Raw genomic sequence first — 57,505 nt, 5'->3', positions numbered from 1 at the left:
CGACGACATTACCGGTATGGATACCGATGCCAACGTTAACCTCGCATTGGTATTTCTCGAGAATCTGATCGCGAATCTTGTTCATGCCTTGCTGAATTTCGTAAGCAGTCTTGACCGCCTTCCGTTCATGCTCGTCAACGTCAAGAGGGGCGTTAAACAGGATCATTGCTGCATCCCCGATGAACTTATCAATGGTTCCTTCGTTGCTCAGCGTCGTCTCGGTAATCATGTTAAACATCGTGTTGAGCGTATCGACAAGTTCCGGCGGCGTCAGCTTCTCCGACAGCGGCGTAAATCCTCGAATATCGAGGAACAAAATCGTAATCATCTTCAAGTCGCCGCCGAGTTTGATGTCGATATCCTGCGAGACTATCTGCTTAACAAGATCGGGCGAAATATAACGACCGAACTGCCTCGTCACGAAACTCTTCTGTGCGCTATCCAAGTATGACTTAAGCGAGACGTTCGCCAAGTAGGCCAGTATCATCGCAAGCAGCATATACACGACGTTGACGTGTGTTGCTGTTGCAGCGTATACCGCAAACTGCGCATAGAGTACACCAGCGGAGACAACCAGGAAAATCAAGATCGAATATATGTTTTTTAATCTCCATGGAAGGAAAATAAATAATCCGAACAATAACGCCGCAATCGCCAGTTCCACGGCATTCGGGACATACGATACCGAAGTCCCTTTCAGCAGTTGGTTCGCGATATTCGCATGCACGTATACGAGCTTTACGTTCTTCTCGATCGGTGTCGCTGCCGTGTCCTGACCGCCGTCGCTGGATAGGCCAACCGCAGAGAAGCCAACGAAGACGATCGCATCCTTAAACCAATCTGCCGGGATGTCGCCATTCAGCACATCTACAAACGAGAATGTCGTAAAATCGTCCACGACCAACTGGTAGTCGATCGTGATCGTGTTTTTGGCGACGTTTTCCATTGTTTTCTTCGGATCGGTCATTCCATCGTATTTGCTCAGATCTGCTCCCGCCATCTCAACTGCCTTGTAGGCGAGAGAAGGTATGACTTCTCCGTCCGGTCCCTGGATTTTCAACCACGTCTGACGAATGACCCCATCCGGACTCGAGACACGATTAATATGGGCATGCTGGACGAGATCAGAGAACTCTTCGTAAGGCTTCAGCACGCTTTGTGCCTGTATAAGCCGATCACGCTTGGCGATGGAAGTATTGAATACATCTCCCATTATGCCGACATCCGGCAAAATCACGTTCTTGTACTGTGCAAGCGCCTCCGCGAATGCCATATCATCATCCGGGCTCTCGCTCGCTTCGCTGAACACGATATCGAAAGCGATCGCTTTCGGTTCGTTGCCCGGTTGATTTAGATTCGCCAAGAACGGAGCGTATACTGCACGACTCCACGGAAACCTTCCGAGCTCTTTTAATGAAGCATCATCGATTGTAACGACGATGATTTTCGTATTTTCCAAATTCCCGGCGTTCTGTTTCATCGAATAATCGAATAGAAGATTGTCGATCCTCTGAAGACTGTCTCCTCGATAAAGGAAGTAAACGACAACCAACAGGAGCGCGTTAAGCACAATCGCGATTCTCTTCATTCTTTCTTTCAAGGATGATCCGCCCGCCTTATGTAAATGATTCCATGATGGTTCTATTATAGCTTAGGACTTATGGTTTTTGTTGTATTTTGTCAAAATCATGACTTTCATGACTCGGGTCACAATTCACACAATGAAAAAAGCCCTTTCCTAGTCGAATTGACCTAGAAAAGAGCTTTTCGCGAGCCGTTGCCATCATTACATATTAAATGCCGAGTCCGCGATCTTGATGGAATCCGTCGGGCAGCCATCGGAAGCGTCTTGGAGATCGTCGTACAGATCTTCTGGGATTTCCGTATTGCCGTGGTTACCATCGTTCTGGTAGATGACTTCTGCCAAACCTTCGTCATCGTAATCGTAAATGTCAGGGGCCGTTGCTCCGCAAGCTCCGCAAGCGATACACGTGTCTTTATCTACGTAAGTGTACTTAGCCATGAATTACCCTCCAATATATACTCCGAGTTGTAAACAATAGTAGTCCACTACTGTTCAATATAATACAAAACCCAGTGAAGATCAAACGAAAAAACACGACGGATTCTGTGTCAGAAGCTTCTCCCTGTTATTCTTCCGAATTCGGCGGTTCCCTGAGGAAATCCGTTTGCAGAGATGTACCCCTCAGCTTCTTATTACGAATGAGTGAGGACGGGTCGTCTCCCAACATGCCTGCAGTGAGAATCGCGCTTTCGCCGTACTTATCCCTTAGAATATCCATGGCTGCCGTCAAACGATCCTTTTTTGGGCTCTCTTCGTATGAAAACAAATCGAGTTGGAACGGCGTATCGCTCTTGGGTGTCAGTCCCTGCAACGTGATGCCGAGCAACCGGACCGGACTCCTTTCCTTCCAATGGGTATCCATCAGCCTGCACGCGACGCGGTACACATCGTCGAGCAATTCGGTTGGCCCTTCCATCGTCGACGAGCGGGTAATCGTCTTCATGTCCGGATCACGAATCGTGATCTGTACAGTGACGCATACCATTTTCGAATGCCTCAACCGCCGTGTCGTCTGGTCAGCCAAATTCAGCAACACGCGTCGGAACTGCTCCCGTGTCGTTAAATCCGCCGGCAGTGTCGTCGTGTGGCCGATTGATTTCGGCGCTTCGTGAAGCGGCTGCACGGGAGAATCGTCGATGCCGTGCGCGGCACGCTTCATCCATCCGCCGTAGACGCCGAAACGATCTAGCAGCAAACTTTCGTCCGCCGCCGCCAATTCCCCGATCGTATTGATGTTTAGCCTGGTGAGCTTACCTGCCGACCGGTAGCCGATGCCGAACAAATTCTGGCATGGTTTATCCCACAACAGCCTCGGCACATCACGGCGCCTCAGAATCGTTATGGCATCTGGCTTGCGCATGTCCGACGCCATCTTCGCAAGCAGCTTGTTCGGGGCGATGCCGATCGAACATGGCAGGTTCAGTTCTTCTTTCACACGGCGTGCGATCGTTTCCGCGATTTGTACCGGCGTTCCGAACTGGGAACTGCCCGTAATGTCCAAATAACATTCGTCGATGGACACAGCTTCTAGGAGCGGCGTGTAGTTACCCGCGATTTTCATAAAACCTCGGCTGTATTTGCGATACAAATCAAAATCAGGGCGGATTAATATCAGTTCTGGGCAAACGGCTAGCGCCTGCTTGACCGTCGCTCCCGTCTTAACCCCGTGTGCTCTCGCTTCATACGAGCTCGTCACTACAATGCCTTTGCGAAGCTCCACGCTTCCCGCTACCGCCGTCGGCTTGCCTCGATAAATCTCGGGCTGCTCCGCCGCGTGAACGGAACAATAAAAGGCGTTCATATCGATGTGCAAAATGACTCTGGCCTTGTTCTCGCTCACGCGCTCGCCTCCCCTGCTACTCCAATTCATTATAACGGGGCGGCGAATGCCCTCGCAATGCGGTTGCCCTCTACTTTTCCCGGTCAGCATGGTATAATAGTTTAACCTGTTTATTTACTTGAAGGAGGCTTTACGGTTACGCATGTCAACTCCCCTTTGGATTTTCGACACGACCTTGCGCGACGGAACGCAAGGCGAAGGCATCAGCCTAACCGCTGAGGACAAAGTCAAAATTGCGCTGAAGCTAGACGCCCTGGGCGTCCACTATATTGAAGGCGGCAATCCAGGCAGCAACAGCAAGGACATCGAGTTTTTCCGACGCGTCCGGGAAATGAACCTGAACGCCAAGCTGACCGCCTTCGGCAGCACGAGAAGGAAAAACAGCAGTTGCGAGCATGACGTTAACCTGAAGCATCTGATCGAATCCGGTGCGCAAGCGGCGACGCTTGTCGGCAAATCATGGGATTTTCACGTTCACACCGCATTGCAGACGACACTTGAAGAAAATCTCGCTATGATCAACGAGTCCCTTGCTTTCGTGAAAAACGGAGGCATGGAAGCATTGTTCGATGCAGAGCATTTCTTCGACGGCTACAAGGCGAATCCGGAGTACGCGCTGGCTGCGCTCTCCAAAGCGAAGGAAGCCGGTGCAGCTTGGATCGTTCTGTGCGACACGAACGGCGGAACGCTTCCGGGAGAAATCAGCGAGATCGTCTCCCGTGTCGTTCGCGAGATCGACGCTCCTATCGGTATTCATACGCACAATGACTGCGAGCTTGCGGTCGCGAATACGCTGGCTGCTATTTCCGCGGGTGCGAGACAAGTTCAAGGCACGATCAATGGATACGGCGAACGTTGCGGCAATGCTAACCTTTGTTCGATTATTCCAACATTGCAGTTGAAAATGGGTTACAGCTGCGTCACCGATGATCAACTGAAATCCTTGACAGGCGTCGCCCGTTACGTCAGCGAGATCGCGAACGTTCACATGCCGGTCAATCAGCCGTACGTCGGCAACGCCGCGTTCGCTCACAAAGGCGGCATCCACGTTTCCGCAATCATGAAAGATTCTAAGACATATGAACACATCGAACCACAACTCGTCGGCAATAAGCAGCGAATACTCGTTTCCGAGCTCGCGGGACAAAGCAATATTTTGTCCAAAGCGCAGGAAATGGGACTAGACGTCAACCCGGAAAATATGAAATCCCGCGAAGTGATCGATCGTATTAAAGAATTGGAACATCAGGGCTACCAGTTTGAAGGCGCCGACGCTTCTTTGGAACTTTTGCTGCGCGACGCATACGGGAGCGCCTCTCAGGCGTTTATCGTCGACTCGTTCAAGATTATGGTCGAGAGCAGAGACGGAGCTATGGTGACGGAGGCGATCGTCAAAATCTCCGTCGCGGGCGAGCAAGTGTATACGGTGGCGGAAGGTAACGGCCCGGTCAACGCGCTCGACAACGCCCTTCGCAAAGCGTTAATTCAATATTACCCCGGTATTCGTGACATTCATTTATCTGACTACAAAGTCCGGGTGCTTGACGAAAAAGATACGACGGCAGCCAAAGTTCGCGTGCTGATCGAATCGACTAATTTTCACGATACGTGGAGCACAGTCGGCGTATCGTCCAACGTCATCGAAGCGAGTTGGGAAGCGCTCATCGACAGTATCCGTTACGCCTTGCTCGGCATGGATAAAGATGAACGCGAGCCTGAATTCATCGGCGGAACACACGGACTGTTGAATCACTAAACATGGAAAAAGGGAGGCTGCGGCCTCCCTTTTATTCGTTTGGAATGCAACTTTTCGTAGGTTACGCTCGAGCCTATCTCGAACCGCTCAGTCTTTACAGCACGTCCGCCAAATATTGCTCCCATTGCTCCCGGTCGATAATCCCCTCAATGCGATGGCGAATGACACCGTCCCGATCAATGATGAAGCTGACTGGAAAATACGCCACTTTATACAGATCGACACCTGTGCCCTCCGGATCTGTCAAGACAGGAAACGTATTGAACCCTTGTTCCCTGACGAACACTTTCGCGTCCCTTAGCTTATCGAACTTCGTCGCGTTCACCGCGTACAAATCCAATTTGTCCTTATGGGCTTCGTAGATCGACAAAAGCTCCGGCGCTTCCTTCTCGCACGGACCGCACCAAGCTGCCCAGAAATTCACGATCATCGCCTTGTCGCGCTTCCCGCCGACTTCGTACTTCGCGTCAGACCCGTCCAGACTAGCGAAAGAAACCGGCGGAGCATATCGGTTTTCCTTCGGAGAAGGAGCAGCGGGAATACCCGCGATCGCCTTACCTTCTACAATCTCGCCCGCCGCGCTGCCCGCCGAACTGCCTTTAGAATCCCATATCCAAGCCGCCGCGGCAACTGCAAGCACGGCGAATAAAATCAACAAGTTTCTTTTCATATCGCGAATCACTCTTCCCGCTCATTGTCGTTTCTTTTATCATACCCCATTTCGCATATTCGTTCCAAGCTCTTCGGGCCGTTTGTCGCATATCCGTCACGACTCCGGGGAACGTTAATGTCGTTATCCAAAGACGAGATAATCATCGCACACCTATGCGATTACCTCGCCGCAGAGGAGGCATAACATTGGCGGTATCGACGAAACCCCGGCGCAAACTTACGATCAGCTTTACAAGCGAAATTGCTGAACGAGCTGAAGGCCAAAGCCGCAAAGCCGATCAAGAAAAAGGAAAAGGCGCGGGCAAAATCAAACAGTATATTGCCCTCTCGACTGTCCCCCTGGTGCTGGTGCTTGGCAACTCCATGCTCGTACCGATATTACCGACGCTCCGCAACAAGCTCGGCATCAGCCAGTTTCAGACGAGCCTCGTCATTAGTTTGTTTTCCATCGCAGCCGCTCTTATCATTCCGATCGCCGGTTACTTGTCCGATCGCTTCTCCCGCAAAGCAGTGATTATCCCTTCGCTTATCGTTTACGGAGCGGCGGGCATACTGGCGGGGTTCGGCGTTGTTTGGGATTCCTATGGCATGCTTATCGGAGCTAGGGCGCTGCAAGGCATTGGCGCTGCAGGGACCGCGCCAATCGCGATGGCGCTTGTTGGAGATCTCTACAAAGACGGAGAGGAAAGCCAGGCGCTTGGCTTGATTGAAGCGGCAAATGGTTCGGGCAAAGTCATCAGCCCCATTCTCGGTTCCCTGTTCGCTCTCATTGTCTGGTACGCCGCATTTTTCGCTTTCCCCGTTTTCTGTGCGCTTTCCTTGCTTGCGATGATTTTCCTGATCAAGGAACCGGCCAAGAAAGAGGAACCGAAGCCGATCAAACAGTACGTCGTATCCGTCAAAAAAATATTCGCCAAGAACGGCCGCTGGCTCGTCGCTTCTTTTTTCGGCGGATCTTTAGCGCTCTTTATTTTGTTTGGCGTATTGTTTTTCCTCTCCGACATTCTCGAGAAACCGCCATATTCGATCGAAGGCGTGCGCAAAGGCTTCGTACTCGCGATCCCGCTTCTCGGCATGGTGGCGACAGCCTATGTGACAGGTTCGAAAATTCGTAAAAACGGCGTCCTTATGCGCTGGCTCATGAATATCGGCCTGGCGCTCATGACCGTCTCTTTAGCGCTCGCCATTTGGTTAAACACGAATTTGTACGTCTTCATCGGACTGCTGACATTAAGCAGCATCGGCACCGGCCTGCTTCTTCCTTGCCTGAATACGATGATTACCGGCGCTGTCGAGAAAGCCGAGCGAGGAATGATCACGTCGCTATACAGCAGTTTGCGTTTTTTCGGCGTGGCGTTTGGTCCCCCTTTGTTCGGATGGATGATGGCGAAGTCCCATCAACTTGTATTCATAACGGTGTCCGCCTTATCCCTTATCGCTCTTGGACTTGTTTTCTTTCTCGTCAAGCCAGGCAAACAAGTTCAATAATTCCCCGATCATAGTTGCCTTCGAGCATCCAATTCGACATACTTAGAGATGTTGGAGGAAGGACGGAAAGGTAAATGATCGTGCGCATCAGCGAAAAATTGGAACAGGAATGGCTCTCAGCCGCAATTGCGAGACTGCCGCTCGAATGCTGTGGTGTCGTCTACGGCAAAGAAACGGAAGGGTTCCTCGACGTGGAATCGTTCGGCATTATTCGCAATGCGGCTACCTCGCCCGAAAATCGGTTTGCATTTCATCCTGAGGATTGGGTGGCCGTTTTCTCCGAAGCGCAACAAAACCAACGAGACATCGTTGGTTTCTTTCATTCCCACCCTGAAGGACCGCTCTTGCCCAGTAAACAGGACGATGACGGCTCGCTGCCATGGCGGACCTATTGGATTGTCGGCATATCGTCCGTTGATCGAGCTATCTCCGCTTTCCGCCGGCATCCGACTGACGGACGATGGCTACCTCAGCGCATCGAGCGGGTATAACGACATCTTCCCGATCAGTGCCGGCTTAAATACGCATAAAGTTCACCCAAAGTGTTCACTTGTCTGTTAGAGATTTGCTCCAGGAATCTAAAATAAAGCTGAGCCGTCATCCTCGCATCATGTAACGCATGATGCCTAGTCGTTACCTCGACACCGAATCGTTCTAACACTTCGTCCAATCCGTAATGCATGGCTTTCGGGTCGAGCCATTTCGCGATCATCATCGTATCGACGATACGGTGGGATAAGTTCACTTTAGACGTACGCCATAAAGCACTATTCAAAAATTGTTTGTCGTGTCCGCTGCCATGGGCAATCAATACGCGTCTGCCGATGAAATCCATAAAATCGTGAAGCGACTGCATGATGTCCGGCGCATCTTTCGCCATCTCGTTCGTAATGCCCGTAAGTTCCGTAATATGTCGGGGAATTTTACGCTTCGGATTCACGAGCCGATAAAACGGCTCCGCTTCTTCGAACTTTTCTCCCCTAATAAGGATTCCGCCGATCGAAATGATCTCATCCCCGTTATATGGATAAAACCCGGTTGTCTCTAGATCGAATACGACGGCTTCCATTTCCGAAAGCTGCAGTTCCATCGAACTTTCTTTGCGCTGATCCCGGGACATCGATCGGATGAAGGCCATTTGCTGGGCATTGGTCGAACCGAGCATGGAAGCGATGGCCGGGGTAATCCCGCCCATTTTGTACAAGTTCCACATTTTACCCATTGAATTCGTGTTTTTCGGATCCTTCACCGTATCACCTCCCGCCGAAGCGGTCCTGCATCTCTCTTTGCACTCTTCGTTGAATTTTCCGACCGGACTTGAGCGCTTTCTTTAACTGAGTCCTCAGAACCTTCGTCAATCTCTCCGCAGGTATTTTACCGGAAGCCGTCAATCGTACACTTTCGTTAGGCGTCTCCGTAAACATTCTGATCTCCAGTAAGAATGAGAAAGCTTCCGCATATTCTGCAGCTTCATCGTCATCAAGCAGCTTCGCTCGTCTTAAGCATTCAATTCTGCCGAACGTGCTCGTTTCACGAATGTTTGCCTGAATCGCAAGAAGACGAAATGCGTTCACCATCGGAATGTACGCACCGTATTTGACATCTAGACTTCCTGCATCCTCACCGTATTGTTCCGTCAGCAATTGACCGAACACGCCGACAAGCACTTTGCGCCGAATCGTATTCTCCATCATTCGCTTAGCGATGACGGGGTGGTTTAACATGTCCCCGAAGAAATGGCTCTTCACTTGATCCGCAAGCGCCGAATCCCCATAGATGTGTCGTGCATCCGCGAAAATCAGCAAATAACGCACATTTTCCCAAGCCGGTTCCGCGAACCATCCGTCGATTTTCTCCATCCATCCACTTAGCGGCAAGCGCCATTCGGCATTGTTAGACATCACTTCCCCTTCGCATGGCGGGTACTCCATCGCAATCAAATCGTTTACGATCTTCTCGGAGAGTCGAGCAAAATAAACTCGGTACAGCGCAGCTTTGTCCTCATCGGCTGTGTCCGCGTACACAAGACAACTATCCTGATCGCTGTATGTCGTCTGTTCTCGGCGTCCGCCGCTGCCAAGCAGCATATACGCATAAGGCACGGGCGGGGCGCCAAGCCCCATCCGTGCCAGATCGTTCTCCGCCAGCGCAATCGTCCTCGCTATCAGGGCGTCATGTAATTCGTTTAACGACTCGACTAAATCAGACGCCTTGAAAGCCGCCACTTTCGTCGCCAGACGATTCTGCTCTTTCTGTCTAATCTCGATTAGCGCTGTTAGATCGCCGGCACCTGCTATGTCCAACAACCGCTTCTCCCGATCGGGACTTAACATGCGGTCATACCCTCCTGTAATACACCGTCGAATCAGAATTTACCTTTATGCCGACGTACCGGCTTTTTTCATTTGTTCCGGATAACCGTAATTGCCGTGTTCGCTCAAGTCAAGACCAATAATCTCTTGTTCTTCGGTGACGCGGAAGCCGATCGCTTGCTTCACGACCCACAGCACGATGAATGAGGCGGCGAACGCGAATGCTCCGCATACGGCTACGGACAAAGCCTGAACACCTAACTGATGCCATCCGCCGCCATAGAACAATCCCGCTTGACCTACACCGACTTTACCAGCCAATTGTTCCGTTGCAAACAAACCATTCGCCAGCGTTCCCCAAACTCCTGCCGCACCGTGCACGGAAAGCGCGAAGATCGGATCGTCGACTTTGATTTTCTCGAAAAATTTGGCGCTGAAGAACACAAGTACGCCGGCGACAAGACCGATAACGACAGCCGCCCAAGGCACGACGAAAGCGCAAGAAGCTGTAATGGCCACAAGGCCGGCAAGCGCACCATTTAGCATCGCCGTAATATCGGCTTTACCTGTTACGAGCCAGGAAATCAGAAGGGCCGCTACCGCACCGGCTGCTGCACCAAGTTGTGTGTTAAACGCGACATATCCGAAGAAGCCATCGCCTACAGCGACCGTGCTGCCTGCGTTAAATCCGAACCAACCAATCCACAACAGCAGTACAGCAAGTGCGGTAAACACTTGGTTGTGGCCGAGAATTCCGTTCGCAGAGCCATCTTTGTTGAACTTGCCGATGCGAGGCTTCAGCAGAATCGTTGCCGCCAATGCCCCTATGGCGCCCGTCAAGTGGACGACAGTCGAGCCAGCGAAGTCTTGCGCACCATCTTTGGCAAGCCAGCCCCCGCCCCAAATCCAGTGAGCGATGACCGGATAAATGATGGAAATGAAAAACAGTGTGAAAATAAGGTAAGAGGACAATTTAGCGCGTTCGGCGAACCCGCCCCATGCAATCGAGAGCGATACGGCAGCAAATGCCAACTGGAAAATAAAGAAAAGCGTCGTTGGTGTCGATCCATCCGCCGAAGCGACTGCCGGGTCGAAGAAGAAGCTGCCGAGACCCATAAATTTATTCAACGCTTCAGATGCGTCTCCGCCGAAACTAATGCCATATCCGACTGCCCAATACACGATGGAGCCGAGACCGAGCGTGAAAATCGTTTTGCCGGCAACATGGCCTGCATTCTTCATTCGAGTCGATCCCGCTTCAAGGAGTATGAATCCCCCTTGCATGAGCAGCACTAGAATGCCGGCTAACATAACCCAGAGTGCGTTCAGCCCCATGTTCAGCGTGGTTGCTGACGGATCGTCCGCGAATGCTATCGTCGGAAAAAGCAGCAAAAGCGCGCATACCGCAATCAAACATTTTTTCATCATACTGACCACTCCCACAATTGAATGTAATATTTTCTGACATTAAAGAAAGACTTATCGTCATTATAGGGTGGGATCTGATGTTTGACAATAGATAATTTCGATATTGGTACAACTTATCCCTCATATATCTAACATAGACTTAACATAATTTCATTTTTATCTGTTGAAATAGAAAAATCACTTGGAATTCGCGCAATAACCTAACACACGAATCATGCGTTTCCGTTTTCCCCGACGGATTACATACCAATCTTTATAGCCCATCCCATTCATTCCACGAATGGCGTGCATTCCGAGCGGAAGCATCACGTTTGACTGTATGGTTCGCCTTTTTGTATGATAAGAATAAGAAGCAACAACAAGGAACAAGGAAAGAAGGGTTGATCGATGCGGAACGGTATAGCTAAAAAAGGGCGCCTTTACCGGATCGGAGAACTTTCCGAGCTGGCCGGCATAAGCCCTCGAACGATCGATTACTACACCGGCCTTGGCCTGCTCGCACCTGCGAAGAGATCTACGGGCAATTACAGATTGTATGATGATGAAACTTTATCGAGAATCCATCGTATTGAACAATTGAAAGCGCAGAAATTCACATTAGAAGAAATCCGGGAGCAATTCGCTTCCTTGAACCGCGTCGTCCCTGACGAAGCGGTAACACGCAAGCTGTCCGAGCTGCAATCCCATCTCGCACAGCTGGAACGCGAAGTAAAAGAACTGGAACCGGTATTCGATCAACTTAAGCCCCAACAGGCTAAGAGGTTGTTCCGGACCCTTACTCCGCAAACCGCCGCGTGCATCGAAGCATTATTGTTGCTTCTGGGGAAAAATAATCTCATGTGACGCTTTCAGATGCTCGTCACATTCTCGCATTACCAATAGGAGGAACCGATATGTTGTTTTTCCACCCGATGGACTTCCTGATCATCATCGCTTTCGTCTTGTCGCTATGGGCTCAGTTCAGGGTTAGCAGCACCTTTAATCGTTGGTCCGAAGTAAAAGCCGCAAGCGGAATGACCGGTTATGATGCCGCTAGACGTATGCTCGACCGCAATGGCCTGCAAGACATTCCGATCGAACCTGTGCCCGGCAAGCTATCAGACCACTACGATCCGATTCACCGTGTTGTTCGCCTATCCGAACCCGTTTATTACGAAAGTTCGATCTCCGCGATTTCCGTCGCCTGCCACGAAGTCGGTCATGCCATTCAGCATAGCGAATCGTATCCGATGCTTGTCATCCGTCATCGCATGTTTCCCGTCGTCCGGTTCGCATCCGGCTTCGCACCGTTCCTACTGCTTGCCGGCTTCTTGTTCCACTTTGCGAACTTGATCGGACTTGGGATCATCTTCTTCACCGCTGCCGTCGCATTCCAACTCGTGACGTTGCCTGTCGAGTTCAATGCCAGCTCTCGCGCACGCCATCTAATGGTCGCCGAAGGCTTCATCGCCCGAGACGAGGAGAGAGGCGTAGCCAAAGTGCTTAACGCAGCAGCTCTCACGTACGTTGCCGCCGCTTTAATCTCGCTCCTAGAGCTGATCAAGTACATTTTGATCTTCACGAACAGCAACAGGGATTAAACATTACATCGTCTCACAACACGAAACCCTCGCCATCTACTCTGGCGAGGGTTCATTTGTTCAAACAGCTTTATAACCTCTTGTACTCGGTTTTGAAAAACTCGATCATGAATTCATGGAACATTCGGACGACAAGCGGCAACTTCTCGCCGGAGCGGCGAATCAAACCGATCGTCCTCGTTACGCGCGGCTCTTTGATTTTTACGACGGCAGGCATCATTGAACTCGTCTCGAACATTGCCATCTCAGGCAACAAACTGACCCCCATGCCTGCAGCGACCAACCCGCGAATCGTCCCCGACTCTTCGCCTTCAAAGCCGATGTTCGGCGTGAACCCCGCCTCTTTGCAAGCTTCCCATACGATCGGCCGAAGAGAATAGCCGGCGCCGAACAGAACGAATGTCTCATCTCTCAGCTCGCTCAGCTCGATCGACTCTTCATTGGCCAAGCGATGAGTGTCCGGCAGAATCGCGAACAATTCCTCCGTCAGCACAATTTCCCCCGTCACTTGTTCGTTTTTCTCCGGGAACGGAGAGATAAAGGCGATATCGACCTCAGCATCGATGACGTCGCGGATCAGAGACGGATACATCCCTTGGCGGAACCGGAATTTCACGTGAGGGTGAAGTTTGCGAAACGCGGCCACGACTTGCGGGACGAGATGAATGCCAAGGCTGTGCGGGAACCCTATGCGGATCTCTCCGACTTCCGGGTCGAGAAACTCATGAATCTCCAATACCGCGCGATCCAGATCGCCTAGCACCGTCTCCGCACGACGAAGGAACAGCTGCCCCACCGGCGTTAATTGTACGTTCCGACCGCGCTGCATAAACAGCCGAACGCCCAACTCTTCCTCTAGCCTATGGATTTGCCGGCTGACGGCCGATTGCGCGACGTGCAATTCTTCCGCCGCTTTGGTCACATGCTGCAACCGGGCGACTTGAACAAAATATTGCAACTGCCTTAGTTCCATGTGAACCGCCCTTTCCGAACGCCTCGATCGATTTCCAACGATTGGACAACGGTGTCCGATAACGATTATAATAATTACGGCAAAACCACCCATAAGGAGGATTACCGATATGTCCCAAGAACGTTCCGTTTCATTTAAGGGCAATCCCATCACACTCGTAGGCCCTACGCTTACGGCGGGAGAAACAGCTCCGGACTTTACGCTTAACAAAAACTTACTCGAGACGGCTTCCTTGCAAGACTACGCAGGCAAAGTCAAATTGATCAGCGTCGTTCCTTCTATCGACACCGGTGTATGCGACGCACAAACCCGTCGTTTTAACGAAGAAGCTTCCAAACTTGGGGACAATGTCGTCATCCTCACGGTGAGCGCGGACCTCCCGTTCGCTCAGGCTCGCTGGTGCGGCGCCGCCGGCGTTGACCGCGTCGTTCTTCTGTCCGATTACAAAGACAATGCGTTCGGCAAAGCATACGGCGTCTTCATCAAGGAATTCCACCTCGACATGAGAGCTATCTTCGTTCTCGACGCTAACAACAAAATTACTTATGTTGAAGTGCTTAACGAAATGACCGAGCATCCGAACTACGAGGCGGCAGTCTCTGCCGTGAAAAGCCTGATCTAAATTCGGCCCAAACACCTAATGAACAAAAAGCGAGGAAAGGCATTCGCCTTCCTCGCCTTTTTTATAAGACAACTTCTTTATAATTTATAAGCGGATAACTTCTTGTCGAACACCGCATAAAGTTCTTGAATATTTCGATAATTGGCCCCCAGATCGCCAAGCGACCCGCGAGACGCGGAGTAGATGTCGACAGCCGTAGTGATGGGACCCGTACCGACAACCTGGATCGTAATATCCATCGTTCGACCGGACATTGACTTCTTCTCCACCACAATTTCTCCGACGTTCTGCACTTCGTGAAGAACTTTATAGCCCTTCATTTTCTTCAAAATATTGCCTACTTCTTCCCATGCACGATCCTTCGAAAGCCGATAGTAGTGCGATTTCAACTTCGGGTCCTTCGCTTTGTCGCTCGTATGCTCATGACTGCGGATTAAACCGATCAAAAACCGTTTCAATTCCCTCTCTCCCTCCGGATACCCTTGACGCTGCTTCATGCCTTTCCACGCCTCGCCTCGGGGCAAAAACGTCCAAGGATAGAGAAAACCCGCCTATGCCGTCCGACGTGCATGTTTCTGAACCTGCTTTGGCAGGTGGGTGCTCGCAGATCGGCTTTTGACTTCCCTTTTCGGGGGCATGTCAGCTACCGGACGATGTAGAGCTCCCTGGAAACAAACATTGGTTCAAAACAATTAAGCGCCGTAACGCACAAGGCAGGAGTATTCTCATTATAAGCACGCGGAACGCAAAAGTAAAATGGTTAGCCCTGGGACTACTTTTCGTTGTTACGATCTTCTTCGGAATCGGTATCTTCGGAAGCTTGTCCTTCGTCCGATTCGGCTGCTGCATCCTTCAACAACATCATCTTCTGGATGATAATGTTGAAATTATAATACGTGTAGATCGCGATAACGCTGCCGAAGAAAAACGGGATAAGGAACGTGAAGTTCATGCCGCCCAGTTGTTTCGGCATGCTGACAAACATAATCGCCACCGTTCCAATCGCCATCATAAACGAACGGATAGGACGGCCGATCGTCAATATCAGCGCGTTTTTGAGAAGTTGAACCGTTTTCATATGAAAATGAGACAACAGAGAGAAGAAGTGAAGCAAAGAAACGAGCAGAAGTACCATCAACGCAATGAACAAATAGGCGATAATCGCGAAACCGTTCATCTGCTTCAAGTACACTTGAAAATCGATGATCATGATCGCGAACAGCAACGCGTAGAAGACGCCGCCGATCATCGCTTGAACGTAATTCTGCTTGTAGCTACGGAAAAACGTCTTGAACAACGGAACGTCCGTATCTCCGAGCACCCACTTGCGGGCGAGCGAGAACATCGCCGAAGTCGAAGGAAACAAAGTGAACGGAGCGACGACGGCAAGCGTAATAATGCTCGCTTTTAATTGATCCGCCGTTTCCGAACCTAACAATCCGGTAAGCAAAAGAAACCAGAACGGAATGGAAGTGACGAGCCACAATACGTTAGTAACCGACAATCTCATGATCCATTCGGACAGCTTATAGAAGCCGCCCATCATGCCACGCATTTCCATAGGATTTCCTCCCTGGTGACACTATAAAGGTAGTTCAAAAAACCGATTGTGTTTACGAAGTATCTCTGAAAGCCTACTCGATACTTACAACCGATTTTTTGAACTTCTATTCAATTTAGATCTTCACGAAATCTTCGCTGGAGGAACGGGAACCGCGATAGTCATCGCGACGTTCCGGACGTCCACGACCTGCGTCGCGGTTGCCTTCGCCATAGCTGGAACGACTTTGACCTTGACCACCGCCGTAAGGGCGACGTTGACCGCCGTTGTAGCCGCCGGAGCTGCCGCCGCGCGAGTCGCTGCGACCTTGACCGCCGCCGCGCCACGAGCCGCCGCTACCGCCTTGACCGCTGCCGTATGGACGGCGTTGACCGCTGTTGTTGCTGCCATAGCCGCCGCGGTTGCCCCCACCTTCGAATTTGCGTTTCTTCGAACGGATCGGGTCTTCTGGAGTCAGTTCGATGTTGACGTCTTTCTTGTCGCCTGTCAGCAATTTCATCGCAGCGGCAAGCAGTTCAACGGAATCATACTGCTCAAGCAATTGGCTGGCCACCCACTTGAACGGATTAACTTCCTCTTCGGTCCGAATCGTATCCATAATACGCTCAGCCAAAATCTTCTGCTTGCCTTCCATCGCTTCGGAAATCGTCGGCAGCACTTTTTTGGAAATGCGATGACGCGTAACTCGTTCGATGAAATGCAAGTGATCGGTTTCGCGGTAAGTGACGAAAGACCAAGATGTGCCTTCTTTGCCTGCACGGCCCGTACGACCAATCCGGTGAACGTAGCTTTCAGGATCTTGCGGCAAATCGAAGTTGATGACGTGTGTAACGCCCGAGACGTCAAGTCCGCGTGCGGCTACGTCCGTCGCAACCAGAATGTCGATGCTTCCATCGCGGAATTTGCGCATAACCGTATCGCGCTGATTCTGCGACAAGTCGCCGTGCAAGCCGTCCGCAGCGTATCCGCGCTTCATGAGCGCTTCAGACAGCTCGGCGACGCGGCGTTTCGTGCGGCCGAAAATGATTGCAAGCTCCGGCGGTTCCATGTCCAGCAATCGGGTCAAGCCGTCGAATTTCATGCGTTCCTGAATTTCAACATAATATTGCTGGATAAGAGGCGCGCTGAGCAGCTTGGATTCGACTTTGACATGCTCCGGCTCGCGCAGGAATTGTTGCGCCAGCTTCTGGATGTTCGCAGGCATCGTAGCCGAGAACAGAAGCGTCTGACGCTCTTCAGGAACAAGTCTCAAGATAGACTGAATGTCTTCCATGAAGCCCATGTCGAGCATTTCGTCCGCTTCGTCGAGAACGACGGTCTGAACGTCGTCCAGGCGAATGGTCTTGCGGTTGATGTGGTCGAGCAAACGACCTGGGGTGCCGATAATGATCTGCGGTTTCCGTTTCAAGGAACGGATTTGACGTGAGATGTCTTGACCGCCATATATAGCCAAGGAACGAAGTCCCTTGAAACGTCCAAGCTTCTCAATTTCTTCGGATACTTGAATCGCGAGCTCGCGGGTTGGCGCCATGATTAAGGCGACGATGCGATCTTCTTTCTGCGCGATTTTGCTGATGAGCGGTATACCGAACGCTGCGGTCTTACCTGTGCCCGTCTGCGCTTGCCCGATCATGTCTTTTCCGGCAATGGCAACGGGAATGGCTTTCGCTTGGATTGGGGTCGCTTCTTCAAATCCCATCTCCGATATGGCTTGAAGAACGTCGGACTCCAAACCAAACTCTGCAAATGTGCTCAAACTTTTTCAATCTCCTTCTGTGTTGGGCCTTCAATTTACGGCTTCCAAAAAAATGATCAGTTCATTATAGCACACCCCCGCTCCTAACTCCAGTGTTAGGAAACGGATACCAATCGTTGCATGATCGCCATCGCCCGGGGGAACTTAATCGAAGGAAGCGATCCGTCAAAGGCAAGGAGTGCTGACATGAAGAGATTTACCATAATCGGCCCCGTATTTTTGATGCTGCTAAGCGCAATTGCCGTTGCCGCGGGTTTTCAACTGCTGCTCATTCCAGCCAAACTACTGAGCAGTGGAATGTCCGGTGTGGCCATGATCGTCGGTTACGTGCTCGGATGGAATATCGGCTGGCTGTATTTTGCCCTGAACGTCCCGATTTTGCTCTGGGGATATCGCAGACTCGGCAAAAGGTTCATTTTCCTCAGCGTTGTCACCGTTATCTCCACTTCGATCGCCATGCAAGTCATACCGGCAACGATGTTAACGAACGATCGACTGCTCGCTTCCGTATTCGGTGGCGTGCTCGTCGGACTTGGCTCCACCGTTTCCCTCCGATATGGCGGTTCTACCGGCGGCTTCGACATCGTCGCTTCCATCATATCACGTTCGAGGGATTTACCCGTCGGCATTCTTACTGTGCTGCTGAACACGGTCGTCGTTACGGCGCTTGGATTGCTGAACAACGATTGGAACGCCGCTCTTTATTCTATGCTGTCGATCTACTTAACGGGAAAAATAATTGACGCTGTCCATACCCCGCATCATAAGGTGACTGCCTTTATCGTCACGAATGAGACACAGGAACTGGCTTCCAGACTTCTCAAGCTTCCGCGAGGCGTTACGATCGTGAAAACAAGAGGCGCCTTCACAAGCGAAGAACGCGATATGCTTATGACGGTAACGACTCGTTACGAGCTTGCCGAGTTACGCAAATTAATTCGCGAGGTAGATGCAAAAGCGTTCGTGAACGTCGTTCAAACCGTGGATGTCATCGGCGAGTTTCGTAAGCGCTGATCACTTGTATACTTCTGGATGGCCAACCGCCCGAATTTCCTAGTCGTTCTCGGCAAAATACTACAAAATACCTGTGTCTACTCTTCTCTATCTCGATTATAATTTTGTTACAGGGATGATGGGGAGAGAATGGTAAATGAATATTTTATTGGCATTGCTCGTGTTGCTGAATGCATCGACCGAAGGTCACCACCCGCAGGAAAAAGGCAAGGTATGGAAAGCGATTACATCAACTATTCAAAGCATGGCATCCGAGACGAGTGGTGACGGAGGCGGCACCGTTACTAATCCGGTCGAGCCGACCTCGACGGCGGACCCGCAACCCGGAGCCCCCGTCGTCAAGGGGATATACGTGACGGCTTACAGCGCCGGCGGAGCAAGAATGGCTACCTTGCTCGATCTGCTCGACAGAACCGAATTGAACACGATGGTCATCGATGTGAAAGACGATCTCGGCAACATTACTTACAAGACGGATAATCCTCTTTTACAAAAACTCGGCAATCCGCAGCCTTACATTAAAGATATACATAAGCTGATGGAGACGCTCGAAGCGCACAAAATTTATCCGATTGCACGGGTTGTCGTATTTAAAGACAGCGTTCTGGCGAAAAAACATCCCGAATATTCTTACGTCCAGAAAGACGGCACGCTCTGGCAAAATAAGAACGGGGACAAATTCGTCAACCCCTACCGCAAGGAAGTATGGGATTACAACGTCGAAATGGCCAAGGAAGCGGCCAAACTCGGCTTCAAGGAAGTCCAGTTCGACTACGTCAGGTTTCCTGAAGGGTTCGAGAAAAAAGCCGACAGCCTGAAATTTACGAAGTCGGACCTTAGCCGCGTAGACATCGTCACAGGATTCGTCGAATATGCGAAGAAGCAGTTGGCACCGCTTGGCGTTCGGGTTTCCGTTGACATCTTCGGCTACGCTGCATCCGTTCCGGCCGCCGAAGGCATCGGGCAAGATTTCGTAAAAATTTCCAACGCTGTGAATGTCATCTCTCCGATGATTTATCCGAGCCATTATAGCACCGGCTGGTTCGGACAGAAAGATCCGGACAATGCACCATACGCCACGATCAAGGGTGCTATGGATGATACGCACAAGAAACTCGACCCTTTGGCAGGAGCCAAGCCGGTGATCCGACCGTGGATTCAGGATTTCACTGCAAGCTGGCTCGGTAAAGGCCATTACACCAAATACGGAGCCGCGGAAGTCCAAGCGCAGATTAAAGCTCTGAACGACAGCGGGGTCAAAGAGTTCCTCCTCTGGAACGCAGGCAATAAATATTCGGAAGGCGTCAAATATTAATAAAGCACTTATACGTACCGAAGATTTCTAAACAAAATCCCCTTTGGACTCGCAGCGCCCGAAAAGAGCGGCTTGCGGCCCGAAGGGGATTTTTCAGTTATTCTCCGTTGCTATGCTAGTCTAGTCTCCCGTCAGCTTACGAATTTGCTGCGGATTCGCGTGATACACCTTTTTAAACATTTTCGAGAAATAAGAGAAATTGCCGTATCCAAGCTTCTGAGCGATTTCCGAGATCGGAATCGTTGAATGGGAGATCAGCTCTTTGGCGATGCGCATTCTCTCGGCTAACAAATAATCGGTAATGCTGCAGCCGGTTTCCTTCTTGAACAGCCTGGAAAGATAAGCGGGGTTCAAATGAACGTATTCCGCCAGCGATTCCCTGGTGATGTTCTCGCCGAGATGGTCGGCAATGTGTGCCTTCAGGCGATGAATGACGGAATCTTGCCGGAATAAGTAGCCGTGTACCGTGCGGGTAAGCTTAATGCCCCAGCTTTCCAGTTGCTCGAGCGTCCGAGGCGGCGATTGCGGCTGCGGGATGCCCGCATCCTGCGACAGCAGATGGGCAGATAGCCCCTTCTTCTGCAGCAAATAATGAATCATTTGCAAGAATCCTTGGTAATAAGCCTGCAGCGCACTCGCCCCGAATCGCCTGTCCGACCCAAGCTCCGCGATCCCGCCCTTCAGAAGGCGAATCAACTCTTCGTCCTTGCCGTTCTCCAGCAATAATGCCCATGCTGCAAAGTCGGGCAAGCGGAAGTCGACAACCGTCTCCGCGTTAACGTCTCGCAGCCAGTTCAACCGATTGGACTCGCTGAGATTATTGTATTCCATCGACAATAGAGCCTTGTACATTTTCGTCAGTTCGTGCAGTTCCACCGGTTCTCCGATGTAACACGAAACCGCGCAGTTCAAATACTGATTACACGCCTCGACATAGCGATTGCATCTATCGCCGATTCCTTCGCGGAGAGCGACATTTTCTCCCGGGGACACGTAGACGATCGCCACCGTTACTCCGTGTTTCGTCTGCACGACTTCGCCTTTCGAGGTTGCGATCAAGAGCTCGCCCGCAGTTTGTCGGATCGCATACTCCATCACCTCTTCGTCCCTAGTGCTAAGCTCCCGCTTCCAGTCCTCCACGCTGACCATGACGGGAAGAACATATGCGTCCGGCGGCAGCGCGATGCCGTACTCGGCTGGCAATCCTCTCGCCGTTTCCGGCGTCGCTACGATTCTTTCCGCAAGCAGGTCATACCAGAACCGTTCGCTGAGCAGCGTTTTCTTCTTGTTCCACAGCTCGTAATACGGCTTGTATTTCTCGACCTGCCCCAGTTCGTCGGCTTTCCGTTCAACGGCGTCAATCGCTTTGCGAAGCGTGTTCTCGAGCGCATCGAACTCCACCGGCTTCATCATATAATCAAAGCTGCTGAGCTGTATCGCTCGCTGCATGAACCGGAAGTCGCCGTGTGCCGTTAGAAATATCGTCTCCGTATACGGAGAGTGCTCATTCGCCCACTCTAGCAACTCGATACCTGTCCCTTTCGGCATCTCGATATCGCAAATCATGACATGGATGCGATGTTGTTCGAACACTTTCACCGCATCTCTCATATTAAAGGCTTCGAAAACTTCCGTTACGCCCAGACCGTTCCAATCGATTGCATCTTTTAACCCCATGACCGCGTACAATTCATCGTCGACGATCAGCACGTTCACACGCGCCACCTCCGCTTCCCCTTTAAGCCGTTCGTCCGGCTTTAGGTTTCTCCGTTGTTTTTCTCCGTCCAATTCATAGATCCGGGAGGCTCGACGGGAAACGCGATCTCCACGACCGCTCCACCCTCGACGCCGTTGCAGAAAGCAAGCCGTGCCTCGCTCCCGTACAGCAACTGCAGCCGATGATAACAATTCCAGATGCCCAGATGCTGGTCATCATTGCGATCGTAATACGCGCCGCTTTGGAGCGCCTCCAGCACCTCCGAAGGAAACCCGCTGCCATTGTCCATAATTCGGATGCGACAAATTTTACCGTCTGTTTCCCGCATCGCCGAAATGACGATATGAAAAGGTTTGTCCATAAAATCGAAGCCGTATTTAACCGCGTTCTCGATAAAAGGCTGAACGATCAGCGGAGGAATCGGCGTGCCCTCCACGTCTTCGTCCACTTCAATGTCGAACGTTATTTTCCCCGGAAACCGCAACTGTTGAATGCGCAAGTAACTATCCATATGCTCCAGCTCTTCGGCTATCGTGACGAATGGCTGCCCCGTTTTGGTCGTGAATCGGAAATATTTCACCAAATTCAAGCACATCGCCTGGATGATCGCGAAGTTCTTGATCTGTGCCAAATTGTAGACGACGTTAATGCTGTTGAGCAGAAAATGCGGATTGATCTGCAGTTGCAAATGTTTGAGCTCGGCCTTGTGCGTGCGAAGCTGCTCCTCGTAGACGTTAACGTTTAGTTGCTGAATCTGGTTCGCCATGTCGTTAAACGTCTCGATGAATGTGTAAAATTCTTTCGAACCGGAGCCGTTGATCCGAAAGGTCCAGTCCCCCCGTTTCAAGGAACGCATGCCTCTGAGCAATTCATGCATCGGTCGAATGATGATGATGTTGAGGTAGATCAAATACAGCATAAGCAGCACGAAAACGAACAAAGGAAGCCAGGAAAGAAGCTGCCTGAACAACTTCAGATTCGCCAGCATCCGCTCTTCGGGAATGAAGGCGACTAACGTCACGTCTGTCATCGTAATCGGATGATTGACTGCGATGTAAGCGTCATTGATGCCTTTGAATCGCTGGTATCTTGCCTGAACGTCGATAGTCGGGGTATTGAAGAAGTTGCCGTTGTCGACACTGCCCGGGAACAAGCGGCCTTCGCGATTCGCGAAAGCGGCAAACCCTTCCCTTCCAAGCTGAATCAGCTCGAGCGGCACCATGAGATGATCGAGCACGACCCAAGCACCGACGTATACGCCTGCACCGGAGTCGACAAGTCGGATCAAGCCGAATTCGCTGCCGCAACTGACCGTTTTCCACCCATTAAATGACGGACTAACGGAAGTAGATCTTTCAATCTCATCCTGTATGCAATGGGTCACCGCAATCGTCTCGGCATACGTGTCGCGATTGATCTTCGTATGGATCAGATCATGATGCACGGTTGAATACGTGAATTGAATGTCTGCAGTGCTGTCAAACCGGTGATATTTGTTCAGATTGTTCATAATGCGAACCGTGGTCAACGTATAATCGGTCGAATTGAGCTCATATTTGTTTAACGACAAAACATCGGCGTCGTATGCGGCGAAATCGTACAAGAAATTCGTTTCCGTAGCGAGCGCGGTTTGGATTTGCCCGGAATACAGGTTAATCATACTTTTGTTCGATTCTACCGCCTGTTCCCGCACCGAATTTGATCCCGTGTAATTGCTGTATAACAGCAAACAGACCAGAGGCAGCGTTACAGTAACAAAACCTACGATCAGCTTGAAACGAAGGGTTCTTTTCGGATTCATCGCGTTCGGCTCACCCGTTCCTCGGAATCGGAAGCTTCAGATCCGCTTCCATCACGTTATTGTGCCATAGCTTGTTCGACAGGAACAGGAAAAGGAAGGAGGAGCTGGTATCCATCTCCCCAGCTCCATACCTTACCTACCTATTTTATTGTTTTAATTTGGCCCACTCGTCCAATTGACGTTGCTCTTCTTGCAAAATCTTCTGGTATCCCGCAGCGTCACGTTTTGCTTTATACTTCGCCACTGTCGAGTCGATGTCGACTGCTCCTGCGTTCAACACTTTATAAAACTCGTCTTTCACGTTATTCGTCGCCGCAATTTCCGCCTTAACCGGTGACTCGTCGAACATAAAGCCGAGAGCGATAGAACGTTCGGAGCTTGCGTTAAACTTCTCGAATTGCTCCCATTTATCCGCATCTTCGTTCGACCACAAGTAGGAGATGAACTGGTTACCGAACATCCATCCGCCCGGGCTAGGATAGCCTTGCGTCTCAGCCGTTACACCTTCCGGATAATCGATGATGTTCTCGGACTTCTTGACGTAGTGCTTGCCTTCGATACCCCAATCGAGCATATTCAGCAACTTCGCGTCGGTTTGAAGCAAGTTCAGGAACATCATCGCTCTTTCCGGATCTTTGGATGTTCGGGAAATCGCGAGCATCGCACCGTTCGCTTCGCCCGTTGTCGTGTATGGCTTAGCCGTTTCGACTTGAACGAGAGGAACCCCCGTCGATACCGTCATTTCTTTGTCTTTTCCCGGTTTCAGCGATTGGCCGATCGCGAACGCTTTGCGCGCTTTGATCATGTTCATCGCTTGGTCGCTGTCGTCCGAAGTAACAACGTCTTTATCGAACCAGCCGTTCAAGTTCCATTGACGCATGCGTTTGAGGAAGTCAATATATTTCGGATCCGTCAAATTATCAATAACTTTCAGCTCTTTGCTGTCACGCGGCAATCTGCCGTCCAGATCGTAGTTGGCCCCGCCCCACGTATTTGCGAAGCGGTTGCTGACAACTGGCACGACACCCGGTTCATTTTCCTTTATCGTCTTGAACATCGCTTCCATATCTTCCAGCGACTTGATGCCATCAACGTTAAACTTATATTTATCGACAAGGTCTTTGTTCAAGAGGAAACCGAATCCTTGAGCAAACTCCTTGTGCGTCGGGATGCCGTACAATTTGCCGTTGATTTTCGCGCCATTGATGTAATCATCTCCGAGCACGCCCGGGATGTCTTTGCCGTATTGCGCCATCAGGTCGGTCAGTTCCAGGAACTGTCCTTTAGACACATCTTGAGCGTAACCGTACCAGCCCGCTGTAAAAATCAGGTCGAAGCTTTCTCCGGAAATTTTCATCAAGTTCGTTTTGTCGGTCCAGGATCCCCAATCGATCGGTTTCAATTCTATCGTGGCATTGATCTTTTCCGTCAAATATTTGCTCATTTCATCTTGAACGGCCGACAAATCGCGAGGGATGGAGCCCGGGTAGTATAAGGAAAGCTTGTAAGGTTTCAAATTGCTCGCTTCCGAATTGCCCGAAGGACTTGCCGCCGCAGAAGAGCTCGCGCTTGGAGATGCGCTTGGAGACGAGTTCGAACCTCCATTGTTGTTATTGCCGCATGCGGCCAATAATAATGAGGTCGATACGACTGCGGTCAGAGCGGTGTACATCTTTTTCTTCAACTGTACCATTCCTTTCGACTCTAGTATGATCCCTTTTTTATTAGAAGAACAGCAGCAAATATTATCCTTTTACGGCGCCGCTGGTAATCCCGCTGATGTAGTACTTCTGGAAGAACGGATAGGCGACAAGCAATGGAGCGACACCGACGATGGCAAGCGCCATCCGGACCGTCTCTGTCGGCATTTTGGCGAGCAATTCCCCGACCTGGCTTGAACTGTCAGCCTTCATAAGCAGAAACTGCACGTTGTTGAGCGTCTTGGTCATTAAATACTGAATGTTCATCAAATCCGGCTTGTCGATGAACAGCATGCAGTTGTACCAGTCGTTCCAGTAGGCTAGCAGGTTAAAGAGGCCAACGGTCGCCATAATGGGCGCGGACAACGGCACGACCAGCTTCATGAAAATGGTCAACTCGCCTGCGCCGTCGATCGTTCCGGATTCGACGATCGATTCCGGGATCGTATTCGCGAAGAAGCTGCGCATTAGCAAGACGTTAAAGGCGCTTAGCAGCAAGTTCGGAATGATCATGGAAACGAGCGTGTTTTTGAGACCGATCATCGTTACGTAAGTGATGTACCACGGCACCATCCCGCCGCTGAACAACATCGTGAAGAACAGAATGAACGAGAATGTACGCCGCATCGGCAAGTCCTTACGGGATAACGGATAAGCGAACAAGGCGGTGATCAGCAAGCTGATGATGGTTCCGATCAACGTCACGACGATCGTAACGCCATAAGCTTTCGCGATCTGCGAGAAATCGTTAAACAGAAACTCGTAAGCCGCGAAGTTGATTTTGCTCGGTAAGAAGGAATAACCGTTCTTCAGAATTGAATCCTCGTCGGTGATCGATACGATAAAGACGAGTAGGAACGGCACTAATGATGCGATCGTGAACAGCCAGAAAAAGACATGTACGAACGGAGAGCGGGAACGAATGAAATTCGTCATCGGCGTTGTCCTCCTCTGTTAGAATAGTGCGTCGTTCTTGCTGAATCGGCGGACCGCGAAGTTGGCGCCGAGGATCAGGAAGAAGCAAACGACGGATTGGTAAAGTCCGGCGGCGGAAGACATTCCGATGTCACCGAGTTTCGTCATCGCCCGATAGACGTAAGTGTCGATCGTGTTCGTAGTCGGCATAAGCGGTCCGGAGTTCATCGGCACTTGGTAGAACAAGCCAAAATCCGAACGCATGATGGAACTGATTGCGAGCAGCGACATCACGATAATGACTGGCATAATGAGTGGCAACGTGATACGAGTCATCTGCGTCCACTTGCTGGCGCCGTCTATTTTAGCTGCTTCGTAATACTCTTTGTCGATACCGATAATAGCCGCGAAGTAGATGATGGCCAAGTATCCGACGTTTTTCCATGCGTTCACGATAATCAGAATGTAAGGCCAATACTTCGGTTCGCTGTACCATGCAATGGCCTCCATACCGAACAAGCGAGCGAACTGGCGATTGATCAAACCGCTCTCCACGTTCAGGAAGCTGTATACGAGGTAGGCGACGACAACCATGGAAATAATGTGCGGCAGAAGGAAAGTGCTCTGGTAAAACCGAGCGACGACTTTATCTTTAATCTCGTTGATTAAGAGCGCGACAAGCAGCGACAGGACCAAGTTGACGACGATAAACGCTGCGTTGTACAAAATCGTATTGCGGGTGATCAGAAATGCGTCCGGAGATCTGAACAGGAAGTTAAAGTTGTCCATGCCTGTCCAAGGACTGCCCCACATGCCGTCTTGATAATTCAAACTTTTGAATGCCAGAATGACGCCGTACATCGGAATGTAATTGTTAATGAACAAGTACACCAATCCCGGGATCATCATCATGAGCAAATATTTGTATTTCTTCACCTGCCTGAGAAAATTGCCGGATCGGGTCGGCGAGGTTCTCTCTGCCTCCAGCTTTGATAGCGCTGTCATTCGGCTCATCCTCTCTGTTTGCCATCTCACGATACTCATTATATAGGGGTGTAAACCGGCCCAACTACTAGGATGATGACTTTGCAATGACACGTTGATGACTAGTTGCTGCCGCGCGAAAGGCTCGTATTGACGCCCGTTCCATCGCTTTTGTATGCTCAGATTGCGAGTTCTACGTGGAAGTCGGCGGGCGGACTCGCATCAACTTCAGATATAATTGATCCATAGAGGAGTCGACGACAGATGAACCTAGCGCAACAAGTCAAACGGGTGTTTATTCTAGGGATGGACGGCGCCGGCAACTTCGTACAGCAAGCGAACACCCCGTACTTGGATCGTTGGCTGGCAAAGGGCGCATATACTTTCGAAGCGCTAGCCGAGATGCCCACGATCAGCGCGGAATGTTGGGGATCCATTCTCCACGGCGTGCCACCGGCCGTTCACGGGCTGAACAACGACAAAGCGGCGAGCGAACCGTTCCGGGATGATTCTCCCCACCCTTCTTTATTCCGGCTTGCACGGGCCGAATTTCCGGAAGCGAAGCTTGCTTCATTCGTCGGGTGGAGTCCGATCAACTCTGGAATCATAGAGGAAGGTTTCGGCGTTCACAAAGTATCGCTTCCCGATGCCGAGCTTGTACTGGCGTTAAATGATTACGTCGCGGCAAATCCGGACGTCCGGCTGTTGTTCCTTCAACTGGACGAGCCGGACGGAGCCGGACACCGATTCGGGTACGGTCCGGATCGCCCTGAATATTTGGATATGATCGGTACTTCCGACGCCAGAATCGGCAGCGTTCTTGATCAATTAGAGCAGCTCGGCCTCGTCGAGGACAGCCTGATCCTCCTGCTGACCGATCACGGCGGCGGCGGTGCCGATAAGTACAATCACGGCAGCGAGCATCCGATGGACAGGAATGTTTTCTGGGGCTGCATCGGCCCCGGCATTCGTAAAGGTCCGCTTGCTGGTCCAGTGTCGATCACCGATACGGCAGCAGTAGTGGCCTGGGCTCTCGGGCTTAAGTCGCCGGAGCACTGGGACGCAAAAGTGCCAGAAGGTTTGTTAGCAGTCGAGGAGGAACGATCGGCATGAGCAGGAAGCTTTGTTATAAGGACGACGGAACGTTCAAAATCGTGCAATTTTCCGATCCCGAATTCTCTTTACCCGACGATGCAGAAACAAAGATGGTCGAACGGATGATTCGCATTGTGGAGGCGGAGAAGCCGGATCTCATCGTCTATGCTGGGGACGTCATCGCTTCCGCGGGACTGCAAGACCCCGAAGCCGCCTTTCGCCGCGCCTGCGCCGTGCCGGAAAGCCTCGGCGTGCCTTGGGCGGCCATATTCGGCAACCACGATTCCGAGGGCACGATCACGCGGGAACAGCTGCACGCCCTTCAACTGACCTATCCGCTTAATCGCGCGCGTATGGACCCTCCGGGCGTTCATGGCTCGGGCAATTATGTGTCCACGGTCGCCGGCCAGGACGGCCATGCTGCCGCTGCTCTCTATTTCCTTGATTCGGGAAGCTATTCTCCGTTGGAGCATAGCCGCATGGGCTTCTACGACTGGATTCGCCGCGACCAGATCGAGTGGTACGCGGGGGAATCGTACCGGCTAATGAACGAGAACGATGGCGCACCGTTGCCTTCGCTCGCTTTCTTCCACATTCCGTTGCCGGAGTATAACGATGTATGGGACTTCGGCGTCTGTTACGGGGAGCGCCACGACATCATTTGCGCGCCTTGGATCAACTCCGGCCTTTTCGCCGCTATGATCGAGCGAGGCGATGTGATGGGCACGTTTGCCGGACATGACCACGGCAACGACTTCTGGGGGGAATGGCATGGTATTCGCCTCTGTTACGGCCGTACGACACGCGACGCTTATTTAGGCCGACCGTTTGCTGCAGGCGCCAGAGTCATCGAGCTGCGCGAGGGCGAAAGAAGTTTCGATACGTGGATTCGTCTGGAAGACGGGACAATCGTTCGCGATCAGCCGCGCCATGAACCGGAAGGGCGTACGTCCGAGAATGGCGCTCGCGGGCAGCGCTCTAATTAGTCGTAACGGAAAAAGCGTCGATTCGAAGCGGCTAGCGAAGCTAGCTCTTCGAATCGACGCTTTGACGTTATCCCTTCGAATCAGGATGCCGAAGAAGCGATCAATATAATGCCCATGACGACGGCAATGGATGCCGTTATACGACGCGGTCCTTGCGACTCCTTCAGCACGAACAGCCCAAGCAATGTCGCAAATACGATACCGACCTCGCGCAACGGAGCAACTGCGGAAACGTTCGCTTGCTGGGCGGCGATCAGAAACAACAAATACGAGCCCGGCGACAAAATCGCCCCGATCCAGATAATTCGCATATGGCACTGAACAACGCGACGCAGCCGGCCAGTCTGCAAGACGGCTGGAGTCAGGCCAAGCAAGAAACCAATGTTCGTCACCTCAAGCAAGGCAAGCGGGGACAACGTCTCTAAGTTGATCTTGTCGACGAGCGTGTACGTCGTTATGCATAGTCCGACTCCTAGCGCGAGCAGCACTGGCTTGCTGGAACGAGAAACCGCTGAGGCGGCTTCCTTCTTCCTCCCGACCATAACTAAAAAACCGACCAGCATAACGCCAATGCCGACCCATCCCCATACAGGCAGCGTTTCCCCGAGCAAGAGTACACCTGCAACAGGTGTCAGCAATGTCGGCGTCCCGCGCATAATCGGATACACTTGCGAAAGATCGCCCGCTTGATAAGTGAAAGAGAGAATCGCGGCGTACGCGCTTTGTAGAAGCAACGACAACACAATCGTCAGCAATTCGTTCGGCGAAAGCGCAGTGCGCGAGAGTTCGATCACCAGCGTCGGCAACAGCAATACCGTCGTCGGCAAGTAGATCGCCCATAGAAACACCGATTTGTCAGTGCTTTGCTTCGCGAACAAGTTCCACACGGCATGCGCCAATCCGGAACATAATACGAGAACAATGGATAATGCCATAAGAGAATTCACCAGCCTAAGCTTTATTAACACAAACAATAACACAGAAAAGCAACTAAAAACAACACATTGTAAATATTAATGCATACTTTTGTTAACTATATGTAAAATAAGACGGAGCAGTCGAGCGAGCAATCGGAGTTTGTGCCGCGGGATAAGTCGACCGATTGACTGGGCTTGAGCGTGAGTTGTTCGATTTTTTCATGTAATTGCCCTCTGCGAGCCCCGATCGAGAGCGAGTTGTTCGATTTTTTCGTGTAATTGCCCCCTGCGAGCCCCGTTCGAGAGTGAGTTGTTCGATTTTTTCGTGCAATTGCCCTCTGCGAGCTCCGGTCGAGAGCGAGTTGTTCGATTTTTTCGTGTAATTGCCCCTTGCGAGCCCGATCGAGAGCGAGTTGTTCGATTTTTTCGTGCAATTGCCCTCTGCGAGCCCCGCTCGAGAGTGAGTTGTTCGATTTTTTCGTGTAATTGCCCCTTGCGAGCCCCGTTCGAGGGTGAGATGTTCGATTTTTTCGTACAATTGCCCTCTGCGAGCCCCGCTCGAGAGTGAGTTGTTCGATTTTTTCGTGTAATTGCCCCTTGCGAGCCTCGTTCGAGGGTGAGATGTTCGATTTTTTCGTGTAATTGCCCTCTGCGAGCCCCGTTCGAGAGTGAGTTATTCGATTTTTTTGTGTAATTGCCCCCTGCGAGCCCCGTTCGAGAGTGAGTTGTTCGATTTTTTCGTGTAATTGCCCCCTGCGAGCGTTTGGGCGAAATTTCACATAATGCTGGGTATGGCAGGTGGTGTGCGATCGCCATTCTGCTGCGCTCTGACGCAAGGCGCCTTTGGCGCCATAAACGCGCGCCGGGAGAGGCGAGCGAAGAGGTACGGCTGGACACGGCGGGGGTACGAAAGAGTCCGTTGGAGGTACAACAAAAAACAGCTTCCTCCGGGAGTGAATCCGGCTGAAAGCTGTTTTTGTTTTGTGAGTGTGCTAAAGCTCCGCTATCGTTTTCCTTGATAATACGGTTCGCCGAGCGCGCCTGGCGCTCGAGCGCGTCCGACGGCTCCGACAAGCACAAGGATCGTCAAGACGTACGGCAGCATGTAAATGAACTCCGAAGGAATGTGAGAAGAGAAATCGAACAGCTGAAGCACGTTGTTGATCGACTGAGCGAAGCCGAAGAAGACAGCCGCTCCCATTGCCCCGAGCGGGTTCCATTTGCCGAAGATGACCGCGGCAAGCGCGATGAAGCCCTGCCCCGAGATCGTGTTGTGCGAGAAAGTGCCTGTCGTCGTTAGCGCGATCGTCGCGCCGCCCATACCGGCAAGCAAACCGCTGAGCAGAACGGCGGTATACCGCATCCGAAGCACTTTAATGCCAACCGTATCCGCTGCGCTCGGATGCTCGCCGACTGCGCGCAAACGAAGGCCGAACGTCGACTTATACAGCACATAGAACACAACGCCGACTAGAATTAGAGCCACATACGTCGTCGGATAGGCGTTAAAGATACCCTCGCCGATAATCGGAATTTCGGAAAGCCCGGGAATTTTCCACTTATGGAACGTTTCGTTCACAAGCGAAGTTTCACCGGCGCCTTCAAACAATTGCTTAACGAGGTATAGCGTGGAGCCCGTCGCGATAAAGTTGATGACGATGCCGCTGACCACTTGGTCGGCGCGGAAAGTAATCGTCGCTACCGCATGAATAAGCGCGAACAACACACCGAACAAAGCGCCGGCCGCGAGACCAACCCATGCGGATGCTGCACCCCAGCCCGCATCTTCCGCCCAGTACGCGGAAACCGCCGCAGCGAATGCACCCGCGGTCATCAACCCTTCAAGACCGATATTGACGACGCCGGAGCGTTCGGACAATATGCCGCCAAGCGCCGCCAGGATCAGGGCGGTCGAGAACACTAACGCCGTATTTAACATATTGCCAAGCGTTGCGATATCCATCCTAGACCGCCTCCCCTTTGCTGGACTTGTGTTTGAATTTCTTCATTCCCCAGCGAATGATACCCGGAGCTGCAACGAAGAAAATAACGGAGCCGATAACGATGCGGATAATTTCCGGCGGGACGTTCGCTCCGAAGCTCATGCCGGCTGCGCCATACGAGAGCGTTCCGAACAAAATCGCACCGAGCAATACGCCGATCGGATTGTTGCCGCCAAGCAAAGCTACTGCGATGCCATCGAAGCCGTGGCCCGTCGTGCCTGCAGCAATTGCCTGGTTCATAAATACGCCGAGCACCTGGAACACGCCTGCCATCCCTGCGAGAGCGCCGGAGATGAACATCGCCTTCACGATGCCTGCATTAACATTAATGCCCGCATACTTCGCTGCGTCCGCATTGGAACCGACGACCCGAAGCTCGTAACCCTGCTTCGTTCTGAACAGGATCGCATAGACGAAAATAACGGCCAGTAGCGCGAAGAACATGCCCCAGTGAACTCGAGCATCGTCGAGCATCCGGGATAACCACCCAATCGTCACCCTGGCGTTCTCGTCAATCATGAAAGAGCGGCCTTTACCTTCTTCAAGCAAAAATCGTCTCACGATGTAGTTGGACAGATGCAACGCGATCCAGTTCAACATAATGGTCGTGATGACTTCGTTGACGCCTCTGGCTGCTTTGAGATATCCGGCGATCATCCCCCAGATACCTCCGATAAGAGTACCGACAACGATGGCAAGCGGTGCATGAATATACCATGGCATATGCAGGTTCACACCGATGAACGTCGCGCCAGTCATGCCCATAATATATTGGCCTTCCGCACCGATATTGAACAAACCAGTACGGAACGCGAACGCGACCGATAGACCGGTAAAAACGAGCGGCGTAATCGCCGTCAACGTCTCTCCGAAATCATACGGATTGCCGAATACTTTATTGAACAAAGAACGGTATGCCAGTATCGGGTCATAACCGCCAAGCCACATGATGACCGCGCCGACGAGCAGACCGAGCACGATCGCAATGAGTGGAACGACCGCGGATTCTTTCGTAAACACTTTGATCAGTTTATTCAATTGTCCGGGCCTCCTTGCGGCGCTTTGTAGTCCGTCATCATCATGCCGAGCTGCTGATCATTCGTCTCCGACGGCTTCACTTCGCCGACGATGCGCCCTTCGTAAATGACCGCGATGCGGTCGGACACCTGCATGATCTCGTCCAACTCGTAAGAGATGAGGAGAACAGCTTTACCCATGTCTCGCTGCTCTACGAGCCGCTTATGGATGAATTCGATCGCACCGACGTCAAGGCCACGAGTCGGTTGGGCTGCGATCAGCACTTCCGGGTTTTTGTCAACTTCCCGTGCTATGATCGCCTTCTGCTGGTTGCCTCCGGACAAAGCCCGCGCGTCCGTCATAATTGACGGAGTTCGCACGTCGAACTCCTTCACGAGACGTTCGGCGTGTTTCTCGATTGCCGTGAAATTCAAGAAACCATTTTGCGTGAATGGGGACTGATAGTAGGTTTCCAGCACCATGTTCTCGCGAACCGGGAAGTCCAGCACGAGACCGTGTTTATGACGGTCTTCAGGAATGAGAGACAACCCGGCTTCCGACACCTGACGCGTCGTCATGCCTGCGATTTCTACTCCCGCCAATTTGATCGAGCCCCCGGCAACAGAACTCAAGCCTGTCAATGCTTCGATCAACTCGCTTTGGCCGTTGCCCTCGACGCCTGCGATACCGAGAATTTCCCCGCGCCGAAGCACGAACGAAGTTTCGTTCAGCGCGTCGCGCCCACCCCGGCCTTTCATGACGAGACGATCCACTTCGAGCACCGGCTCGCCGATGACGGCTTCTTTTTTATCGAACTTAAGCGATACTTCTCTGCCGACCATTTTCTCCGCCAGCATATTGGGGTTCGTACCTGCGACCGGCAAGCTGTCGATCAGTTTGCCGCGGCGCACGATCGTAACTTTATCCGCGATCGCGATAATTTCCTTAAGTTTATGGGTGATCAGAATGATCGATTTGCCTTGCTGAACGAGATTTTTCATAATCACAAGCAATTCGGCGATTTCTTGAGGCGTCAACACTGCGGTCGGTTCGTCGAAAATCAAAATATCCGCGCCGCGGTAGAGCGTTTTCAATATTTCTACGCGTTGTTGCATGCCGACGGAAATGTCGTCAATTTTCGCGTACGGGTCAATATTTAATCCATATTGCTTCGATAGATGTTCGACCTTCTCGTATGCAAGCTTCCGGTCGACCGCCAGCCCCATCCATTTCTTCGGTTCGCTGCCCAGAATAATATTCTCCGTGACGGTAAAAGGATGCACCAGCTTAAAATGCTGGTGCACCATCCCAATACCAAGTGAGATTGCTTTGTTAGGGCCGTCAATGTTGACCTTCTGCCCGTTTACGAAGATTTCCCCTTCTTCTGGCTGATACAGTCCGAACAAAATGTTCATCAACGTCGATTTGCCAGCGCCGTTCTCGCCGAGAAGGGCGTGAATCTCGCCCTTGCCCAGCGTAAACGAAACGTTGTCATTCGCGACGATGCCGGGGAAACGCTTCGTAATATTCCGCATTTCTACGACTGTTCTCGCCTGTTCCATGATAGCACCCTTTATCGGTTAATGATTATTGGGCAGTCGGTACTTTGATTTCGCCGCTGATAATTTTTTGCTTGTACTCTTCGACTTTAGCAAGGACGTCTGCCGGTACGTTTTTCGTGGACGTGTCAGGCAAACCTACAGCGTTGTCTTTCAAGCCAAGCGTCGTTATTTTGCCGGCCGGGAACTTTCCGTCGATCATTTCTTTGGAAATGCTGTACACCGCTTCGTCGACACGTTTCAGCATGGACGTCAACGTTACATCGTCGCCGAATTCAAGCGATTGGTCTTTATCTACGCCGATAACCCATACTTTTTTGTCTTTGGCAGCCGTTTTGTTGCGTTCTTTCGCTTCGTTGAATACGCCGTTGCCCGTACCGCCGGATGCGTGGAAAATAATATCTACGCCGTCGTTGTACATAGAAGCTGCTGCTGCTTTACCGAGATCCGCCTTATCGAAAGCGCCTGTGTAGATTTTCTTGATCGTCGCATTTGGGTTAACCGCTTTAACGCCTGCTTCGAAACCGAGGTCGAACCGTTTGATAACCGGAATGTCGATACCGCCGACGAAACCGATTTTATTGGATTTCGTCATCATGCCCGCAACAACGCCAACGAGGAACGAACCTTCGTTCTCTGCGAACGTAATGGATGCTACGTTAGGCGCTTCGACGACGTTATCGATCATCGCCAGTTGCGCATCCGGATTTTTCGCAGCCGCTTCTTTCACCGCGTCACCCATCAGGAAACCGATACCCCAAGTGAGGTTGTATTTCTCGCGGACGAATTGGTTGATGTTCGTCAAGTAGTTCGTCGGCTCTTTGGACTCAAGATATTTTACGCTAGCTCCATGGTCTTTCTTCAGACGTTGCAGACCTTCCCATGCGCTTTGGTTAAACGATTTGTCGTTAACGCCGCCAACGTCGGTAACCATGGCGATTTTGAAGTCTTTGCCGCTCTCGTCTGCAGAAGCGGTAGGGCTGGCGCTTGCGGAAGAGCCCGGGCTTGCCGCACCGTTATTTTTGTTCTCGTTCTTCGCTCCGCAAGCCGTCAAAGCCAGGGAAGCTACGAGCATAACGCTCGTCAATATCTTCGTCGCTTTTTTCATTCAATATCTCTCCTTCGAAAAATGGTTGTATGGATGTGCTGCATAAAAACCGTTGTTGATGGTCGATACACCCGTCGTTACGGCAGTCGAGCGACGATTTCTTTCACAAGCGCGATAAACCGCGGCTTCGTACGGTTCGCCACCTCGATAACTTGCTCGTGCGTAAGCGGCTCGAGCTCTTCGCCGATGGCCATATCCGTCACGCAAGAAATGCCGATGACTTTCATCGCCATATGGCTGGCGACGATCACTTCCGGCACGGTCGACATGCCGACCGCGTCTCCGCCAAGCTTGCGAAGCATAGTCAATTCCGCCGGTGTCATATAAGCGGGACCGCTAATGCCGGCATATACGCCTTGTTGCACTTCGATGCCGAGAGATGCCGCAATTTCCTTAACGAACGACAGCAATTCCGGCGTGTACGCTCTACTCATGTCGGGGAAACGCGGTCCGAGAGTCGGCTCGTTTGCTCCGATCAGCGGATTCGCTCCCGTCATATTCAAGTGGTCGGAGATTAACATGAGATCGCCGGGCTTGAAGCTTGGATTCATACCGCCGCAAGCGTTCGAGACAAACAGGTAATCAACGCCGAGCGCCCGCATCACACGGACGGGAAACGTCACCTCTTGCATCGAATAGCCTTCGTAATAATGGAACCGTCCCTGCATCGCGATGACGGCCTTGCCATGAAGCTGACCGATGACGAGTTGGCCTGCATGTCCTTCGACCGTCGATACCGGGAAATGAGGTATCGTCGCGTAAGGAATACGAACGGCATGCTCGATGTCATCGGCGAGTTCGCCAAGCCCCGAACCCAAAATAAGCCCGATTCGCGGCTGAACGTCGATCTGAGATAGAATGTGCTTTTTCGCCTCTTCCATTCTTTGAAGCAACTGGCCCATTTTTTCTATTCACCCCCTTCAAAGTATGCCCTTGTTCAATTCAGTTTGTCCGCCATTCTTCTATTTAACTTCCCCCACAATGAGGGGTGAAGGCGTAACCTGTCGGTCGCTGATGCCGATCGCCTCGTAAATGATAGCCAGAGCTTCGTCCACCGATTCGGTATTCGCGTGAATGGTGGCAAGCGATTGCCCTTCCTCTACCCGTTCCCCGACTTTCTTGTTCAGGACAATGCCGACCGCGAGGTCGATTTTCGAATCTTTGGTCGCGCGGCCCGCTCCGAGCAACATCGCCGCCACGCCCATGCTTTCAGCAGCGATAGATGACACATAACCGCTTTGCTTGGCTGGCGCTTCGAATCGATATTTAGCCGAAGGCAACTTGTCCGGATCGTCGACAACGGAAACGTCGCCGCCTTGCGCCTCGAGGAAAGTCCGGAACTTCGCGAGCGCTTTACCCGACGAAATCGATTGCTCCAGCATCGAACGGGCATCTTCCTTGCTCTGCGCAACGCCGGCCAGCACGGCCATATGGCTGCCAAGCTCCAGGCAGAGCGACGTCAAATCTTCCGGTCCGACGCCTCTTAGCGTATCGATTGCCTCCCGCACTTCGAGTGCGTTGCCAATCGCCTTGCCTAGCGGCTGACTCATGTCGGACAGAACGGCTACCGTCTTCCGGCCGACCCTATTGCCGATATCCACCATACATGCCGCCAGATCTTCCGCTTCGGACATTTCTTTCATGAAAGCGCCATCCCCGGTCTTGACGTCGAGAACGATCGCATCGGCTCCCGAAGCAATCTTCTTGCTCATGATCGAGCTGGCGATAAGCGGGATCGAATTGACCGTGCCGGTCACGTCTCTGAGTCCGTACAGCTTCTTGTCCGCAGGCGTCAGCTTGTCGCTTTGCCCGATGACGGCGAGACCGTTCCGGTTGACGAGATCGATGAATTGATCGTTATCGATCTCGACGTGAAAGCCCGGCACTGATTCGAGCTTGTCGATCGTCCCGCCCGTATGACCGAGCCCGCGGCCCGACATTTTGGCTACGGGTACCCCGATCGAAGCGACAAGAGGCGCAAGCACGAGCGTTGTCGTATCCCCGACGCCGCCTGTGCTGTGCTTATCGACTTTCACGCCGGCTATGCCGGACAAGTCAATTGTCTCTCCGGAGTGTACCATAGCCATCGTCAGATCAGCTCTCTCGGATGGCGTCATTCCTTTGAAAAAAATCGCCATCGCCATCGCCGACATCTGGTAGTCCGGAATCGAACCTTCCGTATACCCCGCGATCAATGCGTCAATCTCCGCTTTGCTCAATTCGCCGCCGTCGCGCTTTTTCGTAATTAGATCGACTGTTCTCATTTGATTATGCCTCCCCGCGTTTTCGCCTACCGCGAATATCGGAATCGTGTTAGTAGCCTTGACCGACGCCGCCTGTCACGATCGCAATGGAGGAACTCGCACCGAGCCGGGTCGCTCCCGCCTCGATAAGTTTGCGCGCGATGTCCAGATCGCGAACGCCTCCGGAAGCTTTGATGCCCATGTCCGGACCGACGACACTGCGGATAAGCGCGATATCTTCGACCGTCGCTCCGCCTGTACCGAAACCGGTTGACGTCTTAACGAAGTCCGCTCCTGCTTCCTTGCAAAGCAGCGATGCTTGTCGTTTCTCTTCATCCGTCAAGTAACAGGTCTCGATGATGACTTTGAGCGGGGCTTTGCCTTTACAGGCGGCGACTACCGCTTCGATGTCCTGTTTGACCGCTTCCGTCAATCCGGACTTCAGGGCCCCTATGTTCAACACCATATCGATTTCCGTCGCGCCCGCAGCGATAGCGTCCGCCGCTTCCGCCGCTTTGCTTTCCGTCCGGCTGGCGCCGAGAGGGAATCCGACGACAGTCGTCACGCCGACGCCGCTGCCGGCAAGTTCCGCCGACGCTGTCGGCACCCAATAAGGGTTCACGCATACAGTCGCGAAATGGTATTGCTTAGCTTCCTGGCATACTCTTTTAATATCGGCTTCCGTGCTGACGGCCGTAAGTAAAGTGTGATCGATCATCCCCGCAATTTGATCCGGTGTGTACATGTTCACATCTCCTGTTGTCGGACTTGTCTATTAGGTGTTTTCTTACTTTTTGGACTGGTCCATTTTTTTGATCAGCGCCTTGGCCGTGATCTGATCGGTCACAAGCGTGTTGCCGTATTTTCCTTTTAATGCGCCGAAGATCGCGTTTACTTTCGAAGCGCCGCCGGCTACAAGCACGGAATGCTCCTTCGTCCGCAGATCGGCAAGCTCTATGCCGACCGTTCGCTCGTCGAGGCTTGGTAAGCAGATATCGCCGTTTGCGTCGAAGTAGCGCGAACATATATCGCCTACCGCTTTGTTTTTGATCGTCTCCAGCTCATCTTCTCGGAAATAGTTGGAATTGATAAGTACCGAGTCGGAAGTTGGAGAGCCCGCAGTGAATACCGCGATATTCGCGCTTCTGCCGATGTCCATTACTCGACGGATATGTCGGTCCGTCATCATCGACTGCTTCACGAGAATATGATCGACGATGGCGGGCAAATACATGAAATAAGGCGTTACGTTAAAAGCTTTGCCGAACAGATGAACGATTTCCGATGGAGAGATTCGAATGTCCGCATCGCTTACGCCACCGTTTAATTGCACGACAAACGAGTTCGCAAGCGTTTTCTGTTTCAAATGCAAAGCGACCTGATACATCGTCGAACCCCAGGAAGCGCCGATCGTATCGCCGTCTTTGGCGATTTCTGTCACATAGGCCGCAGCGGCTTGACCGATGTACCTTTTGACAATCTCCTCTTCGTATGTGGGCGTAAATGCGACGATGACGTTCTTCAATTGGAACTTGTCCTTGAGCGAAGCTCTCAGCACTTCGACATCTTCCGTCGGATCTTTAATCTCGATTGTGACGATACCTTCTGCTTTCGCCTGCTGCAGAAGGCGCGAGACGGTCGGCCGAGAGACGCCAAGCGCATCCGCGATCTCGCTCTGACTGTAGTCAAGCTGGTAATACAGTTTGGCCGCTTCGATCGCTTTTTTTATTTTGTCGTTATCCAGCAAAAGCCACACCACACACGCAGGATTTTGAAATTCTGTTCATCGAAAATGAAATTATGTTCTTTATATCCGCTATTATAATGGATTATAGCTTTCCGCGCTAGCGCAAAATGCATACTAAAAAACGAACGGCCGATTCCCGACAGGTTCGGCCGTTCGTTTGTTTGTTGTTGCGGATTATGTCGATGTCCGATGGTCAAAAGAGATTGTGTCTACCGCTCCAAAACATAGGCCGTGCCTTTCGCTGCGCGCTTCTTCTCCACGAGTACGATTTCCCGCACTTTCGGCGGAGCAACGAAATATTTGGACAAGTGGGCTTCCGCTTCGTTCATGATTTCTTCATCGGAATCCCCCATGACGATCATATACACTATCTGGTCTTCTAGTGTGACTTCCAGTTTGTATAAATACATGTGCTTTTCCTCCCTATGTTCGGACGATTCAAGGTACAGAAAAGGCCGTTCGGGTTGAACCGCGTAGTTCTCCCCGATCGGCCTTAGGCTTTCGCTTATTGAGACAGGCGCATCGCCAGATTATAGAGATCCAGGTTAAAAGACTTCTTGGAAGAGACGACTTTATCGATATCGGTCGCCACGAATTCTCCTTTAACGATGCCGATGCCTTTCCCGGAATCGCCTTCCATAAGCCGTTGTACCGCAAAATCGGCCAATTGGCTCGCCAATATTCGGTCGTTGTGCGTAGGGGAGCCGCCTCGCTGAATGTGGCCAAGCACCGTAACGCGCGGCTCGATGCCGCTGTATTCGGTAATTTGCTGGGCAACGACGTCGCCGCTGCATACCCCTTCCGCAACGATGACGATGCCGTGGCGTTTGCCTTTTTGGAAATTCTCTTTCATTCGCAGCGAAATATCCTTAATATCATGTGGCACTTCAGGCACGAGTATCGCTTCTGCTCCGCTTGCAAGTCCTGCGTACAAAGCAATATCTCCGCAATGACGTCCCATCACTTCGACGACGGAAGAGCGTTCGTGAGAGGTCATCGTATCGCGCAGCTTGTTGATGGCGTCGACAACGATGCTGACCGCCGTATCGAAGCCAATCGTAAAGTCCGTGAACGGAATATCGTTGTCGATCGTTCCCGGCAACCCCATCGCCTTAATGCCAAGCTTGCTTAATTTGTTCGCCCCTTGATAGGAGCCGTCGCCGCCGATGACGACAAGGCCGTCGATGCCGTTGGCGCGAAGCACTTCAGCACCGCGCTCTTGGCCTTCCGCTGTCATGAATTCCTTGCATCGTGCGGTTTGTAGAATTGTGCCGCCGCGTTGAATAATATCGCCTACGCTGCGCAAGTCCATCGGACGAAGGTCTTCGTTCAGCAGCCCTTGGTAACCGCGTTGCACGCCGTATACTTCCAATCCACGATATAAACCGCTTCTGACAACGGCACGAACAGCCGCATTCATGCCTTGCGAATCTCCTCCGCTTGTCAGTACGGCAATTTTTTTCACTGCGCTCATATCCGATTCCTCCCGAATGTCTTTCAAGTTGATAGTTATGAATTTATGAATTTACAATGCTTTCCTTATCCAATGGCTGTTCAGCCAGAAGAAAACTCTTGTCCAAGGGCTTCCCTTCATGAGTACTTTCGCTGTGCGGCGCACATCCTGCTGGCCCTTTACTTTCGGGTCGGACAAGTAGAGCGCCACAAGCCCTTCTACGATCATCCGGTGAAAATGTCCGAACGGCAGCAGGTCGGCGGAGCGCCTCGCGGCGTTCACCATGAGCCCCATCCGTTCGTTCAGCTCCCGTTGCTCCCCGTAATAGGCACAGAAGTTCAAATCTCCTCCTATGCGGTCTTCTTCCTGATCGATTAAATAATCGAGCAAAATGTGCAGCCCGCATATCGAAGGAAAATAGTGCTCGCGAATTTCATTTGCCTGAGTCTCGGTCAGGGATGCGTCGGACGCTGCGAGAAACAGCATAAACATTCCGAGCGTCGAACCGGTAGCGGCCGCGAACTCGTTCCATTTAAGCTGAGGATACCGGGGGGCGTGCTTCTCCCACCAGTGAAGCAATTCCTCTTCTCGTTTCGCGTGGTCGATATGCTTGTAAACTTGCAAATCGCCATACAAGCTTACCAATTCGACGACATGGCTCTGAACAAGCCCATAGGAAGGAAGCAGCGCGATCGACTCCCGGCATTTCGCCGCAAGCGCGTTTAAGTAACCTCCATCGTCCTGCTCCTCGCGAAGCGCATAATAATTCGCCGGTTCCGCTCCAGGCGTAACCGCATCGATCATACTTTGGTGCAACAGTCTGAAGTCGTTAGGGTCAAGCGACGTGCTGCGGTCGCATAGATTGTCCAAGTAATCGCTGATCGTCTGCAGGGCTACGATTAGAGGAATCAGGACATGTCTCTGGCCGAGGTTCGCAGCCGCGTACACGCCGCCGCCTTCGCAATGAAATTGCTTGGCGTTCATACTGTCTATCGCTTGCTTCCGAAGCTCCGGGTCTGGAATCGCATTCGCCCGCGATCGCCACAAACCAAGCTCGGATCGAACTTCCGGCAGTATGTATCGATATACCCTGCCCATGAGCGATACTGCCCCTTTAGGGGGGAGCCCAGGGAGGAGATTGCTGCTTGTCATTTCATCGTACCTCCGTCTTGCTCGATGCATTATCCGTTATCCGGAATGCGGCTTATCGCCGCCCAGCTCCTGCTGAATTCGGAACCATATGTTCAGATCGTTGATTCTGCTGGCCAAGTCGGAAATATCGTCATTGATGCGGCAGCTATGTGCGAAATCTTCTTCCTCGAACAATTGCTGCTGTTTCTCGCGAATGCTAGCCTCGAACGCGAAAATACGATCCGGAATCGTGCCCCGTATCATCTCCCATCGTCCAAGTACCGCGATCTGGCGATCGGTCGCAAGCGTCTCCCAGTCTTCCGTTAAATGCGGGAGCCAAATGCCGTGCCTTTCGCTATATAAAAATTGACCGTCGAGCCAAGATTCCGCGGCTCGCATCGGCGTCACCTGCCCTATTCCGAAAGCCTATAAAAATGCATTATTCTTTAATTTATCACTTCGAAGCTCCGAAATCCAGCATTAATCGTTGCAAAATCCTCCCACGAATCGACGCAAATATCTGTTATAATACAAGCTGTTCCGATCGTTCCCGCTCAAAACAACACGATTCGTGATTCGGAGGGGCAATTATGCCAGACGATACAGAGCCGGTCTCCTTGAGACGGCTTTTCCTGTTTTTCATTCCGATGGGCATTTCCGTGCTGCTGATTAACTTATCCCACGTGATCATCAACGGCACGCTCGCGCGCTCCGATAATCCGGAATTAATTCTCGCCGGTTACGCGCTGGCCATGAGCTTGCTAGGCGTTACGGAGAAACCCGCCGTGCTGTTCCGCCAGACGTGCTCCGCGCTCGTCCGCGACCGGACTTCGTTCAGGCCCGTTCGATACGTCAGCTTCTACGTCTTCGGCTCGTCGTTGCTGCTTGGTGCACTCGTAGCTTATACGCCTCTTGGACATTGGGTGTTTGGCCTTGCTTACGGCGCCGACCCGGAAGTCGAGAGGGAAGCGATCCACTCGTACTGCGCGCTGATGTTCTTGTCCGTCTTCTCGGGCATCCGATGTTTGTATCAAGGCGTCATTATTTATAAAATGCGAACACGTTGGCTGACGATCGCGATGATATTCAGACTAGGCGGGATGTTCGCACTGTCACAATATTTCCTTTCAGTCGGCGTCAACAGTGCGATGCAGGGGACGACAATCTTCGTCTTCGGCATGATCATTGAAGCTTCCATCAGTTGGTGGGAAGCCAATCGGCTGCTTAAGCAAATGCCGGAGAAGGACCCTAACTGTCACGTCACACAGCCTAAGCAGGTCGCCGCTTTCTACAACCCGCTGCTGTACTCTTCCTTAATCGTCGTATGGCTAATGCCGATTCTGAATGCGCTGCTCGGTACGACGACGAGGGGAACGCTGGCCGTCGCTTCGTTCGCCGTCGCGGGCAGCCTGATGAATCTCGTGCTCGGATTTTTTACCTATTTCCACCAGATCGCTTTGCTATTCGTAAAATCGCATCCGTCCGTCGTACGGCAATTCGTTCTTCTGCTCGGTTTTGTTCCGCCGCTGTTGATGACATTGCTCGCCTTTACGCCGATTGGTCCATGGATGTTCGCGCACGTGCTCGGTGTAAAGGACGAACTGCTCGAAGCGTGTATTCACGCGCTCCGCGGATTTCTTCCGTTCGTGCTCATCTTCCCTTGGCTCGACACGCTGAATGGCATCGTGATGGCGCACGGCGAGACAAAGCTGATGTTCGGCTCCCAGCTCGCGAATGCGATCATAACCGCAATCAGCATCGTGTTGCTCGTCTGGATGCTGCCGGACTGGAGCGGCGCTCTCGGTTCGCTCGCCCAGTCGTTCGGCCTGTTCGCGGAACTTTTCTTCCTCGCTTGGCTGTTCCGCAGAAGGCATATGAACGACGCCAAACCTGCATCCTAAGCGGAACACCATAGACTTGATAGAAAGACAGGTGTCTTCTTCAAAATGGTTCGACAAAACGATATGCCCGGCCAATTGTTCGTACTGCGTACAATGCAATTCGCCAACTACGCGATGATGGTTCTGCTCGTCACTTATTTCCCGCTTTACTTCGCCAGCCTTGGCTTCTCAAAACTTCAGATAGGCGCGATTTATTCCGTCGGACCGTTCCTGTCGATCGTTTCCAATATCGCGGTTGGCCTGCTTAGCGATCGAACGAAAAGCTTAAGACGCATTCTGACTATTCTTTATCTCATGCAAATATTGGCGCTGTCCTTGCTGCTTCCCCAGAAAGAATTCGGTATCATGGCCGGCATTATGGCGATGTTTTATTTGTTTCAGACACCCATCAACTCGATGCTCGACGGTGTCTCGCTGCTTGCCGCCGACAGAATGAACCGAAGTTTTCCGTCCATCCGCATGTTCGGTTCGCTCGGATACGCTCTGTGTGCGATCTTATTCGGTTACGTACTCAAGGCATATGGTTCGGATTTGACGATCTGGCTAACGCTTGGGACACTCGCAGTTTCCTTTGTCTTCTCTTTGCTCATCGCAGACTTTCAAGGTTCGCTGCGTAAGTTCGAATTCAGCGGGCTATGGCAGTTGCTTCGCAAAAGGGAAACGGTCGTTTTCTTCGTGCTTATTATGCTTGTTTCCATCCCGCACCGGATGAACGAAGGCTTCCTCTCCCTCGCAATGCGGGAAATCGGCGCCGACGACTCGGTCATCGGCTATGCCTCGCTGGCCTCCGCCGCGAGCGAAATACCGATGTTTTTCCTGCTCTCGAAGTTCGGCCATCGCTTCCGCGAATTACCTTTGCTCGCCGTCGCCAGCTTCTTCTACGTCATACGCCTCAGCCTGCTCAGCACGGTCAACGATCCTTGGATGGTAGTCGCATTGCAGTTGATGCATTCGGTCACTTTCGGAATCTTCTACATTACGGCGCTGCGTAGCCTTCAGGCGCTCATTCCCGACGAATACCGTTCCTCGGGGCAAGCCGTTTTCGCTGTTGTCTGGTCCGGACTCGCCGGATTGATCGCCGGTACGCTCGGCGGATGGCTGTCCGACGCGTTCGGTTTGTCTTACGTCTTTCGCATTGGCGCTGTAGTCGCCCTCGTCGGCGCCATCGGCTTCCTTTTCGTTCATATTCGGCGGGACAGCTAAGCTATATTGGAAAGACTCCCCAAAAACCAAAACAGGAGACCCCTCGCAGGGCCTCCCAGCAACTCTAAATATGATGGCGTGAATCTCAACCGTTACCCCGTCTCTGCCTGAAGCTCCCACTCCGCATCGTCCGTACGCGTCACTAGCACCCGGGAAATGCGGAGATGATCGGTTTCTTCGATCGTGAACCGAAGCCCTTCCTGAGAGACGACGAATTGATTTTTCTTCGGAGGATTCTCGATCTGCGAATAAATCCAACCGCCTATCGTATCGTAATCTTCTGTCGAAATATCAAGTCCGAAGAAACTGTTCACCTCTTCGATCAACATCAAACCGTTAATCGAGTAAGTGCTGTCGTCTTTGCGCTCGACGTCCGGGCGCTCTTCGTCGAATTCGTCCTGAATTTCTCCAACGATCTCTTCCATGATATCTTCCAATGTAACAAGACCCGAAGTTCCGCCATATTCATCGATCAAAATCGCAATTTGCGTTTTTCTCTTCTGCATCAGCTTTAGCAAAGCGCTGATCGGCATGCTCTCCGGCACTGTCGTCATCGGCCGCATCAGCTCGCGAATATCGTGTATCGAATTGTCGGATGCTTTAAGCAAATCTTTAATATGCACGAATCCGATAATGTTATCTTTGTCTTTCTCGCACACCGGGTAACGCGTATGCATCTCCCGTAAGGCGATCGCTTTGTTTTCCTCGAACGACAAGTTGCCGTACAAGCAACTCATTTCCGTTCTTGGAATCATAATTTCGCGCGCGTTCGTCTCCGCGAAATCGAAAATGTTATCCACCAGCGTAAGCTCTGTCTTGTCGATCAAACCGCTCTCGTGGCTTTCCTTCACCAAAATACGGATTTCTTCCTCCGTATGCGCGGAGTTCGAAGCTTCCTTCGTATCGATTCCGAAAGGTCGGAGAAGCATGCCTGCCGTTCCGTTAAGCAGCCAAATAAATGGACTCATCACTTTACGGAAATAGATCAGAGGTCTGGCCGTCCATAACGTTACCGTCTCGGATTTGCGAATGGCTACGGTTTTCGGCATCAGCTCGCCAAGAACGATGTGTAGTACCGTGATAAACGTGAATCCGATAACAAACGAGATCGGGTGAATGAGCGATTCGCTGGCACCCGTCGATTCAAATATCGGTTCCAGCATTCTGGCGATCGCGGGCTCGCCAATCCAACCCAGACCTAGCGACGCAAGCGTAATACCGAGCTGGCAGGCGGACAAGTAAGCGTCGAGGTTCTCCACCAAGTGGGAAGCGTTTTTCGCTTTCTTATGCCCTTCCTGCGCAAGCGTGTCGATTCTTGAGCTGCGCACTTTGACCATGGCGAATTCCGCCGCGACGAAAAAACCGTTCAAAAATACCAAAACTGCAATCAGGACCAGGTCCACGCTGAGTGGAAAGGGGTCACCATCCAAATAATTCCCTATTCTCGCCTCTCGGGAGAATAGGTACACCTCCTTTGTATTGTCGCAATCCTATCGCGCATGATTGCGAATTTGCCTAACATTATGACTTTACTAGCTGTTCTATATAGCTTAGACCGTTTGTGCCTCCCCGTCAAACTTCGGTTGAAGGCGCAATTCGCCGTAGTATCCATCTGTATTCGCTTATGCCTGCCACCTATGCCGGATTTTCGAACAATACGGCTGGATATCCCCGAATCGGACCGAATCGAGCGGATTTCTCGCTTGTCCGATCATTTTCGCCCGTTCCCCCGCCGTTTCGCCTGATTCTGGCGAATTTTGTCCTCCATTCCCTGCTCGGTCGCTTCATAGAACGTCGGCGAAGAGAGTTTATCAGGGTAATAGTTTTGCTCGACATAGTGCCCTGGATAGTCGTGCGGGTATTTATAGCCGACATGACCGAGCTTCGTCGCGCCGCTGTAATGTGTATCTCGCAAGGGGAGCGGCACTTCCGCCGACTTCATCCGTTCGAATGCCGCCTGCATTTTGCCGATCGTAACCGCAATCGCATTCGACTTCGGGCTTTCGACCGCGAACAGAATCGCTTGAGCAACGATATATTTGGCTTCGGGCCAGCCGATTCTGTGGTACGCCTCCATCGCGCTGACCGCCTGCACCATCGCTTGCGGATTCGCAAGGCCGATGTCCTCGCTGCAGGCGACCGTGAGCCGACGAAGGAACACCATCGGGTCCATCCCCAGCTTGTCCACCGCGTACAAGAACCAGAAGAGCGCGGCGTCACTTGAGCCTCTTACGCTCTTGTGGAACGCCGACAGCACATCGTATTGCGTTGATTCATCCGCCTGCACGGTTGGCTGGCGAATCGATTCCTCCGCCACGTCCACCGTCACGCGAACCGAACCATCCGGCTCGGAAGGCGTAGTCACCGCGGCTAACTCCAGCGCGGTCAGCGCCCGCCGAATGTCTCCGTTCGCCATCGAGGCGATATGTTCAAGAGCATCTTCGTTGACACTCAGCTTCATAAAGCCGAGCCCTTTCTCCTTGTCCGCCAACGCCCGTCGCATCGCAAGCAAGGAGTGTGTTTTCGTCAGCGGCTCGAGCCGGAATAGCGTCGACCGCGACAGCAATGCCCCGTTGACCGAATGGAACGGATTTTCCGTCGTTGCGCCAATGAAGATGATGATGCCCCGCTCGACAGCAGGCAGAAGCGCATCCTGACGGGCGCTGTTGAATCGATGAACTTCGTCCAGGAACAAAATCGTCTTTCGGCCGTACATGTTCTTGTTCCGTTCCGCTTGTTCGATCACTTCCCGGACATCCTTCACGGTCGCGTCCACCGCATTCAGTCTGACAAAATCGCCCTCCGTCTGCTTGGAAATAATGTGCGCGAGCGTCGTCTTCCCGCAGCCCGGCGGACCGAATAGCAAAATCGAAGAAACGACATCCCCTTCAATCGCCCTTCTAAGCAGTTTGCCGGGCCCGACGATATGCTCCTGACCGATGTATTCCTCGAGCGTCTCTGGCCGCATCCGATCTGCTAGAAGCCTCGCACGCGGCTCGGCTTGCTCGCCGAAACTGAATAAATCCATAGTTGATCCGCCTTTCTGCTCTTCAATCATAACAGAAACGCGTCATGACAGGAAGATAACAAGAACTGACGTTCTCGTCGGTAAGGATTCGAATTACACTTTCCGATCAAAGCCGTTCCAACTCGGAAGCAACGATCGACCTCCGGGATCTGATATAATCGCGAATGACGTACGACTCCCCTTGAAAAACGGAATAATGATATTTGCGATTGTCGTCTTCTCGCACATAAGGAGCGATTCGGTTCAACATGCGGTAGACGACGGGCATAAGCACACTTTCCCGGAACGGTCCGTTCAGGGCGTCCTGTAGAATGCGCTTATATTGAAGCCTCGCGCTCTCGAAGCCGAGCAGCTTGCGAGTGAGCTGGTTATAGCCGGACACTTCCACGAGGTCTGCATCGACAAGTCTGCCATAGCAATTCCGTCCCCACGAGCCTTCGTAATCCCAAGGAATCATTCGCAGCTTACCGTTCGCCCTGCTTCGATACAACGCATAATTTTGCTCGAACCCGTCGTAATTGCCGGTAAGCACCGCACCTGCCAGCCAGCGTAAATACACGTTCACATCGATATGGGAACGTATAAAGGATTCCGCTTTGGAGCCTTGAAAAGTATTGATACCGCGAATAAGCGCCTTGAGCTTCGTCTTCTCCGAAGCATCGCCAAACCTGTACTCGTAACCGGACATCAGCGAGCTTTTCTTCTCGTTCGTCTCCGAATTGTACAAGCTGAAATCAGCCCTATTGTTGATTGCATAAAACAAAGCGGAAGCACCGATTTTCCTTCTGCGGAAAAACAACCTGCCCACGCCTTCAATTTCCAAATAAATGCCCATCGGGCGCCCGTTGATTCTGAGCATCACATGTTTCGTTCTCGGCGCAGGCACCCCAATCATCGGAAAAAAAGCGAAACTGAGCGCATTACGAATCATCGATGGATCGTCGTACTCGGCGTTATAATGGAAAGATTGGTTTTGGCCGACGACTTCGTACGAGCGTTTCGGGTAACTGCGCGTATGTCCTCCCCGATACCGAACTTTGGCCGCTATCAATCGTTCGTTCGTCGACATCTTGCAAGGAACGAATTGATCGTTCCATAAATTTTTCTCCAACTGCTCGCTTGCCGTATCGCTAATGATCAGTGTCCTGACCGGAAGAGCCATTCGGTTCCCGCCTTTCCTCTTACAGCGTCATTCGTCTTCATCAGCGTATGTCGCCCCGGCATTCGCGGAAACGGCGATTGACTACGGACAGAACAAAAAAGAAGGCTCCATCCGCTGGCTTCGCTGCCTTGGATGAGCCTTCTATACGTACAGAAATGCAGATCGTTATTTCTTGCCGCGCCCTGAACGACCCGAGCGTCCGGCCTTGCCCGTGCGCCCCGAACGGCCACTGGTTCCTGTGCGCCCGCTTCTTCCGCTTTTGCCGCTTTTGCCACTCTTACCGCTTTTACCGCTCTTTTCACTTTTGCCGCTCTTTCCGCTCTTTCCGCTTTTTCCGCTTTTGCCGCCCGGGCCCGACTTGCCTCCGGATTTACCGCATGATTTTCCACTGCTATGATGCCCACTGCTGTGATCACCGCTGCTGTGCCCGCTACTGTGACCGCTGCTATGATGTCCACTGCTATGATGTCCACTGCTATGATGTCCACTGCTGTGACCACCGCCAGGACCGCTGCTATGACCACTGCTATGATGGCCGCTACTGTGATGACCGCTGCTATGTTGCCCCGACGAATGGTGACCCGAAGTATTGTGGCCTGTTGTACGATTGCCCCAGTCTCCCCACGTTCGATCCCCGGTTTTCCGGCCTTCTTTCTCCTTATCCGGTTTAGTTTCGCATTTCTTCTTTTTCCAGCCTCCGTTGTTGCCTCCTTTATTGCCGCCTCCGACAACCTTCCAACAGTTGCACTTGCGGTAACGCCTTGATGGACGGACTTTTGTCGTTCCATGTCCTTTAATGAGCAATGATGCTGCACCTCCAATATGAAGATGCTTCAGTCTATGAGGACAATGCCGCCCCCGATAGAGACAAGCGCAGAAGAAAAGGCAAAAAGAGGCGCTTTTATCCTTGCAATTCGCGGATTTTGCGAGGTACTCGGACAACCAACCGTATCTCTCGTTCGCTAGGGCTCATAAATATAGATTACAAACTCACTTCCCCCACAAGTGCAAAGGAGGGACAAAGTATAAGGGTAATCATTTCGAGACACGTGCATGCATACGGATGTCCCGCTTACTCGTAGCTTGGCCTATGTTTGATGAATCTATCAAAAAGTTTTAAACATCGATTTTCCCATTACGGAAGGAGAATGAACCTATGTTCTGCGGATTCTGGCAACCTAGTCAACCTGCACCACAGGTCCAACCAAGAGCAACGATGCCCGCCCCACGCCCTAACGTCAGCCAACCGCGGCCGACGCCGAACGTAATGAATGCCCAATTCCTTATCGGCAAAAACGTCCGCATCAACCGCGGCGGACCCGATAGCGTTCAAGGGGTCCTGGTCGCCACTCCCGCCAACTTTCTCGTCGTGCTGTCCGAAGGCGTAATCGTGTTTGTCAACGGCATTCACGTCAAAAGCATTACGGAAGGAGTCAGCGGAGGTCGATCCGGCGGCAAATCCGGAGGACGTTCCGGAGGCAAATCCGGAGGACGTTCCGGAGGCAGATCGCACGGCTTCAGCGGCCATAAGAGCATCATCACGGCGTCCAGCTTCCACGGCGTCTTGACTCGTCTGCGCCATAAGCATATCCAAATCAACCGCGGCGGCCCCGAGAAACTGGACGGCTTCCTGGCGGAAGTTTCCTCCAACGAAGTTCTGCTCATCGTGAACCGCGAGCTCGTGCGCATTCCGATTTTCCACATCAAGAACGTCAGCCTGTCCTTGAAGAGCAGCGGCAACAAATCCGGCGGCAACAAAAACAACAATAATAAAAGCAATAACAAAAAATCATCCGGAGGCAACAAATCTAGCGGTGGCAAATCCGGCAACAACAAACGGAGCGGGGGGAGCCGGGGCAATCGCGGAGGCAAAAGCTAACCCGATTCGCACCAAGGTTCAACCGTAGCCGCAAAGGAGGTGCTCCCGCTGATCCCATGAAAACGTACCTGAACCAACCTGTATTGCTAACCGTTTCCGGCATCCGGCTTCCCGTCAAAGGCAGGCTTATCGATCTTGGCCCAGACATTCTCGTTCTGCATAACGGCATTCAATTCCTGTACGTTCCTCTCGTTCACGTGCAGCAATTAACGAGGTGTCCGCCTTATGAATCGAATTTCGGTGAACCGTCCGAACCACCGCTTGATCCGGCGATGGATTTGTCCTACCGCAAAGTGCTGTTGAATGCTAAGGGCATTTTCTCCGAGCTTTACATCGCCGGCAGCCAGACTGTGCACGGATACGTGACGAGCATCATGAACGATTTCTTCGTTTTCTATTCGCCGATGTTCCGATCTTTGTACGTCTCCATGCGCCATTTGAAAATACTCGTTCCTTACGATCCGCACACGACGCCTTATGCACTAGAGCAGGAGAAATTCCCCGTCCATCCCGCAACGGCGTCACTTGCGCGGACGTTCGACCAGCAACTCAGGAAATTCGAGAACGAATTTGTTATTCTCGATTTGGGAGAACATCCCGAGAAAATCGGTTTGCTGAAGTCCGTCCAGAACAATCTCGTCGAAATGGTTACCGCGGACGGCGCTAGCACTTTTATTCATCTTGATCACGTCAAAACGATTCACCGTCCTTAAGTTCTACAACCTGTCAACCGACCGAATGGCATCCTCCCTCCCATACGATATAGAAAAGGCTACTCCGGACGATTAACCCGGAATAGCCTTCTTTTTTTTGCATGTGGCGTTCTTTTTTCGCTTGTTTATTGTTTGTCCGACGGCCGTTTTAATCCTGCGGCAAGCTTCTCCACAGTCTTACCTATACGGGCGATGCGCGTCTCTTCCTTCTTCGCTTCGTTGATCCACTGGATGTATTCCTTCCGGTGGGAAGGCGCAAGCTTATCAAATGCGTGCGCGGCATCCGAGTTGCCGGCCAAAGCCGCCAACAGTTCGGCCGGCGGCTCGACTAAGACCGCAGCTTCGCTACCGGCAGCTTTCGCAGCCGGCCTCGGTCTCGCCCCCGCCGCTCCGACAGGGCGGAATCGCATCGCCGACCAAGTGTCGTCGACGGACACGAGCGAGACGCCTTCCCATCCAGCGGCAATCACCGGCTCCCACCCTTTGTCGCGATGGAGATCGGTTTTGATTTTCGAAGTCCCTTTCGGATAGCAAAGCCAGACGATCGCCTCTGCACGCGCAGCTCGCAGCGCCGCAGGCGCAAGGCGGACAACGTCATCCGAGCTGTAAGCGAACAGTTGGACATAGTCGTACGCGCCTTGAGACGCGGGATCTGGATTTACGTCCGCGGGGACAAGCCCGACCTTTTCCGCGAAGCCTTCCGGTGCGCCGTATAGGGCAATCGCACCTACTGCCGGCACCCTTAGCTTTTTCACCAGTGCCTCATCCATGAGGATACTCCGTTTTTTTCAGCAAGTTTTTGAACACGACACTGACCATGATCAGCCCTGCGACAGGCGGCACGAACGCGTTACTGGACGGCGGTTGCTGCGCTTTGCGAATATCTTTCGGCGCGGTATCCGGCACGATCTTCTCCGTAATGTCCGAGCGTGGCTTGATCGGATCCTCAGTTGAGAAAACGACTTCTACGCCTTTTTTGATCCCTTGCTCACGCAGCTTCCGGCGAATGACCCGTGCAATCGGGTCGACGGTCGTCTTGGAGATGTCAGCCACTTTGAAGCGCGACGGGTCCATTTTGTTAGCCGCGCCCATGCTGGAGATGATCGGGATGCGACGCTCAAGACATTGTTTGATCAAGTGGATTTTGTACGAGATCGTATCGGACGCGTCTACGACGTAATCGAGAGGGTACTTGAACAGTTCCTCGTATGTTTCCTCCGTATAGAACATCCGCAGCGCAATAACGTCGCAATCCGGATTAATCAGCTTGATGCGCTCTTTCATCAACTCCGCTTTCGGTTGACCGACAGTTGTCGTCAGCGCGTGAATTTGCCGGTTGATGTTCGTAATGTCGACGACGTCTTTATCGATTAGGATAATGCGGCCGATGCCGGAGCGTGCGAGCGCCTCCGCCGCAATGCCGCCGACGCCGCCAATGCCGAGTACAGCGACAGTGCTGTTCTTGAGCGTCTCCAAGCCTTCCGGACCGATAGCCAGTTCCGTGCGCGAAAATTGGTGCAACATCGGGTGTACCGCTCCCTTCGCTTAGCCTTGGCTAGTCGTCGCTTCCGCTTGGCCCTCAGCGACTGCTCCAGAAGCTTTCGCTTGAGCCGCGACCGCTTTGGCGGACAGGCGGACGTGAAGATCGTCGAGCTGACGTTCCGTGACCGGCGTCGGTGCGTCGAACAGCAAGTCGGTCGCGCTGGCCGTTTTCGGGAAAGCGATCGTTTCGCGCAAGTTCGTGCGGCCAGTCAGCAACATGATGAGACGGTCAAGACCGAAGGCGATGCCGCCATGCGGAGGCGTGCCATACTCGAACGCGTCTAGGAAGTAACCGAATTGCTCTTGCGCCTCTTCTGTCGAGAAGCCGAGCGCACCGAACATTTTCTCTTGCACGTCGCGGCGGTAAATCCGCATCGAGCCGCCTCCGACTTCGTAACCGTTCAGCACGATGTCGTACGCTTGCGCGCGGATCGCGCCCGGATCGGAATCGAACAGCGGCAAATCTTCGTCGGCCGGACGGGTAAACGGATGGTGCAAAGCAACGAATCGTTTGCTTTCTTCATCCCATTCGAGCAGCGGGAAGTCGACGACCCACAGGAATTTGTATGCTTTGTTGTCAATCAGGCCGAGGTCGCGGCCGATTTTCTGACGCAGGTTGCCCATGACATCGGCCGCCGTCTTCAGCTTATCGGCGGAGAACGTCAGCAAGTCGCCTTCTTCGACGTTCAGACGTTCGGTCAGCGCCGCGATTTCTTCTTCTTTGAAGAACTTCACGATCGGGCCGTTCCATTTGCCTTCCTTCACCGTAATCCAGGCGATCCCTTTACCGCCGTAACGCGCGGCGAACGGCTGCAGGTCGTCAAGTTCCTTGCGGCTCCAGCTTGCGCAGCCTTTGGCGTTCAGCGCCTTGACGACGCCTCCGGAAGCGGCGACGGACGCGAATACTTTCACATCGCTGCCTTTGACAATATCCGTTACGTCCTTGATCTCGAGATCGAAGCGGAGATCCGGCTTGTCGGAACCGTATTTGTGAATGGCGTCATGGTAAGACAGACGTTGGAACGGCGTAGGAACCTCGACGCCGATCGTCTCGCGGAACAGACGCGCCAACAGCTCTTCCATCATCGTCAGCAGTTGGTCTTGCGACAGGAACGACGTCTCGATGTCGACTTGCGTGAATTCCGGCTGACGGTCTGCACGTAGGTCTTCGTCGCGGAAGCAACGCGCCACTTGATAATAGCGTTCGATGCCGCCGATCATGAGCAATTGCTTAAATTGCTGCGGAGATTGCGGCAGGGCGAAAAATTCACCCGGATGCACCCGGCTAGGCACGAGGTAATCACGCGCGCCTTCCGGCGTGCTTCTCGTCAAAATCGGCGTCTCTACGTCGATAAAGCCGTTCTCGTCTAGGAAGTCGCGGAATACTTTCGTCGCTTTGGAGCGGAGAAGCAACGTCTTCTGCATTTCCGGACGACGCAAGTCGAGGTAACGGTATTTCAGGCGGAGCGATTCGTCGACTTCGACGCCGTCTTCAATCGGGAACGGAGGCGTCTTGGCGGCGTTGATCACTTCGACTTCAAGCGCCTGGATTTCGATCTCGCCGGTCGCAAGGTTCGGGTTAAACGTCTCGGGATCGCGTTCGACGACGTTGCCTTTTACAGACAACACATACTCGTTACGTGCACGGCTTGCGATATCAAGCGCCTGACCGGAGAAAGCCGGGTTAAAAACGACTTGAACGATGCCCGTGCGGTCGCGAAGATCGATGAACAAAATGCCTCCGAAGTCGCGCCAGCCTTGCACCCATCCGTTCAGGACGACCGATTGGCCGACATTCTCTTTCGTAATCGTTCCGCAGTTCGTGTTTTTGAGCAACATGGTAAAAGAATCCCCTTTTCTTAAGTCGAGTTGGTTGAAATGATGTCTGATCTCACGTTGACGCTTGCGATTTGCCGTTTCACGGCTGTCTGGCGAGTTCATTTGTGCGCTTAGTGGGGCCGTAGTTGCGTTTGGCGCAACTACGGCGCAGGAAGCTCAGCGCCAGCCGCAAATTCAGCTATTCACGACGAACGTCCGCACCGCATTCGCCAGATCGTCCAGCTTAACCGCTTGCTGCGAGCCGCCCGTAACCGGTCGAAGCGAGATTTCCCCACGATCCAGCTCGTCTTCACCCAGCACAGCAACGCAACGAGCACCGCTGCGCTCCGCCGCTTTGAACTGTGCTTTCGTCTTGCGGCCGAGATAATCTTTCTCCGCCGCGACTCCGGCGCTCCGAAGCCGGTGCACGATTCCAGGCACCGCTTTCTCTGCCCGTTCGCCGAGCGGTACGACGTACACATCCGGCGCGTTGTTCAGCTCCAGCTTGACGTTCTGGCTTTCGAGCAGCAGTATCGTCCGTTCGAGGCCTAAGCCGAAACCTACGCCCGGACGGTCTTCTCCGCCGATTGCGGAGACAAGGCCATTGTAGCGGCCGCCCCCGCCTATCGTGTCGATCGCGCCGATACCCTGCGCTTTGTACTCGAACGCGGTGTGCGTGTAGTAATCCAAACCACGAACGAGTCGAGGATTGATATTATACGGCACGTCCATTTCGTCCAGGCATTCGCGAACCCGGGCAAAGTGTGTCTCGCACTCTTCGTCCAGGCTATCCAGAATCGACGGCGCCCCCCCGAATTTGTCCTGGTCGACTTTGCAATCGAGCACGCGCAGCGGATTGCGATCCATCCGATTTCTGCAATCATCGCACAACGTGTCTTTGATCGGCGTCAGGAAGCCTAGCAGCTTCTCGCGGAAGGCCGCGCGCACGGCAGGCGTACCGACGGAGTTCAAGTCGATCGTGACGCCGGTCAAACCGAGCTCCCGATAAAAAGCATATCCGAGTGCAATAACCTCGGCATCCAAAGCCGGGTCCGTCGAACCAATCGCCTCGACACCGAATTGGTGGAACTGGCGATAACGCCCTGCCTGCGCCCGCTCGTAACGAAACATCGGTCCCATGTAGTACAGCTTGGCGGTATCCGGCTCCCCGTATAGCTTGTTTTCGACATAGGCCCGCACGACGCCGGCCGTCCCTTCCGGACGCAGCGTCAAGCTGTTTGGCGGCGTGTGCCGGTCGAAGAATGTGTACATTTCCTTCTCGACGATATCCGTCGTCTCGCCGACACCTCGCTTGAACAGCTCAGTGCCTTCGAAGATCGGAGTGCGGATTTCCTGATACCGGTACGTCCGGCACAGCTCCCTCGCCTTGTTCTCGACAAACTGCCACAATGCGCTTTTCCCCGGCAAAATATCCTGTGTGCCCGAAGGCTTCTGGTAACCCATTTCGACCATCCCTCCTGCGAAAAAATAAAAAGCTCCCGTCCTCGACAATCCTCTAAGGATCGTCGGGGACGAGAGCGCGATCATCATGCTCCCGCGGTGCCACCCGTCGTTCAAGCCGGTTTGTTGCCGAACCGTTCCACTCCGGAACGCTCCGCCACGACTTGCTCTTCAACCGAATAACGCCCGGCCGCGCCGCAATGCTACTGAACGTTGCCGCAATAGCGACTGTCGTTCGCATCGGGTTCTCGAGGGTGTCTTTCATCCGTTCGTCGCCGGAAAGCTTACAGCCGAAGGCTTTCCTCTCTGGGGGCGCAGGTGACGGTTTACTTCTCCCTGTCATCAAATCTGAAGGCTATGCAACAATTGTTATTATTGTAGTCATTCAGTCGATGCCTGTCAAGGGAGCTCGCGACACGAGTGTCGTTGTGCTGTGATAATGTCACCCTATAACTGTTCTGAGATAATGTCACTATGAGACAGGAGACAGTGACATTGAGCAGAGCCGAATTGAAGAAGG

The 57,505-nt window shown here is 52.4% G+C and carries 52 protein-coding genes and 1 other RNA gene (1 of these 53 cut by a window edge); 14 read left to right on the top strand and 39 right to left on the bottom strand.

Going from position 1 to position 57,505, the window contains the following annotated elements:
• The 3 genes from ACFPOF_RS23445 to ACFPOF_RS23435 all read right to left on the bottom strand — a co-directional run.
• On the bottom strand, positions 1-1,600 hold the 5' portion of the coding sequence (locus ACFPOF_RS23445; protein WP_378137237.1) for a CHASE2 domain-containing protein. 227 nt of this gene lie to the left of the window's left edge; only the first 1,600 of its 1,827 coding nucleotides appear in the window; the start codon lies at positions 1,598-1,600; its stop codon lies off the left edge, out of view.
• Positions 1,601-1,786: 186 nt separating this feature from the next.
• A complete protein-coding gene (locus tag ACFPOF_RS23440; RefSeq protein WP_378137235.1) occupies positions 1,787-2,023 on the bottom strand; it encodes a ferredoxin in 237 nt (78 codons plus the stop codon).
• A 127-nt stretch (positions 2,024-2,150) separates the two neighbouring features.
• A complete protein-coding gene (locus tag ACFPOF_RS23435) occupies positions 2,151-3,455 on the bottom strand; it encodes a DNA polymerase IV (RefSeq protein WP_378137233.1) in 1,305 nt (434 codons plus the stop codon).
• A gap of 112 nt (positions 3,456-3,567) precedes the next feature.
• Here ACFPOF_RS23435 and cimA point away from each other — a divergent pair, with 112 nt between their 5' ends.
• Complete coding sequence (gene cimA / locus ACFPOF_RS23430; RefSeq protein ID WP_378137231.1) at positions 3,568-5,181, top strand: citramalate synthase; 1,614 nt, start codon at positions 3,568-3,570, stop codon at positions 5,179-5,181.
• A 94-nt stretch (positions 5,182-5,275) separates the two neighbouring features.
• Here the strand turns inward: cimA and ACFPOF_RS23425 are convergent, their stop codons facing one another.
• Positions 5,276-5,851, bottom strand: coding sequence for a TlpA family protein disulfide reductase (locus ACFPOF_RS23425; RefSeq protein WP_378137229.1), 576 nt, complete (start codon positions 5,849-5,851; stop codon positions 5,276-5,278).
• A 188-nt stretch (positions 5,852-6,039) separates the two neighbouring features.
• On the opposite strand from ACFPOF_RS23425, the gene ACFPOF_RS23420 reads away from it, so the two are divergent.
• Both ACFPOF_RS23420 and ACFPOF_RS23415 read left to right on the top strand, forming a co-directional pair.
• Entirely contained in the window at positions 6,040-7,341 is a 1,302-nt protein-coding gene (locus ACFPOF_RS23420) for an MFS transporter (RefSeq protein WP_378137227.1), read from the top strand.
• A gap of 74 nt (positions 7,342-7,415) precedes the next feature.
• Positions 7,416-7,832, top strand: a complete 417-nt coding sequence (locus ACFPOF_RS23415) for a M67 family metallopeptidase (RefSeq protein WP_378137225.1) — start codon at positions 7,416-7,418, stop codon at positions 7,830-7,832.
• A gap of 14 nt (positions 7,833-7,846) precedes the next feature.
• On the opposite strand, the gene ACFPOF_RS23410 is transcribed toward ACFPOF_RS23415, so the two are convergent.
• The 3 genes from ACFPOF_RS23410 to ACFPOF_RS23400 are packed head-to-tail and all read right to left on the bottom strand — an operon-like array spanning position 7,847 to position 11,081.
• Positions 7,847-8,590 (bottom strand): exonuclease domain-containing protein, encoded by a 744-nt coding sequence (locus tag ACFPOF_RS23410; RefSeq protein WP_378137223.1) that lies wholly within the window; start codon positions 8,588-8,590, stop codon positions 7,847-7,849.
• 4 nt (positions 8,591-8,594) lie between these two features.
• Positions 8,595-9,674: a DUF294 nucleotidyltransferase-like domain-containing protein gene (locus ACFPOF_RS23405; protein ID WP_378137221.1), complete on the bottom strand. Its 1,080-nt coding sequence runs from the start codon at positions 9,672-9,674 to the stop codon at positions 8,595-8,597.
• 45 nt (positions 9,675-9,719) lie between these two features.
• Positions 9,720-11,081, bottom strand: a complete 1,362-nt coding sequence (locus ACFPOF_RS23400; protein ID WP_378137220.1) for an ammonium transporter — start codon at positions 11,079-11,081, stop codon at positions 9,720-9,722.
• Between the two features lie 387 nt (positions 11,082-11,468).
• Here ACFPOF_RS23400 and ACFPOF_RS23395 point away from each other — a divergent pair, with 387 nt between their 5' ends.
• Both ACFPOF_RS23395 and ACFPOF_RS23390 read left to right on the top strand, forming a co-directional pair.
• Entirely contained in the window at positions 11,469-11,924 is a 456-nt protein-coding gene (locus ACFPOF_RS23395; protein WP_378137218.1) for a MerR family transcriptional regulator, read from the top strand.
• A gap of 50 nt (positions 11,925-11,974) precedes the next feature.
• Positions 11,975-12,661: a zinc metallopeptidase gene (locus tag ACFPOF_RS23390; protein WP_378137216.1), complete on the top strand. Its 687-nt coding sequence runs from the start codon at positions 11,975-11,977 to the stop codon at positions 12,659-12,661.
• A 70-nt stretch (positions 12,662-12,731) separates the two neighbouring features.
• Here the strand turns inward: ACFPOF_RS23390 and ACFPOF_RS23385 are convergent, their stop codons facing one another.
• Complete coding sequence (locus ACFPOF_RS23385; RefSeq protein WP_378137214.1) at positions 12,732-13,634, bottom strand: LysR family transcriptional regulator; 903 nt, start codon at positions 13,632-13,634, stop codon at positions 12,732-12,734.
• A gap of 109 nt (positions 13,635-13,743) precedes the next feature.
• Here ACFPOF_RS23385 and tpx point away from each other — a divergent pair, with 109 nt between their 5' ends.
• Positions 13,744-14,256 carry a thiol peroxidase gene (gene tpx, locus ACFPOF_RS23380; protein ID WP_378137212.1) on the top strand — a complete coding sequence of 171 codons (513 nt, stop codon included), beginning with the start codon at positions 13,744-13,746 and terminating at the stop codon, positions 14,254-14,256.
• 77 nt (positions 14,257-14,333) lie between these two features.
• Here tpx and ACFPOF_RS23375 read toward each other — a convergent pair whose 3' ends face one another.
• The 4 genes from ACFPOF_RS23375 to ACFPOF_RS23360 all read right to left on the bottom strand — a co-directional run bounded on the left by ACFPOF_RS23375 (position 14,334) and on the right by ACFPOF_RS23360 (position 17,573).
• Complete coding sequence (locus ACFPOF_RS23375; RefSeq protein WP_378137210.1) at positions 14,334-14,753, bottom strand: DUF1499 domain-containing protein; 420 nt, start codon at positions 14,751-14,753, stop codon at positions 14,334-14,336.
• A 43-nt stretch (positions 14,754-14,796) separates the two neighbouring features.
• Positions 14,797-14,979, bottom strand: a non-coding RNA gene (gene ssrS, locus ACFPOF_RS23370) — 6S RNA.
• Between the two features lie 49 nt (positions 14,980-15,028).
• The gene (locus tag ACFPOF_RS23365; protein WP_378137208.1) at positions 15,029-15,817 is read right to left on the bottom strand and encodes a YesL family protein; all 789 of its coding nucleotides are present in this window, start codon (positions 15,815-15,817) and stop codon (positions 15,029-15,031) included.
• A gap of 115 nt (positions 15,818-15,932) precedes the next feature.
• The gene (locus ACFPOF_RS23360; protein WP_378137206.1) at positions 15,933-17,573 is read right to left on the bottom strand and encodes a degradosome RNA helicase CshA; all 1,641 of its coding nucleotides are present in this window, start codon (positions 17,571-17,573) and stop codon (positions 15,933-15,935) included.
• Between the two features lie 186 nt (positions 17,574-17,759).
• On the opposite strand from ACFPOF_RS23360, the gene ACFPOF_RS23355 reads away from it, so the two are divergent.
• Positions 17,760-18,587: a YitT family protein gene (locus ACFPOF_RS23355; RefSeq protein WP_378137204.1), complete on the top strand. Its 828-nt coding sequence runs from the start codon at positions 17,760-17,762 to the stop codon at positions 18,585-18,587.
• Positions 18,588-18,723: 136 nt separating this feature from the next.
• Complete coding sequence (locus ACFPOF_RS23350; protein WP_378137202.1) at positions 18,724-19,902, top strand: putative glycoside hydrolase; 1,179 nt, start codon at positions 18,724-18,726, stop codon at positions 19,900-19,902.
• A 120-nt stretch (positions 19,903-20,022) separates the two neighbouring features.
• Here the strand turns inward: ACFPOF_RS23350 and ACFPOF_RS23345 are convergent, their stop codons facing one another.
• From ACFPOF_RS23345 to ACFPOF_RS23325, 5 genes are all read right to left on the bottom strand, one after another.
• Positions 20,023-21,618: a response regulator transcription factor gene (locus tag ACFPOF_RS23345; RefSeq protein ID WP_378137200.1), complete on the bottom strand. Its 1,596-nt coding sequence runs from the start codon at positions 21,616-21,618 to the stop codon at positions 20,023-20,025.
• 41 nt (positions 21,619-21,659) lie between these two features.
• Positions 21,660-23,420, bottom strand: a complete 1,761-nt coding sequence (locus tag ACFPOF_RS23340; RefSeq protein WP_378137198.1) for a sensor histidine kinase — start codon at positions 23,418-23,420, stop codon at positions 21,660-21,662.
• Positions 23,421-23,565: 145 nt separating this feature from the next.
• On the bottom strand, positions 23,566-25,113 hold the full coding sequence (locus ACFPOF_RS23335) for an ABC transporter substrate-binding protein (RefSeq protein ID WP_378137196.1): 1,548 nt from the start codon (positions 25,111-25,113) through the stop codon (positions 23,566-23,568).
• Between the two features lie 52 nt (positions 25,114-25,165).
• Complete coding sequence (locus ACFPOF_RS23330) at positions 25,166-26,056, bottom strand: carbohydrate ABC transporter permease (RefSeq protein WP_378137194.1); 891 nt, start codon at positions 26,054-26,056, stop codon at positions 25,166-25,168.
• A gap of 18 nt (positions 26,057-26,074) precedes the next feature.
• Positions 26,075-27,040 (bottom strand): ABC transporter permease, encoded by a 966-nt coding sequence (locus ACFPOF_RS23325; RefSeq protein WP_378137192.1) that lies wholly within the window; start codon positions 27,038-27,040, stop codon positions 26,075-26,077.
• Positions 27,041-27,283: 243 nt separating this feature from the next.
• Here ACFPOF_RS23325 and ACFPOF_RS23320 point away from each other — a divergent pair, with 243 nt between their 5' ends.
• Together ACFPOF_RS23320 and ACFPOF_RS23315 are read left to right on the top strand one after the other, a co-directional pair.
• Positions 27,284-28,132, top strand: coding sequence for an alkaline phosphatase family protein (locus ACFPOF_RS23320; protein WP_378137190.1), 849 nt, complete (start codon positions 27,284-27,286; stop codon positions 28,130-28,132).
• On the top strand, positions 28,129-29,100 hold the full coding sequence (locus ACFPOF_RS23315) for a metallophosphoesterase family protein (RefSeq protein ID WP_378137188.1): 972 nt from the start codon (positions 28,129-28,131) through the stop codon (positions 29,098-29,100). Before ACFPOF_RS23320 ends, ACFPOF_RS23315 begins: the two co-directional genes overlap by 4 nt.
• An 80-nt stretch (positions 29,101-29,180) precedes the next feature.
• On the opposite strand, the gene ACFPOF_RS23310 is transcribed toward ACFPOF_RS23315, so the two are convergent.
• The 13 genes from ACFPOF_RS23310 to ACFPOF_RS23250 form a co-directional block, all read right to left on the bottom strand.
• Positions 29,181-30,035 carry a DMT family transporter gene (locus ACFPOF_RS23310; RefSeq protein WP_378137186.1) on the bottom strand — a complete coding sequence of 285 codons (855 nt, stop codon included), beginning with the start codon at positions 30,033-30,035 and terminating at the stop codon, positions 29,181-29,183.
• A 985-nt stretch (positions 30,036-31,020) separates the two neighbouring features.
• Positions 31,021-31,980, bottom strand: coding sequence for an ABC transporter permease (locus ACFPOF_RS23305; RefSeq protein WP_378137184.1), 960 nt, complete (start codon positions 31,978-31,980; stop codon positions 31,021-31,023).
• 1 nt (position 31,981) lies between these two features.
• Entirely contained in the window at positions 31,982-33,058 is a 1,077-nt protein-coding gene (locus ACFPOF_RS23300) for an ABC transporter permease (protein ID WP_378137182.1), read from the bottom strand.
• Entirely contained in the window at positions 33,055-34,599 is a 1,545-nt protein-coding gene (locus tag ACFPOF_RS23295) for an ABC transporter ATP-binding protein (protein WP_378137180.1), read from the bottom strand. Before ACFPOF_RS23295 ends, ACFPOF_RS23300 begins: the two co-directional genes overlap by 4 nt.
• Positions 34,600-34,624: 25 nt before the next feature.
• Positions 34,625-35,704 (bottom strand): BMP family lipoprotein, encoded by a 1,080-nt coding sequence (locus ACFPOF_RS23290; protein WP_378137178.1) that lies wholly within the window; start codon positions 35,702-35,704, stop codon positions 34,625-34,627.
• Between the two features lie 77 nt (positions 35,705-35,781).
• Positions 35,782-36,606 (bottom strand): purine-nucleoside phosphorylase, encoded by an 825-nt coding sequence (locus ACFPOF_RS23285; protein ID WP_378137176.1) that lies wholly within the window; start codon positions 36,604-36,606, stop codon positions 35,782-35,784.
• A gap of 60 nt (positions 36,607-36,666) precedes the next feature.
• Positions 36,667-37,968 carry a pyrimidine-nucleoside phosphorylase gene (locus tag ACFPOF_RS23280; RefSeq protein ID WP_378137174.1) on the bottom strand — a complete coding sequence of 434 codons (1,302 nt, stop codon included), beginning with the start codon at positions 37,966-37,968 and terminating at the stop codon, positions 36,667-36,669.
• A gap of 49 nt (positions 37,969-38,017) precedes the next feature.
• The gene (gene deoC / locus ACFPOF_RS23275) at positions 38,018-38,692 is read right to left on the bottom strand and encodes a deoxyribose-phosphate aldolase (protein ID WP_378137172.1); all 675 of its coding nucleotides are present in this window, start codon (positions 38,690-38,692) and stop codon (positions 38,018-38,020) included.
• Between the two features lie 42 nt (positions 38,693-38,734).
• Entirely contained in the window at positions 38,735-39,691 is a 957-nt protein-coding gene (locus ACFPOF_RS23270; protein WP_378137298.1) for a sugar-binding transcriptional regulator, read from the bottom strand.
• Between the two features lie 212 nt (positions 39,692-39,903).
• Positions 39,904-40,104 (bottom strand): DUF3906 family protein, encoded by a 201-nt coding sequence (locus ACFPOF_RS23265; RefSeq protein WP_378137170.1) that lies wholly within the window; start codon positions 40,102-40,104, stop codon positions 39,904-39,906.
• 95 nt (positions 40,105-40,199) lie between these two features.
• Entirely contained in the window at positions 40,200-41,168 is a 969-nt protein-coding gene (pfkA, locus tag ACFPOF_RS23260; protein ID WP_378137168.1) for a 6-phosphofructokinase, read from the bottom strand.
• Positions 41,169-41,219: 51 nt separating this feature from the next.
• Positions 41,220-42,299, bottom strand: a complete 1,080-nt coding sequence (locus tag ACFPOF_RS23255) for a tetraprenyl-beta-curcumene synthase family protein (RefSeq protein ID WP_378137166.1) — start codon at positions 42,297-42,299, stop codon at positions 41,220-41,222.
• 36 nt (positions 42,300-42,335) lie between these two features.
• A complete protein-coding gene (locus tag ACFPOF_RS23250; RefSeq protein ID WP_378137164.1) occupies positions 42,336-42,677 on the bottom strand; it encodes a hypothetical protein in 342 nt (113 codons plus the stop codon).
• A 191-nt stretch (positions 42,678-42,868) separates the two neighbouring features.
• On the opposite strand from ACFPOF_RS23250, the gene ACFPOF_RS23245 reads away from it, so the two are divergent.
• Positions 42,869-44,179: a multi antimicrobial extrusion protein MatE gene (locus ACFPOF_RS23245; RefSeq protein WP_378137162.1), complete on the top strand. Its 1,311-nt coding sequence runs from the start codon at positions 42,869-42,871 to the stop codon at positions 44,177-44,179.
• A gap of 45 nt (positions 44,180-44,224) precedes the next feature.
• Positions 44,225-45,382 carry an MFS transporter gene (locus ACFPOF_RS23240; RefSeq protein WP_378137160.1) on the top strand — a complete coding sequence of 386 codons (1,158 nt, stop codon included), beginning with the start codon at positions 44,225-44,227 and terminating at the stop codon, positions 45,380-45,382.
• Between the two features lie 92 nt (positions 45,383-45,474).
• Here ACFPOF_RS23240 and ACFPOF_RS23235 read toward each other — a convergent pair whose 3' ends face one another.
• The 4 genes from ACFPOF_RS23235 to ACFPOF_RS23220 form a co-directional block, all read right to left on the bottom strand.
• Positions 45,475-46,812: a hemolysin family protein gene (locus ACFPOF_RS23235; protein ID WP_378137158.1), complete on the bottom strand. Its 1,338-nt coding sequence runs from the start codon at positions 46,810-46,812 to the stop codon at positions 45,475-45,477.
• 281 nt (positions 46,813-47,093) lie between these two features.
• On the bottom strand, positions 47,094-48,410 hold the full coding sequence (locus tag ACFPOF_RS23230) for a replication-associated recombination protein A (RefSeq protein ID WP_378137156.1): 1,317 nt from the start codon (positions 48,408-48,410) through the stop codon (positions 47,094-47,096).
• Positions 48,411-48,516: 106 nt separating this feature from the next.
• Positions 48,517-49,572 carry a CotH kinase family protein gene (locus tag ACFPOF_RS23225; protein ID WP_378137154.1) on the bottom strand — a complete coding sequence of 352 codons (1,056 nt, stop codon included), beginning with the start codon at positions 49,570-49,572 and terminating at the stop codon, positions 48,517-48,519.
• A complete protein-coding gene (locus ACFPOF_RS23220; RefSeq protein WP_378137152.1) occupies positions 49,548-50,060 on the bottom strand; it encodes a hypothetical protein in 513 nt (170 codons plus the stop codon). Before ACFPOF_RS23220 ends, ACFPOF_RS23225 begins: the two co-directional genes overlap by 25 nt.
• Positions 50,061-50,728: 668 nt before the next feature.
• On the opposite strand from ACFPOF_RS23220, the gene ACFPOF_RS23215 reads away from it, so the two are divergent.
• A complete protein-coding gene (locus ACFPOF_RS23215) occupies positions 50,729-51,451 on the top strand; it encodes a hypothetical protein (RefSeq protein WP_378137150.1) in 723 nt (240 codons plus the stop codon).
• A gap of 56 nt (positions 51,452-51,507) precedes the next feature.
• On the top strand, positions 51,508-52,164 hold the full coding sequence (locus tag ACFPOF_RS23210; RefSeq protein ID WP_378137148.1) for a DUF2642 domain-containing protein: 657 nt from the start codon (positions 51,508-51,510) through the stop codon (positions 52,162-52,164).
• A 125-nt stretch (positions 52,165-52,289) separates the two neighbouring features.
• Here the strand turns inward: ACFPOF_RS23210 and ACFPOF_RS23205 are convergent, their stop codons facing one another.
• The 5 genes from ACFPOF_RS23205 to ACFPOF_RS23185 all read right to left on the bottom strand — a co-directional run bounded on the left by ACFPOF_RS23205 (position 52,290) and on the right by ACFPOF_RS23185 (position 57,250).
• Entirely contained in the window at positions 52,290-52,934 is a 645-nt protein-coding gene (locus ACFPOF_RS23205; RefSeq protein WP_378137146.1) for a YdeI/OmpD-associated family protein, read from the bottom strand.
• The gene (locus ACFPOF_RS23200; protein WP_378137144.1) at positions 52,927-53,688 is read right to left on the bottom strand and encodes a tRNA threonylcarbamoyladenosine dehydratase; all 762 of its coding nucleotides are present in this window, start codon (positions 53,686-53,688) and stop codon (positions 52,927-52,929) included. Before ACFPOF_RS23200 ends, ACFPOF_RS23205 begins: the two co-directional genes overlap by 8 nt.
• Positions 53,689-53,709: 21 nt before the next feature.
• Positions 53,710-55,545, bottom strand: coding sequence for an aspartate--tRNA ligase (aspS, locus tag ACFPOF_RS23195; protein WP_378137142.1), 1,836 nt, complete (start codon positions 55,543-55,545; stop codon positions 53,710-53,712).
• 174 nt (positions 55,546-55,719) lie between these two features.
• Positions 55,720-56,988 (bottom strand): histidine--tRNA ligase, encoded by a 1,269-nt coding sequence (gene hisS / locus ACFPOF_RS23190; protein WP_378137140.1) that lies wholly within the window; start codon positions 56,986-56,988, stop codon positions 55,720-55,722.
• Positions 56,989-57,040: 52 nt separating this feature from the next.
• Positions 57,041-57,250, bottom strand: coding sequence for a hypothetical protein (locus ACFPOF_RS23185; protein ID WP_378137138.1), 210 nt, complete (start codon positions 57,248-57,250; stop codon positions 57,041-57,043).
• Between the last annotated feature and the right edge of the window lie 255 nt (positions 57,251-57,505).

It is taken from the genome of Cohnella soli, from assembly GCF_042655525.1.
Taxonomy (GTDB): Bacteria; Bacillota; Bacilli; order Paenibacillales; family Paenibacillaceae; genus Cohnella; species Cohnella soli.
This window is presented reverse-complemented; position numbering and strand designations above follow the sequence as displayed.

What these genes read in the sequence shown, in the direction of transcription:
- ACFPOF_RS23440 (WP_378137235.1), bottom strand. Translation starts at nt 2,023, where the DNA reads ATGGCTAAGTACACTTACGTAGATAAAGACACGTGTATCGCTTGCGGA.
- ACFPOF_RS23435 (WP_378137233.1), bottom strand. Translation starts at nt 3,455, where the DNA reads ATGAATTGGAGTAGCAGGGGAGGCGAGCGCGTGAGCGAGAACAAGGCC.
- cimA (WP_378137231.1), top strand. Translation starts at nt 3,568, where the DNA reads ATGTCAACTCCCCTTTGGATTTTCGACACGACCTTGCGCGACGGAACG.
- ACFPOF_RS23425 (WP_378137229.1), bottom strand. Translation starts at nt 5,851, where the DNA reads ATGAAAAGAAACTTGTTGATTTTATTCGCCGTGCTTGCAGTTGCCGCG.
- ACFPOF_RS23415 (WP_378137225.1), top strand. Translation starts at nt 7,416, where the DNA reads ATGATCGTGCGCATCAGCGAAAAATTGGAACAGGAATGGCTCTCAGCC.
- ACFPOF_RS23405 (WP_378137221.1), bottom strand. Translation starts at nt 9,674, where the DNA reads ATGTTAAGTCCCGATCGGGAGAAGCGGTTGTTGGACATAGCAGGTGCC.
- ACFPOF_RS23400 (WP_378137220.1), bottom strand. Translation starts at nt 11,081, where the DNA reads ATGATGAAAAAATGTTTGATTGCGGTATGCGCGCTTTTGCTGCTTTTT.
- ACFPOF_RS23395 (WP_378137218.1), top strand. Translation starts at nt 11,469, where the DNA reads ATGCGGAACGGTATAGCTAAAAAAGGGCGCCTTTACCGGATCGGAGAA.
- ACFPOF_RS23390 (WP_378137216.1), top strand. Translation starts at nt 11,975, where the DNA reads ATGTTGTTTTTCCACCCGATGGACTTCCTGATCATCATCGCTTTCGTC.
- ACFPOF_RS23385 (WP_378137214.1), bottom strand. Translation starts at nt 13,634, where the DNA reads ATGGAACTAAGGCAGTTGCAATATTTTGTTCAAGTCGCCCGGTTGCAG.
- tpx (WP_378137212.1), top strand. Translation starts at nt 13,744, where the DNA reads ATGTCCCAAGAACGTTCCGTTTCATTTAAGGGCAATCCCATCACACTC.
- ACFPOF_RS23375 (WP_378137210.1), bottom strand. Translation starts at nt 14,753, where the DNA reads ATGAAGCAGCGTCAAGGGTATCCGGAGGGAGAGAGGGAATTGAAACGG.
- ACFPOF_RS23365 (WP_378137208.1), bottom strand. Translation starts at nt 15,817, where the DNA reads ATGGAAATGCGTGGCATGATGGGCGGCTTCTATAAGCTGTCCGAATGG.
- ACFPOF_RS23355 (WP_378137204.1), top strand. Translation starts at nt 17,760, where the DNA reads ATGAAGAGATTTACCATAATCGGCCCCGTATTTTTGATGCTGCTAAGC.
- ACFPOF_RS23350 (WP_378137202.1), top strand. Translation starts at nt 18,724, where the DNA reads ATGAATATTTTATTGGCATTGCTCGTGTTGCTGAATGCATCGACCGAA.
- ACFPOF_RS23340 (WP_378137198.1), bottom strand. Translation starts at nt 23,420, where the DNA reads ATGAATCCGAAAAGAACCCTTCGTTTCAAGCTGATCGTAGGTTTTGTT.
- ACFPOF_RS23335 (WP_378137196.1), bottom strand. Translation starts at nt 25,113, where the DNA reads ATGGTACAGTTGAAGAAAAAGATGTACACCGCTCTGACCGCAGTCGTA.
- ACFPOF_RS23330 (WP_378137194.1), bottom strand. Translation starts at nt 26,056, where the DNA reads ATGACGAATTTCATTCGTTCCCGCTCTCCGTTCGTACATGTCTTTTTC.
- ACFPOF_RS23325 (WP_378137192.1), bottom strand. Translation starts at nt 27,040, where the DNA reads ATGACAGCGCTATCAAAGCTGGAGGCAGAGAGAACCTCGCCGACCCGA.
- ACFPOF_RS23320 (WP_378137190.1), top strand. Translation starts at nt 27,284, where the DNA reads ATGAACCTAGCGCAACAAGTCAAACGGGTGTTTATTCTAGGGATGGAC.
- ACFPOF_RS23315 (WP_378137188.1), top strand. Translation starts at nt 28,129, where the DNA reads ATGAGCAGGAAGCTTTGTTATAAGGACGACGGAACGTTCAAAATCGTG.
- ACFPOF_RS23310 (WP_378137186.1), bottom strand. Translation starts at nt 30,035, where the DNA reads ATGGCATTATCCATTGTTCTCGTATTATGTTCCGGATTGGCGCATGCC.
- ACFPOF_RS23305 (WP_378137184.1), bottom strand. Translation starts at nt 31,980, where the DNA reads ATGGATATCGCAACGCTTGGCAATATGTTAAATACGGCGTTAGTGTTC.
- ACFPOF_RS23295 (WP_378137180.1), bottom strand. Translation starts at nt 34,599, where the DNA reads ATGGAACAGGCGAGAACAGTCGTAGAAATGCGGAATATTACGAAGCGT.
- ACFPOF_RS23290 (WP_378137178.1), bottom strand. Translation starts at nt 35,704, where the DNA reads ATGAAAAAAGCGACGAAGATATTGACGAGCGTTATGCTCGTAGCTTCC.
- ACFPOF_RS23285 (WP_378137176.1), bottom strand. Translation starts at nt 36,606, where the DNA reads ATGGGCCAGTTGCTTCAAAGAATGGAAGAGGCGAAAAAGCACATTCTA.
- ACFPOF_RS23280 (WP_378137174.1), bottom strand. Translation starts at nt 37,968, where the DNA reads ATGAGAACAGTCGATCTAATTACGAAAAAGCGCGACGGCGGCGAATTG.
- deoC (WP_378137172.1), bottom strand. Translation starts at nt 38,692, where the DNA reads ATGTACACACCGGATCAAATTGCGGGGATGATCGATCACACTTTACTT.
- ACFPOF_RS23265 (WP_378137170.1), bottom strand. Translation starts at nt 40,104, where the DNA reads ATGTATTTATACAAACTGGAAGTCACACTAGAAGACCAGATAGTGTAT.
- pfkA (WP_378137168.1), bottom strand. Translation starts at nt 41,168, where the DNA reads ATGAGCGCAGTGAAAAAAATTGCCGTACTGACAAGCGGAGGAGATTCG.
- ACFPOF_RS23255 (WP_378137166.1), bottom strand. Translation starts at nt 42,299, where the DNA reads ATGACAAGCAGCAATCTCCTCCCTGGGCTCCCCCCTAAAGGGGCAGTA.
- ACFPOF_RS23250 (WP_378137164.1), bottom strand. Translation starts at nt 42,677, where the DNA reads ATGCGAGCCGCGGAATCTTGGCTCGACGGTCAATTTTTATATAGCGAA.
- ACFPOF_RS23245 (WP_378137162.1), top strand. Translation starts at nt 42,869, where the DNA reads ATGCCAGACGATACAGAGCCGGTCTCCTTGAGACGGCTTTTCCTGTTT.
- ACFPOF_RS23240 (WP_378137160.1), top strand. Translation starts at nt 44,225, where the DNA reads ATGGTTCGACAAAACGATATGCCCGGCCAATTGTTCGTACTGCGTACA.
- ACFPOF_RS23230 (WP_378137156.1), bottom strand. Translation starts at nt 48,410, where the DNA reads ATGGATTTATTCAGTTTCGGCGAGCAAGCCGAGCCGCGTGCGAGGCTT.
- ACFPOF_RS23225 (WP_378137154.1), bottom strand. Translation starts at nt 49,572, where the DNA reads ATGGCTCTTCCGGTCAGGACACTGATCATTAGCGATACGGCAAGCGAG.
- ACFPOF_RS23215 (WP_378137150.1), top strand. Translation starts at nt 50,729, where the DNA reads ATGTTCTGCGGATTCTGGCAACCTAGTCAACCTGCACCACAGGTCCAA.
- ACFPOF_RS23210 (WP_378137148.1), top strand. Translation starts at nt 51,508, where the DNA reads ATGAAAACGTACCTGAACCAACCTGTATTGCTAACCGTTTCCGGCATC.
- ACFPOF_RS23205 (WP_378137146.1), bottom strand. Translation starts at nt 52,934, where the DNA reads ATGGATGAGGCACTGGTGAAAAAGCTAAGGGTGCCGGCAGTAGGTGCG.
- ACFPOF_RS23200 (WP_378137144.1), bottom strand. Translation starts at nt 53,688, where the DNA reads ATGTTGCACCAATTTTCGCGCACGGAACTGGCTATCGGTCCGGAAGGC.
- aspS (WP_378137142.1), bottom strand. Translation starts at nt 55,545, where the DNA reads ATGTTGCTCAAAAACACGAACTGCGGAACGATTACGAAAGAGAATGTC.
- hisS (WP_378137140.1), bottom strand. Translation starts at nt 56,988, where the DNA reads ATGGGTTACCAGAAGCCTTCGGGCACACAGGATATTTTGCCGGGGAAA.
- ACFPOF_RS23185 (WP_378137138.1), bottom strand. Translation starts at nt 57,250, where the DNA reads ATGAAAGACACCCTCGAGAACCCGATGCGAACGACAGTCGCTATTGCG.